Raw genomic sequence first — 57671 nt, 5'->3', positions numbered from 1 at the left:
TGGGCCAGCTCGTGGACCATGATCGACTCGACGTACCACGGGGGGTAGACGGGGTCGGTGAAGAGTTCCCGTTCGAAGAGGGAGAGCGTCTGGGTCTCCAGTTCGAAGCCGGTGGTGGCGTCGGCCATGAGCAGGCCGTACGTCTCGAAGGGGTAGCGGCCGACCTTGCCCTCCATCCAGGCGATCTGGCCGGGGGTCTTCTCCAGCCAGGGTTCGAGCGCCGTCTTGTGCCTGGTGGGGACGACGTCCCGTACGGGCAGTCCGTGCGGGCCGGTGCGGTGCAGCACCGTGGAGCGGCCGATGGAGACCTGGGTGAGTTCGGTGGCCATGGGGTGCTGGCTGCGGTAGGTCCAGGTCGTGGACCCGCCGGACTTCTCCACTCCGGCGGGCAGGCCGTTGGCGACGGCCGTGTGACCGTCGGGCGCGGTGACCCGGATGGTGAACATCGCCTTGTCGGAGGGGTGGTCGTTGCAGGGGAACACCAGGTGCGCGGCGTCTGCCTGGTTGGCCATGGCGAGGCCGTCCGCGGTGCGCACCCAGCCGCCCTCGCGGTTCTCGAGGGGCCGGGGATCACTGGTGTGCCGCACGGTGATGCGCATCCAGTTGCCGTCCGACACGGAGTCCTCGGGTGTGATCACCAGGTCCTCGCCGGCGGTGCGGAACTCGGCGGGGTCGCCGTCGACCTCGACCGACTCGACGGTGCCGTGGGCGAAGTCCAGGTTGACGCGATCCAGGTCGGCGGTGGTCCAGGCGTCGATGGTGGTCACGGCTCGCAGCGGTTCGCTGTTGTCGCCCGGGTAGGTGAACGAGAGGTCGTACGACGCCACGTCGTAGCCCGGGTTGCCGAGGTACGGGAAGAGCCGGTCGCCGACGCCGAGCGGGACGGCGGGGGCGCTCGCGGCGACGAGGCAGACGGAGATCGCCGAAGTGAGCAGGGCGGCGGCGGTGCGGCGCCGCCGGGTGGGGATGGCGGCGGTGCGGCGCCGCCGAGTGGGGGTGGCGGCCTGGCTGTGGGGGGTCAGGAGCATGCCCCACGGCTATCAGCGCGCGGGTGAGCGGCGGGGACGGCGCGCTTTCGTCCCACCCGAACCGGGGACGGGCGCCTGCGCCGGGTGCCGTCCCGGCCGCGAGGTGAGGCCGCCGGGCCCCGGCCGCTCACCCGCCCTGCGGCTGGGGCTGCGGCTGGGCCCTGCTGACGTCGTACACCCCGGCCACATTGCGCATCGCGCGCATCAGCGCGGGCAGGTGGCCGGCGTCGGGGAGCTGCACGGTGTAGGTGTGCCGCACCTGCTGGTGGGTCGGGGGCTCGACGGTCGCCGAGACGATCTCGGCGCCCTCGGAGGCCATGGCCTCGGTGAGGTCGGCCAGCAGATGGGGACGGACGAACGATTCGGCGACCAGGGTGACCCGGCACTCGGCGGTCTCCCCCCAGCGCACGCCGACCTCCGCGCGCCCACCGTCCTTCATGCGCGCCACCGCCGCGCACTCCACGCGGTGCACGGTGACCGCTCCTCCACGTACGGCGAAGCCGGTGATCTCGTCGGGCGGTACGGGCGTGCAGCAGCGGGCCAGCCGGACGCTCGCGCCGGGCAGGTCGGTGAGCACATGGCCGCCGCCGGGGCGGGCGGCGGGCTGCTCCGGGGCCGTGTCCGGGCCGGGTGGGCCGGCGGGCCGCGGAGCCGACCGGTCCCCGGCGATCCGCGCCTCGCCCTGCTGCTGGGACTCCGCCTGCACCGGGTGGGCGGTCAGCCACCGCTGGATGGCGATCCGGGCCGCGGGCGTGTGGGCGTGCTCCAGCCACTCCCGGGACGGCTCCGACGCCGGGTCCTGGCCCATGAGGAGCTGAACGGTGTCGCCGTCCCTCAGCACGGTGCTCAGCGTCGCCAGGCGGCCGTTCACCCGGGCCCCGATACAGGCGTGCGCGTCCTCGCCGTACTGCGCGTAGGCGGCGTCCACACAGGTCGCGCCCTCAGGCAGGCCGATGGTGCCGCCGTCGGGCCGGAAGACGGTGATCTCACGGTCCTGGGCGAGGTCCTCGCGCAGGGTCGACCAGAAATGGTCGGGGTCGGGTGCCGCCTCCTGCCAGTCGAGGAGCCGGGAGAGCCAGCCCGGGCGGGTGGGGTCGACGCGCTCGCCGTCGGCCGGGTCCTCGGGGGCCGGTGCGTACGGGTTGCCGAGGGCGACGACACCGGCCTCGGCGACCTTGTGCATCTGGTGCGTGCGGATCAGGACCTCGACGACCTGGCCGTCCTCGCGCGCCACGGCCGTGTGCAGCGACTGGTACAGGTTGAACTTCGGTACGGCGATGAAGTCCTTGAACTCCGAGACCACCGGCTTCATACAGGTGTGCAGTTCGCCCAGGACGCCGTAACAGTCGGCGTCCTCGTTGACCAGCACCAGCACGCGGCCGAAATCGGAGCCGCGCAGCCGGCCGCGTTTGCGGGAGACGCGGTGCACCGAGACGAAGTGGCGGGGCCGGATGAGGACTTCGGCGGTGATGTCCGCCTCGCGCAGGACACCGCGGACCTCGTCGGCGACCTCGGCGAGCGGGTCGTCCGCGCGGGCGGCGTTGCGGACGATCAACTCCCTGGTGTGCGCGTACTCCTCGGGGTGCAGGATCGCGAAGACCAGATCTTCCAGTTCGGTCTTGAGCGCCTGGACGCCGAGCCGTTCGGCGAGCGGGATGAGCACGTCACGTGTCACCTTGGCGATGCGCTCCTGCTTCTCGGGGCGCATGACGCCGAGGGTGCGCATGTTGTGCAGCCGGTCGGCGAGTTTGATCGACATCACGCGGACGTCGCTGCCGGTGGCGACGAGCATCTTGCGGAAGGTCTCGGGCTCGGCGGCGGCGCCGTAGTCGACCTTCTCCAGTTTGGTGACGCCGTCGACGAGGTAGCGGACCTCCTCGCCGAACTGGTCGCGTACCTGGTCGAGCGTCACGTCCGTGTCCTCGACGGTGTCGTGCAGCAGGGACGCGGTCAACGTGGTGGTCTCGGCGCCGAGTTCGGCCAGGATCAGGGTCACCGCGAGCGGGTGCGTGATGTACGGCTCGCCGCTCTTGCGCATCTGGCCGCGGTGCGAGGACTCGGCCAGAACGTAGGCGTGGCGCAGGGGTTCCAGGTCCGCCTCGGGGTGGTGGGCGCGGTGGGCCTCGACGACATGGCTGATGGCGTCGGGCAGCCGGCCGCGGGAGGCCGGGCCGAGCAGGGCCGCGCGGCCGAGGCGGCGCAGGTCGATCCGGGGGCGAGCCTTTCTGCGGGGCGCTGTCGGCGTCACCTGTCCCGACACCGCGCCCGGCATCGGGCCTGGGGTCACGGAATTCGTGGCCTCCGCACTCATGGGCACCTCCGGCTGCGTCAACCGGCGGACGGGGTGCCCCAGAGCGGACACGGCTCAGGGAGCGGCTTCGGTCCCCCGTCCGGGCCGGTGCTTGATGCTACCGAGCCCACCACGCCCGACTGACCGCCTCTCGCCGAGCGTGAAACTGATCACCCATTCGAGGGATGAATGTGAGGTTTGTACCCCTCGTCGCCGCCACCCCCGCGAGGCGATTCCCGCCAAGTGGCCGGATATCAACGGTGGTTTCGGGTCGCGTGGCCGAGGTCGCGCGGATGTTTCGAGACGACCTTGCTTCCGCTCACGCGGACGTGGCGGCTTCCAGCCAGTCCGCGTCGATCTCACCCTCGGCCACGATCACGGCCGGGCCGGTCATCTCGATCTCGCCGTCGGGCCGCTCGGTGATCACCAGGGTGCCGCCCGGGACGTCCACGGTGTAGGTCGCGGGGGCGCCCGTGGCCGTCGGGTCGGCGCCGTCGCGGCGGGCGGCGGCCACGGCGACCGCGCACGCGCCGGTGCCGCAGGAGCGGGTCTCGCCGGAGCCGCGCTCGTGCACGCGCAGCGCGACGTGTCCGGGCCCGCGGTCGACCACGAACTCCACGTTCACACCGTCCGGGTACGCGGCGGCCGGGCTGAAGGGCGGCGGGGAGAGCAGATCACCGGCGTGCGACAGATCGTCCACGAACGCGACCGCGTGCGGGTTGCCCATGTTGACGTTCCGCGCGGGCCAGCTGCGCTCGCCGACACTCACCGTGACGTCGCCCTCCGGGAGTACCGCCCGGCCCATGCCCACGGTCACGTCACCGTCCTTGGCGATGTGCACGGTCTTCACGCCCCCGCGCGTGGCGACCGCCAGGTCTCCCTCGGTCACATGACCGGCGCGCTGGAGGTAGCGCGCGAACACCCGCACGCCGTTGCCGCACATCTCCGCGACCGAGCCGTCGCCGTTGCGGTAGTCCATGAACCACTCCGCCTCGGCCGCGAGCCCTGCGGCCTCCGGGTGGGCGGCGGACCGCACGACGTGCAGCAGCCCGTCACCGCCGATGCCCGCGCGACGGTCGCACAGGGCGGCGACGGCGGCCGGGGGGAGGTCGATGACGTTCTCGGGGTCCGGGACGATCACGAAGTCGTTCTCGGTGCCGTGCCCCTTGAGGAAGGCGATCCGCGTGCTCATGCCTCGATCGTAACGGGGCACGCGCCCCCTACCGCAGGCGTGCCACCCGCCATACGGCGAGGACCACCACCACGGCCACGACCAGGGCATACGCGAGGGCGACCCGCCAGTCGGGTCTGCGACCGGCGCCGCGGGCCGGCAGGCCCGGCCAGGTGTAGCCGACGCGGCGGGCGGCCATCATGCCCCAGCCGGCCGCGCAGGAGCAGATCAGCAGGCCCAGCATGGCGATGACGGCCCCGCTGTCCCCGAAGTCGAAGGCGAGCGGGAAGGCGAACATCAGGGAGCCGAGCGCCGCGAGGCTCACGATGGGAGCCAGCTGCCAGATGCGGAGCCGGCGCTGCGGGCGCAGCTCGACCTCGACCTCGTCGGCGAACATCTCGCCGGGCTCGGGGCCGTCGTCCGTCACACCCTGGGTGTCGTCGGGACCGTCGGAACTGAGGTGGCCCGTCTCCTGCTCCGGTGCGTCCTCACGCCCCGCCCCGTCCCGCTCGGCGGTGACGTGATCGGTGCTTCGTGCGGTGTCGCGAGGGCCGGCCTCCATCGCCACGCGCCCTCCCAACTAGGACTCAACTCGGTCGATCGAAGCTCGATGATGGCACGCCGCCGAACGACCGGATGACGGCCTGGGCGTCCCGATGCCATGACGTGATCAGGCTGTAACCGGTCGTTCGACCAAGGACAGCGCGAGCTGCGGAAGTTCCGCGCGATCGGCCGCAGCCCCACTCAACCAGTGCACCCGCGGGTCGCGCCTGAACCATGAATCCTGGCGGCGCGCGAAGCGCTTGGTGGCACGCACGGTCTCGGTCCGCGCGTCCTCGAGGGTGCACTCCCCGGCGAGCGCCGCGAGCACCTGCTGGTAGCCGAGCGCGCGCGAGGCCGTACGCCCTTCTCGCAACCCCTGCGCCTGAAGTGCGCTCACCTCGTCGACGAGCCCGGCATCCCACATCCGGTCGACCCGGCGCGCGATGCGCTCGTCCAGTTCGGGTCGGGCCACGTCGACGCCGATCTGGAGGGTGTCGTACACCGAGTCATGGCCGGGGAGGTTGGCGGTGAAGGGCCTGCCGGTGATCTCGATCACCTCCAGGGCGCGGACGACCCGGCGGCCGTTGCTCGGCAGGATCGCACGGGCGGCCTCGGGGTCGGCGGCGGCCAGGCGGGCGTGCAGCGCCCCGGAGCCGCGCAGCGTGAGTTCCTCCTCCAGGCGGGCGCGGACCTCGGGGTCGGTGCCCGGGAACTCCAGGTTGTCGACGGCCCCGCGCACGTACAGTCCCGAGCCGCCGACCAGGATCGGCCAGCGACCCTCGGCGAGCAGCGCCTCGATGCGCTCCCGGGCCAGGCGCTGGTACTCGGCGACGGACGCCGTGACGGTCACGTCCCAGATGTCCAGCAGGTGGTGGGGGACGCCGTCGCGTTCTTCGGGCGTCAGCTTGGCGGTGCCGATGTCCATCCCTCGGTAGAGCTGCATGGAGTCGGCGTTGACGACTTCACCACCGAGACGCTGGGCCAGGAATACGCCCAGATCGGACTTTCCGGCCGCGGTTGGTCCGACGACGGCAATGACGCGGGGGGCGGGGGGTGCACTGCTCACCGACCCAGTCTCGCAAACCTCGACACCCGGTCTCGAACGAGTTACGTGACGCGACGGCCGCGGGGTCGTTGCCCGTTGCGAGGTTCCTGCCGCCGGATCGCAGAGGCGGTGGCCCGGACCGCGCAATGTGCCGCACCGGGCGACGCGGGATTTCGCCCGCACGAGTAACGTATGGAGTGGATATGGGCGTTTTTGCACGACTTCTCCGGCGGTCGAAGGCCACGGCGGAGACGCCTGCGGCCGAGGCTCAGACCGACACGGCGAAGGCCGGAGAGACGGAGGCGGCCGAGGCCGCGGAGACGAAGGGCACCGACGGAGCGGAGGAAACGGCGGAGCCGACCGCCGAGGCCGCGCAGGCCTCGACGTCCTCGACGTCCTCGACGTCCTCCGAGTCCGAGGGTGTGGACATCCCCAAGCAGCAATCCACCGAGAAGGCGGCAGACAACGAGGCCGGCGAGGGCGCCCGTACCTGACCGCCCTGCGCAAGGGAAGGTGAGCCATGGGTCTCATGGACAACGTGAAAGCCAAGCTGGGCCCGGCCAAGGGCAAGGTCTCCGACCTCGCACAGCGGCACGAGGGCAAGATCCACCACGGTCTCGACAAGGCCGCGCAGGCCGTCGACAAGAAGACCAAGGGCAAGTACAGCGACAGGATCCAGTCGGGCACGGGCCGGGCCAAGGGCGCCATGGGCCGACTCACACACCATGGCGACACCGCAACGGACACGGGCGGCACGACGACCCCCGGCGCGGCCGGCACCACGGCCGCCGGTGGGGACGGCACCACGCCGTCGCCCGGCACCGGCCGGACGGCTCCGCCGCGGGACACGGGCGGCACTCCCCCTCCGGAGGCACCACCGCCCACCTCCTGAGCGCACACCGGCACACTGAAGGGCACATCGTCGGACGGCCGCGGAGCACAAAGCTCCCGGCCGTCCGCCGTTTCCCGCCCCGCCGTCGGGTCTACGACCAAGCGGTGACGACGTCCGGCCTACGACCAGGCGACGCCACCCGGTCCTACGACCAGGTGGCGACGACGTACCCCACGCCGTACGGCGCGTCCTCGTACAGCAAGGCGCCGCCCAGACCGGCGCCGTCGGCCGCGCCCGCCAGGACCTGCCAGGGGGCCCGGCCGGACACCTTCAGCTCGTGTGCCAACCCGGTGTCCAGCGTGGTGAGGGCGGCCACGTCCGCAGCGCCGAGCGCGCGGGCGATCTCCGCGTCGAAGGGCGCCGCCCGTTCGTCCAGGTAGCCCGGCGCCTTGAGCGTCCGACAGGCACTGGCGTCACCCATCACCAGCAGGGCGACGCGCTCGTCCCGGGTGGCGATGTCCCGCCCGGTCCGCTCGCACCGCTCGGGCGGGTACGACTCCCCCACGCCGAGACCCTCGACCGGGGCGTTGGACCACCCGGTCCGCTCCAGCAACCAGGCCGCCACCGCCAGCGCGTACGGCAGACGCCGCTTGGTGTCCGGGCCCGTGGCCACTCCCGTCCGTACGGCCGGGCCCGCGGCCGCTCCCAGCCGTACGTCGAGATCGACGCCGAAGCCCCGGAAGGAACCCGTGGCTCCCTCCGGGTACGTCTCGGGCCCGGGGCCGTCCACCGGTCCGACCACCACGAGCCGGCCGGGCCGGGCGGCGGCGAGCACCCCCAGCGCGTCCGCGCAGGCGTCCCGAGCGGCGTCCAGTTCCGCAGCGGCGCCCGCGGCGACCTCGGGGACCAGCAGGGGCGGGCAGGGGCAGACAGCGGCGGCGACAAGCATGATCGGCAGGGTAGCTCTCAGGAACGGGCACGGCCGCCACCGCTCGGGGCGGCGGACCGGGTCAGTCGCAGCCGCACCCGCTCGCCACGGCGGGCAGGGGCTCGGGGGCGCCGATCCTCGGCAGCCCGAGCATCACGCCGGCCGGCTTGGCCTTCTCGGCCGCGTTGCGCTTCTCCCAGGCGTCGCCCGCGCGCGTGCGGCGCACGTCCAGCACGGGGCCCTCCGCGAGGAGGTGGTGCGGGGCGGCGTAGGTGATCTCGACCGTGACCACGTCGCCGGGACGGACCGCCTGGTCCGGCTTGGTGAAGTGGACGAGGCGGCTGTCGGGGGCGCGGCCGGAGAGGCGGTGAGTGGTGTCGTCCTTGCGGCCCTCGCCCTCGGCGACCATCAGCTCCAGTGTGCGGCCGACCTGCTTCTTGTTCTCCTCCCAGGAGATCTCCTCCTGGAGGGCGACGAGGCGCTCGTAGCGCTCCTGGACGACCTTCTTGGGGATCTGGCCGTCCATCTCGGCGGCCGGGGTGCCGGGCCGCTTGGAGTACTGGAACGTGAAGGCCTGGGCGAAGCGGGCCTCGCGCACCACGTGCAGCGTCTGCTCGAAGTCCTCCTCGGTCTCGCCGGGGAAGCCCACGATGATGTCCGTGCTGATCGCGGCGTGCGGGATGGCGGCGCGGACCTTCTCGATGATGCCGAGGAAGCGCTCCTGGCGGTAGGAGCGGCGCATCGCCTTCAGGACGGGGTCCGAGCCGGACTGGAGCGGCATGTGCAGCTGCGGCATCACGTTGGGCGTCTCGGCCATGGCGGCGATGACGTCGTCGGTGAAGTCACGCGGGTGCGGGGAGGTGAAGCGGACGCGCTCCAGGCCGTCGATCTTGCCGCAGGCGCGCAGCAGCTTGCTGAAGGCCTCACGGTCGCCGATGTCGGAGCCGTAGGCGTTGACGTTCTGCCCGAGCAGCGTGATCTCGGAGACGCCCTCGGCGACCAGGGCCTCGATCTCGGCGAGGATGTCGCCGGGACGGCGGTCCTTCTCCTTGCCGCGCAGGGCCGGGACGATGCAGAAGGTGCAGGTGTTGTTGCAGCCGACGGAGATGGAGACCCAGGCCGCGTAGGCGCTCTCGCGGCGGGTGGGCAGCGTCGAGGGGAACGCCTCCAGCGACTCGGCGATCTCGACCTGCGCCTCCTCCTGCACGCGGGCGCGCTCCAGCAGGACGGGCAGCTTGCCGATGTTGTGCGTGCCGAAGACGACGTCCACCCAGGGCGCCCTCTTCACGATGGTGTCGCGGTCCTTCTGCGCGAGGCAGCCGCCGACCGCGATCTGCATGCCGGGGCGGCTCGCCTTCTTCGGGGCGAGGTGGCCGAGGTTTCCGTAGAGCTTGTTGTCGGCGTTCTCCCGCACGGCGCAGGTGTTGAAGACGACTACGTCCGCCCCGTCGGCGCCCTCGGGGGCGCGGACGTAGCCCGCGTCCTCCAGCAGTCCGGACAATCGCTCGGAGTCGTGGACGTTCATCTGGCACCCGTAGGTGCGTACCTCGTATGTGCGCGTGCCGCCCACTGACTGGCTCCGGTCGATGCTGCTCATGGGGACAAGGGTAGGCGGTCGGCGAACGTGGCCCGGCCGCCTGTGGACAACCTCCGCCCCGGGCTCAGGGTTCGATGAGTCCGGCCCTGATCGCGTACCGGGTCAGCTCCAGGCGGTCGCGCATGCCGAGCTTCTGGAGGAGGTTGGCGCGGTGGCGCTCGACCGTCTTGGCGCTGATGAAGAGAAGTTCGCCGATCTCCTTCGAGGTGTGGCCCTCGGCGACGAGCTTGAGGATCTCCTCCTCGCGTTCGGTGATGGCCCGCTCCGGCAGGCCGTCGCCGCGGTGCAGCCGGTCGAGGTAGGAGCGGACCAGGGCGCGTTCGGCGCCCGGGTAGATGAACGGCTCGTCGCGCACGGCCGCCCGGCAGGCCTCGACCAGGTCGCGGTCGGCGACGGACTTGAGGACGTAGCCGCTGGCGCCGGCCCTGAGCGCCTCGAAGAAGTACTCCTCGTTGTCGTACATGGTCAGGATCAGGATGTGCAGGTCGGGCAGTCTGCGCGAGAGCTCCCGGGCGGCCTGGAGGCCGGTCATACGGGGCATGGCCACGTCCAGGACGGCCAGGTCCACCGGGGTCTCCCGGGCCTTGGCGACGGCCTCGGCGCCGTCCCCGGCCTCGGCCACGACGGTGAGGTCGGGCTCCCCGTCCAGGATGAGGCGCACGCCCCGGCGCACGAGGGTGTGATCGTCGGCGAGCAGCACGCGGATCGGTGTGGACATCAGCGGGATCCTTAGGTCACTGGTTCGCGTACGGCCACCGGTACGCGCAGCCGTACGTCGGTGCCCCCGCCCGGCGCTGTGTCCAGCGTCAGGACGGCACCGATGAGCAGCGCGCGTTCACGCATGCCGGTGAGCCCGGCGCCCTCGGGGGCGTCCCCGAGACCCGTGCCGTTGTCGCGTACAAGGAGTTCGACGACGTCAGGGACGCCATCGGGGACACCGCCGGGGACCGGCTGGAGGCGGAGTTCGGCGCGGTCGGCGGCGGCGTGCCGGGCGGTGTTGGTCAGGCTCTCCTGGGCGACCCGGTAGACGACGAGTTCCGCTTCGGGGGTCAGGGCGGGGAGCTCGCCGGTGACCTGGTGGCGCACGGTCAGTCCATGGGTGGTGAACTCGCCGGCGAGTGAGCGCAGCGCGCTGGCCAGCCCGAGTTCCTCCAGCACCCCGGGGCGCAGCCGGCGGGCGATCCGGCGGATCTCGTCCAGGCCGGCCCGGGTCGCCTCCTGTGCCTGGCCCACCTCCTCGCGGAGGTCCTCCGGCACCAGGTCGGCGACGCGCTTGAGCTGGAGGAGGACGGCGGTCAGGGTCTGCCCGACCTCGTCGTGGAGCTCCCGGGCGATCCGGTGCCGTTCGCCCTCCTGCGCGGACAGTGCCCGGGCGGCACCCGCGGCCCGCTCGGCCTCCAGCCGGTCGAGCATCGTGTTGTACGTCGTGATCAGCCCGGCCGTCTCCGCCGGTCCCGCGACGGCCGGCCGGGTGCCCGGACGCAGCAGGTCGACGGTGGCCATGGCCCGGTCCAGCCGTTGCAGGGGCACCAGGCCGAAGCGCAGCACCAGCGCGTTTCCGGCGATCAGCAGTATCAGGCCGCCCAGCAGGACGAAGGCCTCGCCCACGAGGACGGGGGTGGATACGGTGACCGGGCCGAGCAGCAGCGCGGTGGCCACGACCAGGCAGGCGGCGTTGAGCGAGAAGATCCGCCAGAACAACGACACGCTCCCGGATCCACTCCTTCCCGCCTCCGCGCAGTGCACTGCCCCGTCCACCCTCTCCCGCGAGCGGCCCCCGCGTATATCCGTCACGACACCCATGTCGTCACCGTACGGCTGGATGGGACGATGCGGACTTGACAAGTCTGATGATCGGCACCGCTCACCAGGCTGACAAAGCTTGATAAAAACAGCTAACCAGACAAACAGTACGACCAGACGAACAAGGGGAAGCAACGTGTCAGCTCCGCGCCTGAAGGCGACGCCACTACCGGGTATCGGGGTCCAGTACGACCTGGAGACCCGGGAGCACCGCCATCTGTCGGTGGTGGCGCACCGCGACGGCACCCGCACGGTGAACGTGTACCGGTCCGACGATCCCGACTCCTGCGCCCAGTCCCTGAAGCTGACCAGCTCGGAGGCCGGCTCGCTGATCGACGCGCTGAAGCCGTCCCACCACAGCCCGAGCCTGCTCTACACCACGGACCTGGGGCTGGTCGCCGAGCGGATCGAGGTGGCCGCGACCTCGCGCTGGAACGGCCGGGTGCTGGGCGACATGCGGATGCGGACGGAGACGGGCGCGTCGGTGGTGGCCGTGCTGCGCCGCGCCGAGGCCATCCCGTCGCCGACGCCGGACTTCCGGCTGGCGGGCGGAGACACGCTGATCGTCGTCGGCACCCGTGAGGGCGTCGACGCGGCCGCGACCATACTCGGGCGGGAGTGAGCCGTTGCACTCCGCGGTTCTGCTCATCGAGTTCGGTTCCATCATTCTCGGCCTCGGCCTGCTCGGCCGGTTCGCCGCCCGGTTCCGGCTCTCCCCGATCCCCCTGTACCTCCTGGCCGGTCTGGCCTTCGGCGAGGGGGGTCTGCTGCCGCTCGGCGCGAGCGAGGAGTTCGTCGCCACGGGTGCGGAGATCGGCGTCATCCTGCTGCTGTTGATGCTCGGCCTGGAGTACACGGCGAGCGATCTGGTCTCCAATCTCAAGACCCACTATCCGTCCGGTCTGGTCGACTGCGCCCTCAACGCGCTGCCCGGGGCGGCCGTGGCGCTGCTGCTGGGCTGGGGCCCGGTGGCCGCCGTCGTACTGGCCGGTGTCACCTGGATCTCGTCGTCCGGCGTGATCGCGAAGGTGCTGGGCGATCTGGGCCGGGTCGGTAACCGTGAGACACCGGTGATCCTCAGCGTGCTGGTGCTGGAGGACCTGGCGATGGCGGTGTACCTGCCCATCGTCACCGCCCTGGTGGCGGGGGTCGGTCTGATGGCCGGGAGCGTGACCCTGGCGATCGCGCTGGGCGCGGCCGGGCTCGTGCTCTTCCTTGCCGTGCGCTACGGCAGGCTCATCTCGCGGTTCGTCTCCAGCGACGACCCGGAGAAGCTGCTGCTGGTCGTGCTGGGTCTGACGATCCTGGTCGCGGGCGTCGCACAGCAGCTCCAGGTCTCGGCGGCGGTCGGGGCCTTCCTGGTGGGCATCGCCCTGTCCGGGGAGGTCGCGGAGGGTGCGCACACCCTGCTGAGTCCCCTGCGTGACCTGTTCGCGGCGGTCTTCTTCGTCTTCTTCGGGCTGCACACCGACCCGTCGAGCATCCCGCCCGTTCTGCTGCCCGCGCTCGGCCTTGCCGTCGTCACCGCGCTGACGAAGATCGCCTCCGGATACTGGGCGGCCCGGCGTGCCGGGATCTCCGTCAAGGGTCGCTGGCGTACGGGTGGCGCGCTGGTGGCACGCGGCGAGTTCTCGATCGTCATCGCCGGGCTGGCGGTCTCGGCCGGTATCGAACCGTCCCTCGGCCCCCTGGCCACGGCCTACGTGCTGATTCTGGTCGTGCTGGGTCCGCTCACCGCGCGTTACACCGAGCCGGTGGCGACCTGGTGGACCGGACGCCGCGAGCCGCGCCCCGCGGAGCCGGCCCCCAGGGCGGCCGAGGCCGAGGCACCGGTCGCGGACTGAGGCGCCGGGCGCGGGGTGAGGGGGGGGTGAGGCGGGGGCCGGGCCGGGCCGGGGTTTCGGGGGTGGGTCTCCGGACGCGGCTTTAGGGCGCCGGGCTTCCGCGCCCCGGGCTTCCGGTCCCGGCCTTCGGGCGTCAGCCTGCGGGCTTCGGGTTCGGGTTCGGGTTCGGGTGCCAGGCTTCGCGCTTCGCGCCGAGGGAGCGTGAGCCTGGCAACCCGAGTCCCACCCAAGGAGCCCGAGTCCCAGCCGGGGACGGCCCGGCGCATCCCCCCAGGTCAGGCACCCCCGCCCGGTGTCCACCCCTGTCTGCGCAGCACTCCCGGCACGTCCGGGGCCTCGTAGTGCTCCCCCTTGAGGACCTTGCCGTCCTCGCGGCGGGAGACCGAGCCGTCGGGGCCGAGCTTCGTCATGTTGGAGCGGTGGACCTCGGCGAGCACCGCGTCCAGGTCTATGCCGTGCACCAGGGCCGTGCCGTAGGCGACGTAGACCACGTCCGCCAGCTCGTGGGCGAGCCGGTCGAGCGGGCCCCGCACCGACACCTCCGCCACCTCGGCGGCCTCCTCCGCGAGAAGCTCGCCCCGGTGAGCGGCGAGTTCCGGGGAGACCTCCGTCGGCGTACTGCGGGCGTCCAGGCCGAAGGCGCGGTGGAATTCACGGACCAGGTCGGCGGGCGAAGAGCTCATGAGGGCGACTGTAGTGGCGGCCACTGACACTCCCCCCGCCCTCATCCTGTGACCCCTGCCCTGGTCAGAGGGGCACCCCGGCTGGCAGGATCGCCCGCATGTCCAGAACGCTCCCCCGGCTCGGCAGGCGCGGGGCCGTGCAGGGCGGCACCGCCGCCCTCGTGGTCCTCGGCCTGCTGCTGTGGTGGCTGCGCCCCTGGGCCGAGGAACCACCGAGCGGCACCATCACGTTCAGCACGGGCACCCGCGCCGGGGTCTACCACGAGTACGGCGAACTCCTGCGCACCGAGATCGACAAGGACATGCCCGATCTGAAGGTCCGGCTGCTGACCAGCGCCGGCTCGCAGGAGAACGTCACCGACGTGGCGACCGGCAAGGTCGACTTCGCCATCGCCGCGGCCGACGCGATCGCCACCTACAAACTCGACAACGCCCCGGGCGCCGACCGGCTGCGCGGCCTCGCCCGGCTCTACGACGACTACGTCCAGCTCGTCGTGCCGCCGGACTCGGACATCCGCTCCGTCTCCGACCTGCGGGGCAAGCGCGTCGCCATAGGGCTGCCCGACTCCGGCGTACGGCTGATAGCCAACGGTGTGCTCAGGGCGGCCGGCATCGACCCTGAGAAGGACATCCAGCCCTCCTCGGACGGCATCGACACCGGTCCCAAGCGGCTGGGGCACGGCCTCGACGCGTTCTTCTGGTCGGGCGGACTGCCCACGGACGGGCTCAGCCGGCCGGCCAAGAAGTCGCCATCGGCCTTCCGGTTCGTGCCGATCGACGCCCGGCTGGTGGCCAAGCTGCACGACCAGGGCGGCGCCACGCGCTACTACCGAGCCACCAAGATGCCGGAGTCGGCCTACCCCACGATCCAGCGCGGTCACGCCGTGCCGACCCTGGCGGTGTCGAACGTGCTGCTCACCCGCAGCGACATGGATCCCCGGCTCACCGAATGGCTGACCCGCACGGTGCTCGACAGCCGGGACCTCATCGGCGCGACCGTCCACTCCGCCCAGCTGGTCGACGTCCGTACGGCGATCTACACCGACCCGCTGCAACTGCATGCGGGCGCCCAGCGCTACTACCAGTCGGTCAAGCCGTAGCGCGCCGGGCTGTTGCGGTCGCCTTGTTGTCAGGCCGTGGGTTTCGACCTCGGCACCGACACCGTGACCTCCAGTCCGTTCGGCTCATGACGGCCGTAGGCGATCGAACCGCCGCCCGCCGCGAGCAGGGCCCGGGAGATGGACAGCCCGAGGCCTGAGCCCTTGATGTTCTGATGCCGGCCGCTGCGCCAGAACCGGTCGCCGACGCGGGCCAGCTCCTCGTCGGTGAGACCCGGACCCTGGTCGGTGACCACGACGGTGGAGGTGTCGCCGTAGGAGGCGACGGTCACCTCGACGGTCCGGTCCTCGGGCGTGAACTTCACCGCGTTGTCGATGACCGCGTCCAGCGCGCTGGACAGCGCGACCGGGTCCGCCCACGCCGTCGTCGGCGGGCAGTCCCCCACCAGCCGCACGCCCTTGGCCTCGGCGGTCGGGGCCCAGGCCGCGAGGCGCTCGGCCGCGAGCTCGCCGATGTCGGTGATCTTCAGATCCGCCTCGGTGTGCTCGGCCAGCGCCAGGTCGAGCAGGTCGTCCAGGACCTGCGCGAGGCGCTTGCCCTCGGCCTGGACCGAGGCGATCTCCTTGTTGCCCTCGGGCAGCTCGAAGGAGAGCAGCTCGATGCGCAGCAGCAGCGCCGCGAGGGGGTTGCGCAGCTGGTGCGAGGCGTCGGCGACGAAGGCACGCTGCTGCTCCAGCACGTCCTCGACGTTGTCCGCCATCTCGTTGAACGACCGGGCCAGCCGCTGGAGTTCCGGCGGCCCGCCGGCGGCGGCCACCCGCGACTTGAGGCGCCCGGTGGCGATGTCGTGGGTGGTGGCGTCCAGCACCCGTACGGGCTTGAGCACCCAGCCGGTCAGCCGCAGTGCGGCCCCGACGGCCAGCAGCATCGCGGCGAACTCGCCCGCGCCGATGACCAGCCAGCCGTGCAGGGTGCGGGAGCGCAGCTGTCCGGTGGGCGAGTCGGTGACGACGACCGCGACGACGTCCCCGTCCCGGATGACCGGCGACGCCACCACGAGGTTGCGGCGCTGCCAGGGCCACACCTGCTGCGGGTCGTGGCTGCGGCGGCTGAGCAGCGCCTCGTCGAACGCGTCCCGTACCTCGCCCTGCTTCGGCAGCGACCACTTGGGCGGGGCGTGGGCCATGGCACTGCCGTTGCGGTAGAAGACCCCGGACCGGATGCCGTAGACGTCGTAGTAGCTGGTCAGCTCGCTGCTGAGGGTGGCCAGGCGTTCGTTCTCGAACGCGCCCTCGGTCCCCTCGGGCGAGTCGGTGACGAACTGGGCGAGGGCGGCGAAGCGGGCGGTGTCGTCTATCCGGTCGACGACGACCTTCTGCTGCTGCGCCCCGGCCAGGCTCACCGCGAGCGGGACACCGAGCGCGAGCAGCACGGCCGCCATCAGGATGATGAGCAGCGGGAGCAGGCGAGTGCGCACCCGGCCCCGCTACCCGGCAGGCGCGACGAGCCGGTAGCCGACTCCGCGTACGGTCTCGATGAGGGCCGGCATGCGCAGCTTGGCGCGCAGGGACGCCACATGCACCTCAAGGGTGCGCCCGGTCCCCTCCCAGCTCGTCTGCCACACCTCGCTGATGATCTGCTCGCGGCGGAAGACCACCCCGGGCCGTTGTGCGAGCAGGGCCAGCAGGTCGAACTCCTTGCGCGTCAGCTGGATCACCGCCCCGTCCACGCTGACCCGGCGGTTGGGCAGCTCGATGTGCACCGGGCCGAGCCGCAGCTCGGTCTCGATGCCGCTGGAGGTGTCCTCGTGGGAGGTGCGCCGGCTCACGGCGTGGATACGGGCGAGCAGCTCGCCGGTGTCGTAGGGCTTGACCACGTAATCGTCGGCGCCGAGGTTGAGACCGTGGATGCGGGAGCGCACGTCGGAGCGGGCGGTCACCATGATCACCGGGGTGCTGGTGCGCTTGCGGATCTTGCCGCAGACCTCGTATCCGTCCTGGTCGGGCAGGCCCAGGTCGAGGAGGACGACGCCGAAGCAGTCACTCTCGGGGACGAGGGCCTGGAGGGCCTCCTCACCGCTGCGCGCGTGCGTGACGTCGAACCCGTGCCGCGCCAGAATCGCCGACAGGGCGGCGGCGACGTGGTTGTCGTCCTCGACGAGCAGCAGTCTCATCCGGTCCCCCTTCGGTTCATCGGCCGTACGATCTGGGTGTGTACAAAAAGTGTGCACGCGCGCGCGTGCACCCTGTGCAGTCACGCTGATGGATGAGGACGGCGTCAAGAGGGTTCCGGTTGCGGAACGCTTCCGTTACCCGGCCGATATGAGCGCTGCTCATAAGTGCTACGACACGTGTCCGATTGCTATCGGATCGTGATGCTCAGATTCCCCTCAGATGTAATGACGCAGGTCGTAGAGGGTAACTACTGTCCTCCGAAACCGAGGAGGACGGAGCCTAAGAGCGATGACCGAAGTATCGGTGGCCAAGGAAGATGTGGCCGCGACCGGAGAACTGGTCGTCCTGAAGAGCGTCAACAAGCACTTCGGCGCGTTGCACGTACTCCAGGACATCGACCTGACGATCGCCCGCGGTGAAGTCGTCGTGGTCATCGGGCCCTCCGGGTCCGGCAAGTCCACCCTGTGCCGCACCATCAACCGCCTGGAGACGACCGACTCCGGCACGATCACGATCGACGGCAAGCCCCTGCCCGCCGAGGGCAAGGAGCTGGCCAAGCTCCGCGCCGATGTCGGCATGGTCTTCCAGTCCTTCAACCTCTTCGCGCACAAGACCGTGCTCGAGAACGTGATGCTCGGCCAGATCAAGGTCCGCAAGAAGGACAAGAAGACGGCCGAGGAGCGGGCCCGCGCCCTGCTCGACCGGGTCGGTGTGGGCGCGCAGGCCGAGAAGTACCCGGCACAGCTCTCCGGCGGCCAGCAGCAGCGGGTCGCGATCGCCCGGGCGCTGGCCATGGAGCCGAAGGTGATGCTCTTCGACGAGCCGACCTCCGCGCTCGACCCCGAGATGATCAACGAGGTGCTGGAGGTCATGCAGCAGCTCGCCCGCGACGGCATGACCATGATCGTCGTCACGCATGAGATGGGTTTCGCACGATCGGCCGCAAACCGCGTGGTGTTCATGGCGGACGGCCGCATCGTCGAGGAGGCTGCGCCCGACCAGTTCTTCAGCAATCCGCGCAGCGACCGTGCCAAGGACTTCCTGTCGAAGATCCTGCACCACTGACGGCGCGGGTCGCGTCCGACGCGCCTCCTGAGTCGTCGCCCGCCCGTTGAGGGCTCGCATCTCTTCACCAGTCAAAGGATGTTCATCATGAAGCTCCGCAAGGTCACCGCCGCCTCGGCCACCGTCTTCGCTCTCGCCCTCACCGCCACCGCGTGCGGCGGCGACAGTGACAGCGACAGCGGTTCGGACGGCGGTGGCAAGACGATCACCGTCGGCATCAAGTTCGACCAGCCCGGCCTCGGCCAGAAGACGCCGCAGGGTTACGCCGGCTTCGACGTCGACGTCGCCACGTACGTCGCGAAGAAGCTGGGTTACAACGAGGACCAGATCGAGTGGAAGGAAGCGAAGAGCGCCGACCGCGAGACCATGCTCCAGCGCGGTGACGTCGACTTCATCGCGGCGACCTACTCGATCACCCCGGAGCGCCAGGAGAAGGTCGACTTCGCCGGTCCTTACCTGCTGGCTCACCAGGATGTTCTGGTTCGGGCGGATGACAACTCGATCAAGTCGCCGGCGGACCTCAACAACAAGAAGCTCTGCTCGGTGACAGGCTCGACCTCGGCGCAGAACGTCAAGGAGAAGCTGGCTCCCAAGGCCGACCTCCAGCAGTACCCGACGTACTCGGCCTGCCTGAGTGGCCTGCAGAACAAGGCGATCGACGCGCTGACCACCGACGACTCGATCCTCGCCGGTTACGCCGCCCAGTCACAGTTCAAGGGCAAGTTCAAGCTCGGCGGCTTCAAGATGACCAACGAGAACTACGGCATCGGCGTCAAGAAGGGCAGCGACCTGAAGGACGACATCAACAAGGCCCTCGAGGCCATGGTCGCCGACAAGGCCTGGCAGGAGGCCGTGGACAAGAACCTGGGCCCGGCGAACTACCAGAACGAGCCCGCGCCGAAGATCGGCGACATCAAGAGCTGACGCAACGGCTGAGGCCAAGCCTGACGGGTGCGCCGCCCTCCGGGGCGGCGCACCGGGGCATCCCTATACGCGGAAGCGCGGGAGATCGTGTTCGACTTTCTGAGTGACTACGACATCCTGGGAGCCTTCTGGACGACCGTGCAGCTCGCCCTGCTCTCGGCCGTCGGCTCCCTGATCTGGGGCACCCTGCTGGCTGCCATGCGCGTTGGTCCGGTACCGCTGATGCGCGGTTTCGGGACCGCCTACGTGAACATCGTGCGGAACATCCCACTGACCGTGATCATCCTGTTCGCCTCGCTGGGGCTCTACCAGACATTGGGCGTCAACCTCGGCGCCGACAGGACTGAGTCGATCAACTTCCGGCTCGCTGTGCTCGGTCTGATCGTCTACACCTCGGCCTTCGTATGCGAGGCGCTCAGGTCCGGCATCAACACGGTGCCGGTCGGCCAAGCGGAAGCGGCCCGCGCCATCGGTCTGAGCTTCTCGCAGGTGTTGAGGCTGGTCGTGCTCCCCCAGGCGTTTCGCTCGACGGTGGGTCCGCTGACGAACGTCCTGATCGCGTTGACCAAGAACACCACGGTGGCCGCTGCGATCGGTGTGGCGGAAGCAGCGTTGCTGATGAAGGAGATGATCGAGAACGAGGCGCAACTGTTGCTGATCTCGGCGATCTTCGCCTTCGGTTTCGTGTGCCTGACGCTGCCGACCGGTCTGATTCTCGGCTGGGTGGGCAAGAAGGTAGCGGTGAAGCGATGAGTTCCGTTCTCTACGACGCCCAAGGCCCCCGAGCCAAGCGGCGCAATATCCTGTTCACGGTGCTCTTCCTGCTGGCCTTGGCGGGCTTGCTGTGGTGGGTGTACGGCACCCTCAAGGACAAGGGCCAGCTGGAGTGGGTGCTGTGGGAGCCCTTCTTCACCAGCTTCGAGCCTTGGTCGACATACATCTGGCCGGGCCTGCAGAACACACTCAAGGCCGCGGCCCTTGCCATGATCATCGCGCTGCCGCTCGGCGCGGTCTTCGGCATTGCCCGGTTGTCCGAGCACGCCTGGATCCGTGTGCCTGCCGGAATCGTGGTGGAGTTCTTCAGGGCCATTCCTGTGCTGATCCTGATGATCTTCGGGCTCGCACTATTCGCCGAGTACACGAACGTTTCGTCCGACGACCGTCCGCTCTACGCGGTCGTGACGGGTCTTGTGCTGTACAACGCTGCCGTCCTCGCGGAGATCGTTCGGGCGGGCATCCTGTCCCTCCCGAAGGGTCAGTCTGAGGCGGCCATGGCGATCGGTCTGCGCAAGGGCCAAGAGATGCGGCTCATCCTGCTGCCGCAGGCGGTCACCGCGATGCTGCCGGCCATCGTCAGCCAGATGGTCGTGATCGTGAAGGACACTGCCCTCGGTGGCGCGGTCCTCACCTTCCCCGAACTGCTCGCCTCGGCGAACACGATGAGCGGCTACTACGGCGCGAACGTCCTCGCCAGCTTCACCGTGGTGGCCGTCATCTTCATCGCGCTCAACTTCGCCCTCACCTCGTTCGCGAGCTGGCTGGAGCGGCGGCTGCGGCGCGCCAAGAAGTCGACGGGCGCGGTCGTGGGCCCGAACGACGCGGAGGTCGCCGGCACGGCGGGTACCGGTGCCGGAGGCACCCTCTGACACACGATCACCTCACGTGACACACTCAGGGGCAGTGGCATGATCGCCACTGCCCCTGGTCACTTGACGCAAGCACCGGCAATAGGTTGCATACGTTCTGTGATCGTGCACCCTGCTCCACCTTCCTGTTCACCTACGTCTCTCAGGACACCACCGCGGGCAGGGGGCGCCTCGCCGTGGACCCGGTGATCATCGTCGGAGCGGGGCCCGTCGGGCTCACGCTCGCCCTGGCGCTGGCGCGTCAGGAGGTGCCGTGCGTCGTCCTCGACGAGGGCCCGGGCAAAGACGAACCCCGCGCTGCACGCACCGTCGTTCTGCGCGAGGACACCGCCGCCCTGATGGAACGGCTGACCGGCATGTCCCTCGTCCAGGCCGGTGCGCACTGGGCCGGATGGCGGTCGATGCGGCGCAGGCAGGTGATGCGCGAGGTCGTTTTCGACGGCGCCGAGCCGGCTCCCCTGCACATCGCCCAGCACGTACTGACCGGCGCCCTGCGCGCGGCCCTCGCGGACGAACGGCTCGTCAGAATCGCGGTGGACAGCCGCCTCGACGGCCTCGAACAGGAGTCCTCCGGCGTCACGGCCCACACCCGCGGCCCTAAGGGCACCTGGTGGCGCGGCAGTTATCTGGTCGGTTGCGACGGGCCCCGCTCGACCGTGCGCAAGATCCAGGACATCCGCTTCCCGGGCCGTACGGCGGTGGAACGTCACGCCGTCGCCGCGCTCCGTACGGAACTGCCCTGGCACGACGCGGCGTTGCTGCACCGCCAGCCGCCCTGGCGCATGTCCGGGCCCTCGGCCGGTGAGGTCACCGCGCGCCCGCTGCCGGACGGCGTCTGGCGCCTGGACTGGCTGCTGCCCCCCGGCAAGGACCTGGTCACCCCCGAGCTGCTGCTCACCCGCATCCGGGAGACCCTGGCCGGCTGGGCGGGCGGTACGGTCCCGCCGTACGAGCTGCTGGACACCGGTGTCCACACCGTCCATCACCGGCTGGCCCGTCGCTGGCGCGCCGACCGCGTGTTCCTCGCCGGGGACGCGGCCCACCTGCTCGGCACGCTCGGCACGCACGGCCTGGACGAGGGCCTGCGGGACGCCGACAACCTCGCCTGGAAACTGGCCCTGGCCTGGCACCACGGGCCGCACGAGGCTCTCCTCGACAGCTACCAGACGGAACGCCGGGCGGTCGTCGCCGCCCGGCTCCGTGCGGCCGACCAGGCGCTGCCGCTGCTGCGCGGCGGCGGAGGGCTGCGCTCCGTCGTCCCCGGCTCGTCCCGGGGCCACGACGCTCTCCTCACGGAGGGTCACTTGGGGCAGGGGCCGCTCGGCGCGCCGGGGGCGTACGCCGACTCGCCGCTCGCGCCCGCACGCCTCGACGGGGAGGTGCCGGTCGACACGCCCCTCGGCACACCGGTCACCGATGTGCGGGTGACCGCGGAGGACGGCACCTTCGTACGGCTGCGGGACCGGCTCGGCCGCGGTGCGCTGCTCGTGGTGCTGATCGCGCCGGGCACGGGTGTCTGGGAGCGCAAGCACTGGGTCAGCGCGGGCATCATGCCGCAGCTCGCGGCGGCGGTCGCGGCGCTTCCGCACCCGGCCGAGCTGCTCGTCGCCGAGAGGTATCCGGGTGCGGCCGCCCACACGGTGCTGCTGGTGCGCCCCGACGGTCACCTCGTGACCGCACTGAGCGGGGTGCGCCCGGCCGAGCTGTACGCGGCGGCGGAGGCCACGGTCGGCGGCCCGGTGAAAGCGCAGGCGGAGGCCGGTGCTTCGGCCGGTTCGCGCTGACGTACTCCCCCGGTTCGCGATGACATCCTCCCCGCGGTGGTGTCGTGCTCACTGTCACGGTGCGTCCGCATGGTGACAGTGAGTTGACCCGCCCTGGCGGCCATGGTGTACTCCGGTCCGTGACCGACACCTGTGTGCGCCTGTGGCGGAGGGTCCATATGGACCTCCTCCGCTATGCGGGCTGCGTGTGTCGCCCGTCCTGCTGACTTCGTATTCCCCTCCTCGCCGCGCGCGCCGCGCACTGTCCGCCGGCTGCCGCGCCTTGTTCGCGAACCCTCATCAGGACCTTCAGGACGGCACCCGTGTCTGTATCCCCTTCTGCGACGCCCTCCGCGACTCCCTACGCGGCCCCACCTGTGACCCCTTCGGTCCCGGCCGCGGGTCCGGCTCCGACCCAGGCCGACCTCTACGACTTCGTCCGGCGCACCGCCGCCGACACCGAGCTGATCGACTCCCTGCCACTCGACCCGGAGGGCCGCACCTGGGTGCGGCTGGACGGGCCCGGCGGCAGCGAGGCCTGGCTGATCGGTTGGCCGCCCGGCACGGGCACTGGCTGGCACGACCACGCCGACTCGGTCGGCGCCTTCCTGACCGCGTCGGGCGAGCTCAAGGAGAACTCCCTCGCCGCGCGGCTGCCCACCGACGGCTGGAAGACCCTGGAACTCGCCGGAGATGTGGACCGGGAACGCCGGCTGCGGGCCGGCCAGGGCCGCGCCTTCGGTCGGCACCATGTCCACGAGGTGCTCAACGAGTCGCCCGACCGGCACGCCGTTTCCGTGCACGCCTACTACCCGCCCCTGCCGCGGATCCGCCGCTACAGCCGCAGCGGGCCGGTCCTGCGACTCGAGCAGGTCGAACGACCGGAGGACTGGCAGTGAGCACCACACCCGGACCGGCAGGCAGCACCCCTCCGCCCCCCGTCGGCATCGACGCGCTGCTGGAGCGCGTCCGGGCGGGCTATGAGCGGATCGAGGCACGGGAGGCGTACGAGGCCGCCCGGGCGGGCGACGCGCTCCTGGTCGACATCCGCTACGCCGCCCTGCGTGAACGGGACGGCCTCATTCCCGGCGCCCATGTCGTCGAGCGCAACGAACTGGAATGGCGCCTCGACCCCCAGGGCAGCCACCGCCTCCCCGAGGCCACGAGCCACGCCCTGCGCGTCATCGTGATCTGCAACGAGGGCTACGCGTCCAGTCTGGCGGCCCAGTCCCTGCACCAGCTGGGCCTGCACCGGGCCTCGGACCTGGTCGGAGGGTTCCAGGCTTGGCGCGAGGCGGGGTTGCCGGTGGAGTGAGATCACCCGCGGAGTGCCTCTCCGGTTGAGTGAGTTCCCGGTGACGGTGGAGTTGTCTCCCCGGTGGAGTGGGTTCTCCGGTGGCGGTGGAGTTGTCTCCCCGGTGGAGTGGGTTCTCCGGTGAAGTGAGTTCTCCGGTGGCGTTGGCTCTGCGGGGTGCCTCGCTCCCGCTTTAGAATCCCTCGTCCCCGAGGAACTCCGTGTCCTCCCCTTCCTCCTCCAGTGCTTGCCGGACCACCCTGAGAGCCATGCCCTCGGGGTAGCCCTTGCGGGCGAGCATGCCCGCGAGGCGCCGGAGGCGTTTGTCGCGGTCGAGTCCGCGCGTGGAGCGGAGCTTGCGTGCGACGAGCTCACGCGCGGTCTCCTCCTCCTGCTCGGAGTCGAGCTGGGAGACGGCCTCGTCGATCAGCGTGGAGTCGACGCCCTTGGTTCGCAGCTCCCGGGCCAGCGCGCGCCGGGCCAGCCCTCTGCCGTGGTGCCGGGACTCCACCCAGGCGTCGGCGAAAGCACCGTCGTTGATGAGGCCGACCTCTTCGAACCGCGACAGCACCTCCTCGGCGGCGTCATCCGGGATCTGGCGTTTGCGCAGGGCGTCGGCGAGCTGCTTGCGGGTCCGCGGGGTCCCGGTGAGCAGACGCAGGCAGATCGCCCGAGCCCGCTCGACCGGGTCCCCTGGAGGTGCCTCCTGCTCGGCCCTCGACGAGGAGAAGGCGCCTCCGTCCTCGGTGTCAGCCGCCGTCTCGCCGAAGTCACGCCGACGACGACCGCGCCTGCCGCCACGCGGCCCGCCGCCACGCGAGCCGCCGCGGGGCCCTTCGTCACGGGGCGGCCCTCCACCACGGGAGCCGACTCTGGATGAGCCGACCCCGTGCAGCCCTGGATCGTCCCCGTCCCCGTGGTCGTACTCGTATGGCATGCCGCCGGGGACTTCCGCCCCGTCCACGGCGGAGTCCATGTCGCCTCCGGTGCCCCTTCCCCGTGGGACACCGGAGGCGGTGTACTCGTACTCCGCCCAGTCGGTTCGCCTCGTCACGGGTCAGCTCTTGGCTGCGGCGGCCTTGGACTTGGCGGTCTTGGCCGCTGCCGGGGCGGGGACGGCCGGGGCCGCGTCGGTCGGTGCGGAGGCCGCGGCGTCCGTGCCTGGCTCGGCGGCCGGCTCCTCGGGACGCACACCGACGCCCAGCTTCTCCTTGATTTTCTTCTCGATCTCGTTGGCCAGGTCGGGGTTGTCCTTCAGGAAGTTGCGCGCGTTCTCCTTGCCCTGGCCGAGCTGGTCGCCCTCGTACGTGTACCAGGCGCCGGCCTTGCGGACGAAGCCGTGCTCCACGCCCATGTCGATCAGGCCACCCTCGCGGCTGATGCCCTGGCCGTAGAGGATGTCGAACTCGGCCTGCTTGAAGGGCGGCGCGACCTTGTTCTTGACGACCTTGCACCGGGTGCGGTTGCCGACCGCCTCCGTGCCGTCCTTCAGGGTCTCGATGCGGCGGATGTCGATACGCACCGAGGCGTAGAACTTCAGCGCCCGGCCACCGGTCGTGGTCTCCGGGGAGCCGAACATCACGCCGATCTTCTCGCGGAGCTGGTTGATGAAGATCGCGGTGGTCTTGGACTGGTTGAGCGCGCTGGTGATCTTCCGCAGGGCCTGGCTCATCAGACGGGCCTGCAGACCGACGTGGCTGTCGCCCATCTCGCCCTCGATCTCCGCACGCGGGACGAGCGCGGCGACGGAGTCGATGACGATGAGGTCGAGGGCGCCGGAGCGGACCAGCATGTCCACGATCTCCAGGGCCTGCTCGCCGTTGTCCGGCTGGGAGAGGATGAGGTTGTCGATGTCGACGCCGAGCTTCTTCGCGTACTCGGGGTCGAGGGCGTGCTCCGCGTCGACGAAGGCCACCTGGCCTCCGGCCTTCTGCGCGTTCGCCACCGCGTGCAGGGTCAGGGTGGTCTTGCCGGAGGATTCCGGTCCGTAGATCTCGACGACACGGCCGCGCGGCAGACCGCCCACGCCGAGGGCCACGTCCAGGGCGGTGGACCCGGTCGAGATGACCTCGATGGGCTCATTGGTGCGGTCGCCCATGCGCATGACCGCGCCCTTGCCGAATTGCCGTTCAATCTGTGCGAGAGCGGCATCAAGGGCCTTCTCGCGGTCGGTTCCTGCCATGGGTTCCACCCGATTTGCTTGAGTCGATCGCTTCACGTCAAAGACGCTAACGCCTGCCACTGACAACGCGCCCCGACGCACGTCCGGCCTGTGGATAACTCGGGCATTTACCTACCCAAAGTACGTCGAAATGCCCTCCGTTGAGCTTCGCCGGCACCTCCATCAGAATGGATGTTCGATTTTCGTGTCAAGCGCACCACGCGGCACCGCCTACCCTGATCGCGGCGGCGCGCACTCAGGGGGAGAGACGGATGTGTCGGATCACCGCGGCGGGCAAGGAAGCCGCCGTCGCACGGTTCCTCCAAGAGTTCCCCCCGGCCTCGCGCACCGGATCGGATCACCCCGCGCTGCGCGGCTGCGACGACATCGTCTGGGCCGGCTTCCCCGAGTGCCCCGCCGGGGTCCCCGCCCTGCTGCGCGGCCTGCTCGATCCGCTCGCTGCGCGGGAGGCCGAGCGCGTGCTCTGCATCGTCCTGATGGACAGCCCGTTCAGCATGGGCCCGGCCATGCCGGCGGCCCTGCCGTTCCTGCTCCGTCTCGCCGCGGACCCGGCGGTGCCGGTGCGGGCCGAGCTGGTCGAGGTCCTGCTGGTCGTCGCGGAGCTCTCGCATCCCGTCGACGGAGGCAGTGAGCGGGCGGTCCGGTTCCTGGGCAGCGACCGCGACCACCCGGAACGCGCACTGTGCCGGGCCGTCTTCGCCGAGCACGCCGACGTGGTGCTCGGTCTGCTGGACGACCGGACACTGCCGGACGGGCTCATCCCGCCCGAGGAGCGGGCGAGCCTTCTGAAGGCGGCGACACCGTAGGAGCCCGCCGGCGCGAGCCCCCTCAACACGGGCCCCGCGACTCTGCCTCTCAGGAGGAGTTCCCCCCGGGCCCCTCCTCGGACCCGGACCCGGATCCAGACCCCGATCCGGACCCCGACCCCCCGTCTCCCCGTCGCTCCACCCCCGTTCGCCGCGCCCACAAGACCCTCGCACGCGTGAGCAGGCCCGCCTCTCCCTGTCCGCGGTGGCCGTGCACCCGGGGGTCGTCCGTGACGTCGTAGCGCTTCACGTACGCCCCCAGGAACGCCTGGAGCGTGGCGATGGCCGGGATGGCGATCAGCGCGCCGACGGCGCCGAGGAGGGCGGTGCCGGCGATGACCGAGCCGAAGGCGACGGCGGGGTGGATGTCGACGGTCTTGGAGGTCAGCTTGGGCTGCAGCACGTAGTTCTCGAACTGCTGGTAGACCACGACGAAGATCAGGACCCACAGCGCGTACCAGGGATCCACCGTGAACGCGATCAGCATGGGCAGGGCGCCCGCGAGATAGGTGCCGATGGTGGGGATGAACTGCGACACCAGGCCCACCCACACGGCGAGCACGGGCGCGTAGGGCACGTCGAGGGCCTGCAACAGGACGAAGTGCGCCGCACCGGAGATCAGTGCCATCAGGCCGCGGGAGTAGATGTAGCCGCCGGTCTTGTTCACGGCGATCTCCCACGCGCGCAGCACCTCGGCCTGGCGGGCGGGCGGCAGGACCGAGCAGATCGCGCGGCGCAGCCGGGGGCCGTCCGCGGCGAAGTAGAACGAGAACAGGGCGATCGTGAGCAGTTGGAAGAGGCCCCCGATGACCTGGGCGGACACGTCCAGGACGCCGGTGGCGCTGTTCTGGACGTAGTTGCGCAGCCAGTCCGAGCGGAGCAGGCCCTCCTGGATGTCGACGCGCTTCAGGTCGGTCCTGAAGTGCGTGTTGATCCAGTTGATGACGGAGTCGAGGTAGGCAGGGAAGCCCTCGATCAGCTTGATGAGCTGGTCCGCGAGTACGGAACCGAGCAGGGTGACGAAGCCGGCTGACGCGACCATCACGCCGATGAAGACGATGAACGTGGCCAGCCCTCTGCGCATGCCGCGTGAGGCCATCCAGCTCACCGCGGGTTCTATGGCGAGCGCCAGGAAGAACGCGATGAGGATGTTGATCAGCAGGCCGGTGAGCTGGTGGAAGGCCCAGCTGCCCAGCTGGAACGCGGCGACGAGAGCGAGTGCGAGCACCAGGGCGCGCGGCAGCCAGCGCGGCATGCGGCCGTTCGTCCCTGCCCCGTAGGCCGGGGGCCCGGCGGGCGGTGTCGTGCCGGAAGCGGAGGGCTGCGGGGCTGCCTGCCCGGTCTCGTCAGTGGGTGCCACGGTCCAAGTCTCGCCCACGCCACCGACAGCCGTCTGCCCGGCCACGATCTTCGTGACCGGGCGGCGACGTCAGGCGCTGCCGCGCTGGTCAGGCCGGTGGTCGCCGCAGCTCGTCAGCGGGCGCGGGGACGACTGCACGGCACTGTTGCTCCAGCGGACGGCCGGTACCTCTCACGGGGTACGTCAGCGCCGCTCCCGGGGCACGTCCATCACCGAGCAGACCACCTGCCAGACCTCCTTGGCGTCCCAGCCGGCCGCCAGGGCCTCGTGCACCGTGCGCCCGCCGAGCTCGGACATGACGTGGTCGCGCGCGAACATCTCGGCGTAACCAGGACCGAAGTGCTCCGCCATCCGCTGCCAGAAGACCGTCAACCGCATGAACCCAGTATCCCGCCCCTGAGGGTGGGCCTGGGCGGGGACCGCCTGCCGGCACCGGTTCGCGCCCTACGGTCTGACCCATGGCCGATACAGGAGCTACCGAATTCCCCCCGGCGCCCTCGCCGCACAGTCCCGTCACGCGCGCGGAGCGTTTCGTCTGGCTCACCGCGCGCGTGCTCGAGCAGCGCCGCTTCGCCCACCACTTCCGAGGCGCCGCCGCCGACCCGGTGGAAACCGCCCTGGACGCCTACCGCAACGAGGACGGCGGGTACGGCCACGCGCTGGAGCCGGATCTGCGCGGCCCGGTCAGCCAGCCGTTGCACACCGCGCACGCGCTGCGTGTCCTGGACGCCGTCGGGCGCTGTGCCGGCCAGCGCGTGGAACGCGTGTGCCGCTATCTCACGTCGGTCTCCACCGCGGACGGCGCCCTCCCGGCGATCCACCCCAGTCAGCGCGACTACCCCACGGCGCCTTTCGTGCCGGTGGTGGACGATCCGCCCAGCGACCTTCTGGCGACCGGGCCGGTGGTGGGGCTGCTGCACCGCAACGAGGTGTGGCACGCCTGGCTCTTCCGGGCCACGGACTTCTGCTGGCGGGTGGCCGAGTCCCTTGAGACGTCGCATCCGTACGAGATCGAGGCCGCCGTGGCCTTCCTGGACTCGGCTCCTGACCGCCCGCGCGCGCAGGCGGCCGCCGACCGTCTCGGCCGTCTGGTCCGAGAGCATCGCCTCGCGGCCCTGGAGCCCGACGACCTCGACGCGTATCCGGTGTCCCCCGGCTACGCCCCGGGGGAGCACCACTTCCCGTACGACTACGCGCGCACGCCGCGCTCACTCGCGCGCGCGTGGTTCACGGACGACGAGATGGCCCGCTCCCTGGACCACCTCGCGGCCCAGCAGCAGGAGGACGGCGGCTGGCCCGTCCGGTGGCGCCGCTGGGCCCCGGCACCCGCTCTGGAGGCCCGCCCGCTGGTGACGATCGAAGCCCTGCGCGTGCTCCGCGCGTACGGCCGCGCTGTCGACTGATCATCCCGGCCGTCGCCCGCTGCTGACCCCGCCCCGCCGTCGACTGATCACCCCGCCCCGATGGCCCGCACCCCGGCGGTCACCACCACGGCCACAGCCACGACGAGCAGGAACGGGGCGCGCAGCAGCAGCGCCACGGCCGCTGCGGCGAGCCCGGCGGCCCGTGCGTCCAGCACCAGCGTCCGGCCGTCGGCGAAGGTCTGCTGGGCTGTGAGGGCCGCGAGCAGCGCGACGGGCAGCAGCGCGGCGAGACGCTTGACGAGGGGCCGCTCCAGGGCCCCCGCGGGCACCAGGAGCCCGGCCAGCTTGACGGCGTAGCAGCCGAGGGCGGTCGCTCCGATCGCGATCCAGACGTTCATCGCGCGTCTCCCTGTCCCATGCGGCGCCGGCCGTCCGCCCAGAGCACGACCGGCGCCGCCAGCGCGGCCAGCAGCACCGGTACCCCGGCGGGCAGCACGGGCAGCAGCGCGAGTCCCAGCAGCACGGCGAGCGCGGCGACGGCCCGCTCGGTGCCGGTCTTCAGCATCGGCGCGAGCAGCGCCAGGAACACCGCGGGCCCGGCGGCGTCCAGGCCCCACGCGTCCGTGTCCCCGATGGCCTCGGCTCCCAGGGCACCGAGCAGCGTGGTGAGGTTCCACAGGACGTACAGGCACAGGCCGGTCACCACGAACCCGAGCCGTGCGGTGCGGCGCGTGGGCTGGGCGAGCGCGACGGCGGCGGTCTCGTCGATCACCCACTGGGCGGCGAACGGCCGCACCGCGCGCGGGAGGGCGAGCAGCTGCGACAGACGCAAACCGTAGAAGGAGTTCCGTACACCCAGGAAGAAGGCTCCGGCGGCGGCGGTGAACGGGCTGCCTCCGGCGGCGAGAGCCCCCACCAGGGCGAACTGGGACGCGCCGGTGAACACCAGAAGGCTGAGCGCGCACGTCTGCAGCAGCGTCAGTCCGCCGCCTGCCGAGGTCACTCCGAAGGCGAACCCGGACAGCCCGACGGCCACCCCGACCCCCAGGGCGTCGCGTACGACGGCCCGGTCCGTCTTCACACCGATGTCTGCGTCTTCGAGAACTGTCCGATCTGCCACGCCCCGCACGCTACGGGCGCCGGCTACCGCGGGTCTTGTACGTTCTTGCGCTCCCGCTGGTACGCCCCAGGAGGCACACCGACCATTCGGCTGAAGTGCCGGTTCAGGTGGGGCTGGTCGGTGAAGCCGACGGTCACGGCGGCCTCGGAGGGGGTCGACCCGATGTCCAGCAGCTGTCGTGCCCGGCGCACGCGCGCGTCCGTGAGCCAGGCGTGCGGTGGCATGCCGTAGGTGTCCCGGAAGGCCCGCAGCAGGGCGAACGGGCTGGTCCCCAGATCGGCGGCCAGCCGCTCCAGGGTCGGCGGCTGTGCCATGCGGTCCACCAGCACGCCACGCGCGCGTGCCGCGAGCCGGGCTCCCGCGGTGCGCACCTCCCGCCGCGGTATGGGTCCGCCGTTCAGCCGCAGCAGCCTGGTCACCGCCACCCGCAGCAGTGTGTCGGCGGCCAGCGCGTTGCCCTCGTCGGCGGCGCGCAGCACCTGGTGCACGAGCCCCACGGCGTAGGGGTCGTCCATCACCGGGCTGACAAATCCCGGCGTGCCGCGCAGTGTCGTCGTCTCGGCCGCGATCTCCGCCACGACGTCGACCGGCGGGTACACGGCTCCGTACCGCCACCCCTCGGGAACCCCGGCCCGCCCGGTGTGCGGCGTATCGGGATTGACCAGGGCGAGGGCCCCGGCGCCCGCGTACTGGTCGCCCCCTCCGTGGTGGAAGACCTCCACCCCGTCGGCGATGGCGGCGATCACGAAGTTCTCGTGCGTGTGCCGCACGAACGTCTTGCGCACGTACCGGGCCCGCAGCAGATCGACCCCGGGCAGCTCGTCGTACTGCCAGTGGCGTGCGCGCTCGTTCATACGACCATTGTCCGCGGCGGCGAACGCCGGAGCACACCCCCCGAGACCCGGCGGCGCCGCCCCCACCCCAGCCCGGCGCACAGGCCGGGCCACCACCCGCCTCACCCCCGGCGGCACGGGGCTGCGCGGCCCCGTTGTCAGTGGCGAGGTGCACGATGGACGCATGCCCAGCAAAGCGCACCGAGCCCTGGACGGCTTCTCACCCGCGACCCGCGCCTGGTTCACGGGTGCCTTCTCCGCGCCCACCTCGGCCCAGGCCGGTGCGTGGCAGGCCATCCACGAGGGCTCGGACGTGCTGGTCGTCGCCCCCACCGGGTCCGGAAAGACCCTGGCGGCCTTCCTGGCCGCCCTGGATCAGCTGGCCTCGACGCCTCCCCCGGCCGACCCCAAGAAGCGCTGCCGCGTCCTGTACGTCTCCCCGCTGAAGGCGCTGGCGGTGGACGTGGAGCGCAATCTGCGCAGCCCGCTGACCGGCATCCGCCAGGAGTCCGTGCGTCTCGGCCTGCCCGAGCCCGAGGTCAAGGTGGGCATCCGCTCCGGCGACACCCCGGCCGCCGAGCGCCGCGCACTGTCCACCCGCCCGCCGGACATCCTGATCACGACGCCCGAGTCGCTGTTCCTGATGCTGACCTCGGCCACCCGTGACGCCCTGACCGGCATCGACACGGTGATCCTCGACGAGGTGCACGCGGTCGCCGGTACCAAGCGCGGCGCCCATCTCGCGCTCTCCCTGGAGCGGCTGGACGACCTCCTGCCGAAGCCGGCCCGCCGCATCGGCCTCTCCGCGACGGTCCGTCCGGTGGACGAGGTGGCCCGGTTCCTCTCGCCGCGCCGCAAGGTGGAGATCGTCCAGCCGGAGTCGGGCAAGGAGTTCGACCTGTCCGTGGTCGTCCCGGTCGAGGACCTGGGCGAGCTGGGCGGCTCCCCGGTGGCGGACGGCCAGGAGGGCGCCGAGCGGCCGTCCATCTGGCCCCACGTGGAGGAGCGGATCGCCGACCTCGTCCAGTCCCACCGCTCCACGATCGTCTTCGCGAACTCCCGCCGCCTCGCGGAGCGCCTCTGCAACCGCCTGAACGAGATCGCGTACGAGCGGGCCACCGGCGAGCCGCTCGACGAGCACCACTCGCCCGCCGAGCTGATGGGTGGTTCGGGAGCGGCACAAGGCGCCCCCCAGGTCATCGCCCGCGCCCACCACGGGTCGGTGTCCAAGGAGCAGCGGTCCCTGGTGGAGGAGGACCTCAAGGCGGGGCGCCTGCCCGCGGTGGTCGCGACGTCCAGTCTCGAGCTGGGCATCGACATGGGCGCGGTGGACCTGGTGGTACAGGTCGAGTCGCCGCCCTCCGTCGCCTCGGGCCTGCAGCGGGTGGGCCGGGCGGGGCACCAGGTGGGCGCGGTCTCCACCGGTGTGGTCTTCCCGAAGTACCGCGGTGACCTGGTGCAGGCCGCGGTGGTCACCGAGCGCATGCGCACCGGTTCCATCGAGTCCCTCAGGGTCCCCGCCAACCCCCTGGACGTCCTGGCCCAGCAGGTGGTCGCCATGACGGCCCTGGACTCGTGGCAGTTCGACGACCTCCTGGCCGCCGTGCGCCGGGCCGCCCCCTTCGCGTCGCTGCCCGAATCGGCCTTCACGGCGGTCCTCGACATGCTGGCCGGCCGCTATCCGTCGGACGCGTTCGCGGAGCTGCGCCCGCGCGTGGTGTGGGACCGGGTCACCGGGGAGATCACCGGCCGCCCCGGCGCGCAGCGGCTCGCCGTCACCTCCGGGGGCACGATCCCCGACCGCGGTCTCTTCGGCGTCTTCCTCGCGGGCTCCGACCCCAAGAAGGGCGGCGGCCGGGTCGGTGAGCTCGACGAGGAGATGGTCTACGAGTCCCGCGTGGGCGATGTCTTCACGCTCGGCACCAGTTCCTGGCGCATCGAGGACATCACCCGCGACCGTGTCCTGGTCTCCCCGGCTCCGGGCGTGCCGGGGAGGCTGCCCTTCTGGAAGGGCGACCAGCTGGGCCGCCCGCTGGAACTGGGCCGGGCGGTGGGCGCGTTCCTGCGCGAGGTCGGCTCGCTGCCCAAGGACGACGCCCGCCTCCGGCTCCTCGCCGCCGGCCTGGACGCGTGGGCCGCGGACAACGTGCTCTCCTACCTGGACGAGCAGCGTGAGGCCTGCGGCCACATCCCGGACGACCGGACGATCGTCGTGGAGCGCTTCCGTGACGAGCTCGGCGACTGGCGCGTGGTCGTGCACTCCCCCTTCGGCGCCCAGGTGCACGCCCCCTGGGCACTCGCGCTCGGCGCCAAGCTCTCCGAGCGGTACGGCATGGACGCGCAGGTCATGCATGCCGACGACGGCATCGTGCTGCGCCTGCCGGACGCCGACCTCATGGGCCTGGACCTGCTGGACCAGGAGCCGGTGAAGATGGGCCGGGAGTACGACGCGGAGCAGGCGCCGGTCGGCGCGGCGGACGTCGTCTTCGACAAGGGCGAGGTCGATCAGGTCGTCACCGACCAGGTGGGCAGCTCCGCCTTGTTCGCCTCCCGGTTCCGCGAGTGCGCCGCCCGCGCGCTGTTGCTGCCGCGCCGCAATCCCGGCCGTCGCACCCCGCTGTGGCAGCAGCGCCAGCGCGCCTCGCAGCTGCTGCAGGTGGCCAGCGAGTTCGGCTCGTTCCCGATCGTCCTGGAGGCGATCCGCGAGTGCCTCCAGGACGTCTTCGACGTGCCGGGGCTCGTCGAGCTGATGGGCGACCTGGAGTCGCGCAAGGTCCGCCTGGTCGAGGTCACCACACCCGAACCCTCCCCCTTCGCGCGCTCCCTCCTCTTCGGCTACGTCGCCCAGTTCCTGTACGAGGGTGACTCCCCGCTGGCCGAGCGCCGCGCCGCCGCCCTGTCGCTGGACTCGCGACTGCTGGCCGAGCTGCTGGGCCAGGCGGAGCTGCGCGAGCTGCTCGACGCGGAGGTGCTGACCGAGCTGGAGCAGGAGCTCCAGTGGCGCACCGAGGACCGCCGCGTCAAGGACGCCGAGGGTGTCGCGGACCTCCTGCGCATCCTCGGCCCGCTCACCGACGCGGAGCTGGCCGAGCGGGGCGCCGAACCGCGGTGGGCCCAGGACCTGGCGGGCACCCGCAGGGCCATCCGGGTCCGGATCGCGGGCAGGGATCACTGGGCGGCGATCGAGGACGCGGGCCGCCTGCGCGACGCCCTGGGCACCGCATTGCCGGTCGGCGTCCCGGAAGCCTTCACCGAGCCGGTCAAGGACCCGCTCGGCGACCTCCTCGCGCGGTACGCCCGCACCCACGGACCGTTCACCTCGGCCACGGCAGCGGCCCGTTTCGGCCTGGGCGTGGCCGTCACCGAGGGCGCCCTCCAACGGCTCTCGGCAGCGGGACGAGTCGTCCAGGGCGAGTTCCACCCCGCCGGGATCGGCCAGGAGTGGTGCGACGCCGCCGTACTGCGCAGACTGCGCCGCCGCTCCCTGGCCGCCCTGCGCCATGAGCTGGAGCCGGTCCCTCCGCCCGCGCTCGCCCAGTTCCTCCCCCAGTGGCAGCACATCGGAAAGGGCCACTCCCTGCGCGGCATCGACGGCCTGGTCCGCGCCATCGAGCAGGTGCAGGGCGCGTCCGTACCCGCCTCCGCCCTGGAGAAGCTGGTGCTGCCCTCCCGCGTCGCGAACTACACCCCGGCCATGCTGGACGAGCTGACCACGGCCGGAGAGGTGGTCTGGGCCGGGGCGGGCTCGCTCCCCGGCAAGGACGGCTGGATCTCCCTCTACCTGGCGGACGCGGCCCCCCTGCTCCTGCCGCCCCCGCACCCGCTGGAGCTGACCGCCCTGCACCAGTCCGTCCTGGACACCCTCTCCGGCGGCTACGGCCTGTTCTTCCGGCAGATCGCCGACCAGGTCCGCGCCACCACCCACCCCGAGGCAGGCGATCCCCAACTGGCCGACGCCCTCTGGGACCTGGCGTGGTCCGGCCGTCTGACCAACGACACGCTGACACCCTTGCGCTCCCTGCTCGGCTCGGGCCGCACCGCGGGCTCCACGGCCCACCGCGCCAAGCGCTCGATGCCGCGCGGCCGCTACGGCTCCCTGACCGCCGCCGCCCGCAGCGCGTCCCGCTCCGGTCCGCCGACGGTCGCGGGCCGCTGGTCCCTGCTCCCGGCTCACGAACCGGACCCCACCCTGCGGGCCCACGCCCTGGCCCGCACCTTGCTCGACCGACACGGCGTCGTCACCAGAGGCGCGGTCGCGGCGGAGGGCGTCGAGGGCGGCTTCTCGGCGACGTATCGCGTCCTGTCGGTGTTCGAGGAGAGCGGCCAGGCCCGCCGGGGCTATGTGGTGGAGGGCCTCGGCGCCGCGCAGTTCGCGATGGACGGCGCGGTGGACCGGCTGCGCGCGGTGTCCAACGCCCGCGACCGGGGCCAGGACCTGCCCGGCCCGCCTCCCGGCTCCGAACCCGGCCCGTTCCCCGCCCACGACCGCGCCGGCCGGGAGGACTCGGCCCACGAACTCACCGGCCCGGAGGACTCGGCCCACGGCTTCGCAGGCCCGGACGACTCCGCTCCCTCCCATGACCACACCGGCGACCCCGGTTTCGGCCCCGACGGCTCCCCCGACCTGGACGCCTCCTTCGCCACCCCCGGTCCGTCCCGGGACGAGTGGGTCTCGCCCCTCGACCGCCCGCAGGCCGCCCCGCCGTGGCAGAACGGCGGGCGCGCGGCGTACGACCAGGGCTTCGCGGGCCGCCGCATCCGCCCCGACGGCGCGTCCAGGGCCATCGTCCTCGCCGCCGCCGACCCGGCGAACGCCTACGGCGCCGCTTTGGCGTGGCCCGAGCCGCCGACCGGCGCCGGGCACAAGCCGGGCCGTAAAGCGGGCTCCCTGGTGGTGCTCGTCGACGGTGAGCTGACGCTCTACATGGAGCGCGGCGGCAAGACCCTGCTGGCCTGGCCGGCCGACCCGGACGGCGAGGTCAGCACCGACGCCCGTCTGGGCAGTGCTGCCGAAGCCCTCGCAGCGGCCGCCCGTGCGGGTTCGCTCGGCACGGTCACGGTCGAGCGCGTCAACGGCGCACAAGCCCTGACCTCCCCCATCGGCACCCTCCTGGAAGGAGTGGGCTTCATCGCGACCCCCAGAGGGCTCCGCCTACGCGCATGACGACCACCTGCGCACGACCTGCCGGGCCACGACCACCGGCGCACGGCCGCCCCGCCGCGACCACCCCCGCCACGACCCCTCACGCGCGACCATCCAGCCCACAGCCGCCCCCACCCCGGGCACGCCCCACCCGTGCCACCCTTGACCCATGCCCGAAGGTGACACGGTCTGGCAGGCCGCGAGGCGGTTGCACGACGCCCTCGCGGGCAAGGTGCTGACCCGCAGCGACCTCAGGGTGCCCCGCTTCGCCACGGCCGATCTCACGGGACGCACGGTGCTGGACGTCACCCCGCGCGGCAAGCACCTCCTCACCCGTATCGAGGGCGGGCTGACCCTCCACTCCCACCTGCGGATGGACGGCTCCTGGAAGATCTACGGAAACGGCCAGCGCTGGAGCGGCGGCCCGGGCCACCAGATCCGCGCGATCCTCGGCAACCCCGACCGCACAGCCGTCGGCTACCGTCTCCCCGTCCTGGAACTTCTGCGCACGAGCGACGAGCACCGCGCGGTCGGCCACCTCGGTCCCGATCTCCTGGGCCCGGACTGGGACCCCGACCGTGCCCTCGCCAACGTCCTCCAGGACCCCGCCCGCGAGCTCGGCGAGGCCCTGCTCGACCAGCGCAACCTCGCCGGTGTCGGCAATGTCTACAAGAGCGAGATCTGCTTCCTCCTCGGCGTCACCCCCTGGCTCCCGGCCGGCGACCTGCCCCCCGACCGCGCCGCGAAGCTGCCGTGGCTCGCCAAGAAGCTGCTGGAGGCCAACCGCGACCGCCCCATCCGCAGCACCACGGGCCGCCGCGGCCAGGACCTCTTCGTCTACGGCCGCGCCCCGCGCCCCTGTCTGCGCTGCCGCACCTCGATCCGCGTCGCCGACCAGGGCGACGGCTCCCGCGAACGCCCGACCTACTGGTGCCCCACCTGCCAGCCCGGCCCCGCCCCCACCCCGACCCGGCGCCGCCGCACCAGTTAACGCCCCGTGCCGGCACGGCCGCAGGAGTTGACGCCCCCTGCCGGCGCCGCCCCACCGAATGACGCCCCATCCCAGCACCGCCGCACGAGTTGACGCCCCGTGCCGGCACCGCCCCACCAAATGGCGCCCACCCGGCAACGACGCACCAATTGACGCCCCGTCAGAAACGCTCGTACTTTCCTCGTATGCCCCTCACGGCGTACGACCTCAGCGGCCGCACCGCGTTCGTCACCGGCGCAGCCAGCGGCATCGGCCGCGCCTCGGCGCTGCTGCTCGCCGAGGCGGGCGCGACGGTGCACTGCGCGGACCGTGACGCCGAGGGCCTGCACGAGACGGCGACCCTGATCAAGAACGGCGGCGGCACCGCCCGCACCCACACCCTGGACGTCACCGACCGGGCCGGGCTGAGACAGGCCCTCGGCACCTGTGGGCGCCTGGACGCCCTGGCCGCGGTCGCCGGGATCATGCACAGCAGCCCGGTGCTGGAGACCCGGGACGAGGACCTCGACCGGGTGCTGAACATCAACTTCAAGGGGGTCCTGTACGCGTGCCAGGAGGCGGCCCGCCTGATGATCGCCCGCGGCACCCCCGGCAGCATCGTCACCATGGCCTCGGGAGCCGTCGACACGGGCAGCCCCGGACTGCTCTGCTACGGCGCGGCCAAGGCGGCGGTGGTCCAGCTGACGAAGACCCTCGCGACGGAGGTCGGTCGCTACGGCATCCGCGTCAACGCGGTCGCCCCAGGCTGGATCCGCACCCCCATGACCGACCGGCACGACAGCGAGGCCCAGGCGCACACGGAGTCCGCCATGGCCCGCCGGTCACCCCTGGGCCGTGTGGGAGAGCCGGAGGACATCGCGCATGCCGTCCTGCACCTGGCGTCCGACGCCTCGGCCTTCACCACGGGCCAGATCATCCGCCCGAACGGGGGCGTGGCGATGCCGTGGTGACAGCGCCCCCGCGCGCCCCGGCCGTCCGGCCCCCGCGCACCCCGGCCGTCCAGACCCTCCGCCATCGCCCGGCCCCCACGACTCCGCGCGCCTGCCCCTTGGGCACGCAGTGCACGGGCAGCACACTCAGCCCCCAGCCCCCGGCCGCGACCGCGGCCTCCAGCGCCCCGGCCCCGGGTGCGGCCACCATTCGCAGCACGGCCCAGCACCACAGCGCACCCAGCCCGAGCGCGGCCCCACGCACCCCCCAGCGCGCTATCCCCGCCATGACGGCCACCTCCAGCCGACTCCCGCGCAACGCAGCCGTTCGCGCCGAGCGGTGGAGACACCCCCGCCCGGCCCGTGACCCGCTGCGGGGCCCTGGACCGGGACAGGGCCGGCGCCCTTCTCCGTCACCCGTTCTCGGCCTGGAACATCCAGTGGTGCTTCTCCAGGGCCGCGGTGATACCGATGAAGATGTCCTGGCTCACCGGATCCGGCTCCCCGGTCGACTCGACCCGCTCCCGCATCCGTGCGATCACCGCGCCGAGAGCCTCGACGAGTGTGCCCACGGCGGTGGTGTCGTCGACCCATCCTTCGGGGGTCACCCCGATCCCGCTGCCGACGGCCACGGTGGCGGCTCGCCCGTCAGGGGAGATCCCGAGAGCCGCGGCGCGCTCGGCCACGGTGTCGGAGTACGTGCGCGCGGTGTCGACGACCTCGTCGAGCTGGAGGTGCACGGAACGGAAGCGCGGCCCCACCACGTTCCAGTGGATCTGCTTCGCCACCAGGGCGAGATCCACCAGATCGACGAGGGCACCTTGCAGTGCCTCGGACACGGTCTTCAGGTTCGCGTCCGACAACGGGCTCTTCACGACGTACATCCGCACCTCCGAGGACTGCCCCCGCCATCCCCTCAACGATGACCGCCGCACGCCGCACCGGCAAACGGACAGAAATCGGGCACCATGCGAGCGAGCGGAAGGACGGGGCGGCCCTGGTCGGCCCTCAGGGAAGCGAAAACCCCGGGCGGCACCCCTCCGGATCTCCCGGAGAGGCCCGGCCGGGGCCTGGTGTCATGCCGTGCGAGCGCAGAGCCTCACGCGGCGACGACGTCCACCGCTTCGGCGGGCGCCTTGATGGTCACCCGTTCCGGTGGCACACCAGTCACCGAGACGGAGCCCAGCATCGGGCGAACCGCCGCGGGTACAGGCTCGCTGGGGGTGGCCGCAGCAGACTGGGCCAGCTCGGCGAGGGCGAGCTCGTCGCTCACTTCCCGCATGAGCTCGGACATCCGTACGTCCAGCGCGTCGCAGATGGCGGAGAGCAGCTCGGAGGAAGCCTCCTTCTGCCCCCGCTCCACCTCGGAGAGATAGCCGAGTGAGACTCGGGCGGACGAGGAGACTTCGCGCAGAGTACGGCCCTGGCGCTGGCGCTGCCGACGCAGCACGTCACCCAGCAGGCGACGGAGCAGAATCATCGGTGGCTCCCTCCTCGGACCGCGTAGCCGCATCCATTACGCCCCACCGTACCGCCTTGCGCCGCGGCCGTGCGGGGAGCGATGTCGTGTTCACTCAGGGCTGCAAACATCAAAACCCCCCGTTCCGTTCCGTATCCTGTGCCCGCTCATTCCCAGTCTGTTCGCCCGCAAGCTCCTTCAGGAGCAGTGCGAGTACGCTCCGTACACTCTCTCTACGAATTTCCGCGCGGTCGCCGTTCAACCGCAGAGCCTCCACTTTTCCGCCGCCGGCAGAACCGGAATCGGCGCCGACGGGCCCGTCCACGGCGACGAAGACCGTGCCGACGGCCTGCCCGTCCTGTGGGTCGGGGCCGGCGACTCCGGTGGTCGCGATGCCCCAGTCGGTGCCGAGCGCCTTGCGCACACCCACGGCCATCTCGGCCGCGACCTGCGGATCCACCGCTCCACGCGCCGCCAGCAGAGTGGCGTCGACATCGAGCAGGGCGTGCTTCAGGTCGGTGGCGTAGGCGGTCACGGAGCCCCGGAAGACCTTGGACGCCCCGGGGACGGATGTGATCTCCGCCGCAACGAGGCCACCGGTCAGCGACTCCGCGACGGCGAGCGTCTCGCCCTTCACCGTGAGTAGTCGCACCACGTCGGTGGCCGTGGAACTCACGCTTCCTTCTCCTCCAACGCGGCCTTGCGCTCGGCGATTCCCTGCCTGCGCAGCACAATGGCCTGTTTCACATAGTCGAGGCCGGTCGCCACGGTCAGCACGACCGCCGCGGCCATCACCCACCACCTCAGAGTGGCCAGCCACCCCGTCAGCGCCAGCACGTACATGCCCACGGCCACGCCCTGGGTGAGGGTCTTCAGCTTGCCCCCGCGGCTGGCGGGGATGACGCCGTACCGGATGACCCAGAAACGCAGCAGGGTGACGCCGAGTTCCCGGCCGAGGATGACGCCGGTCACCCACCAGGGCAGATCACCGAGCGCGGACAGACAGATCAGCGCCGCCCCCATGATCGCCTTGTCGGCGATGGGGTCGGCGATCTTCCCGAAGTCCGTGACCAGGTTGTAGGTGCGCGCCAGATGCCCGTCGAACAGGTCGGTGATCATGGCGATGGCGAAGGCCGCCCAGGCCAGGGAGCGCCAGGCCGGGTCGTAGCCGCCGTCGGCGAGCATCAGTGCGACGAAGGCCGGTACGAGGACCAGCCGGAGCATGGTCAGGAGGTTGGCGATGTTCCAGACGCTGGCCTGGTTGACGGCCGCGGCGGCGATCTTCGCACCCCGCGGGGTCCGTCCGTCGTCCGGTGCGTCCGGTCCCGCGTGCTCGCCGGGGACGGTCTCATCGGCCACGGCCGACTCGGACTCGCCCGGCCGCGCGCCGGGCCCCGCCCCGCGCGCTCCGCCCTCGGCCGACCGCGCGGCCGCCGTGCCCGCGACCTTACCTGGAGCCGCGGTGGGCGCGGCAGCGGCCGCACCCGCCGCCCTCCGCGCGCCGGAGGCGCCTCCCGCCGCGGATGCCGGGACACCGGTCATCTGCCCGCCTCCTCACTCCACGCAGGCGAAGCGAACGAGCCCTCCAGCGGCTCGGCCACCAGGTCGACACCCTCCGTGCCGACCACCTTCGCCTCGACCATACGGCCGACCCGCAGCCCCGCGCCGCTCGTGAGCAGCACCTGGCCGTCCGTCTCGGGCGCCTGGTGCTCCGCGCGGCCGTAGACGCCCTCCTCGTCGACGGACTCGACGAGGACCCGCACGCTCTGGCCGACGCGCTCCTCGGCCCGCTGCGAGACGAGTTCCTCGGCCAGGCGCGAGATGTGGGCCAGACGCTCGGCGACGACGTCCTCGTCGAGCTTGGCGTCGTAGGTGGCCGCCTCGGTGCCCTCCTCGTCGGAGTAGCCGAAGACGCCGATCGCGTCCAGCCGCGCGCCGTTCAGGAATCGCTCCAGCTCGGCGAGGTCGGCCTCGCTCTCGCCGGGGAAGCCGACGATGAAGTTGGAGCGCACACCGGCCTCGGGCGCCTTGCTGCGGATGGTGTCGAGCAGCTCCAGGAAGCGGTCGGTGTCGCCGAAGCGGCGCATCGCGCGCAGCACGCCGGGAGCGGAGTGCTGGAAGGACAGGTCGAAGTAGGGCGCGATCTTCGGCGTGGAGGTGAGCACGTCGATGAGGCCGGGCCGCATCTCGGCCGGCTGGAGGTAGCTGACCCGCACGCGCTCGAGGCCGTCGACCTCGGCGAGCTCGGGCAGCAGCGACTCCAGCAGGCGGATGTCGCCGAGGTCCTTGCCGTAGGAGGTGTTGTTCTCGGAGACCAGCATGATCTCCTTCACGCCCTGCTCGGCCAGCCAGCGCGTCTCGTTCAGCACGTCGCTCGGGCGGCGGGAGATGAAGGAGCCGCGGAAGGAGGGGATGGCGCAGAAGGAGCAGCGGCGGTCGCAGCCGGAGGCGAGCTTCACGGAAGCGACCGGGGAGCCGTCCAGGCGGCGGCGCAGGGGTGCGCGGGGGCCGGAGGCCGGAGCGAGGCCCTCCGGGAGGTCCGCCGGTGCGACGGCGGGCTCGACCGGGCCGTGCCCGGGCAGCGCGACGTCGGCGGCCGACTCCTGACGCTCCGCCGGGCTGATCGGCAGCAGCTTGCGCCGGTCGCGCGGGGTGTGCGAGGCGTGGATGCCGCCGTTGAGGATGGTCTGGAGGCGGTCCGAGATGTCCGAGTAGTCGTCGAAGCCGAGCACGCCGTCGGCCTCGGGGAGGGCTTCGGCCAGCTCCTTGCCGTACCGCTCGGCCATGCAGCCCACCGCCACGACGGCCTGGGTTCTGCCGTGCCCCTTGAGGTCGTTGGCCTCCAGGAGGGCGTCGACGGAGTCCTTCTTGGCGGCTTCGACGAAGCCGCAGGTGTTCACGACGGCGACGTCCGCTTGCTCGGCGTCCTCCACGAGCTGCCAGCCGTCCGCCTCCAAACGGCCTGCGAGCTCCTCCGAGTCCACCTCGTTACGGGCGCAGCCAAGGGTGACGAGTGCGACGGTACGGCGTTCAGGCATGGGCTCAAGACTACTTCGTCCCGCTGACACCCCACGTCGACGGGGTTGGCCGTTTCCCGGCCAACCCCGTATCAACTGGACTTTTCGGGCTGATCACCCGGCTTCCGGGTCGCCCTTCGTGTACGTCAGGCGTTCGACGGCACCCGGCTGGAAGTTCTCCTCGATCTTCTTGCCGTTGACGAAGAGGTCGATCGCACCGGCGTCGCCGAGGACGAGGTGGACCTTCGAGCTGTCCTGGAAGGTCTTGGTGTCGCCCTGCTTGAGGACGCCGTCGAAGATCATCCGGCCGTTGTGGTCCTTGGCGGCGATCCAGCTCCGGCCGTCGGCGGCGGCCACCCGGACCGTCACCTTGTCCTGCGGGGCGGCCGCGATGGCACTGTCGGACGGCTCGGGCTTGGGGTCGGCCGGCTTCTTGGTCTTGGTGGTCGGGGAGGCGGAGTCGCTGGGCGTGGAGCCGTCGGCCACGTTCGCCTCGCTGCCGCTGTCGTCGCCCTGGAACATCGTGAAGCCGACGAACCCGATCACGGCGACGATGGCGGCGACCATGGCCGCGGTCCAGTTGGGGCCACGCCGCTCGGGACGGATGCGTTCCGCTTCGAAGAGGGGAGCCGCCGGTGTGGGCGCCGGACGGCCGCCGTGCTCGTCGCCGTACTGGGCGAGCAGCGGCTCGGGGTCGAGGTGGACGGCCTTGGCCAGGGTCCGGATGTGCCCTCGGGCGTAGACGTCCCCACCGCAGGGGGAGAAGTCGTCCGCCTCGATGGCGTGCACGATGTTCATGCGGACCCGGGTGGCGCTACTGACGTCGTCGACGGTCAGCCCGGCGGCGATACGAGCCTGCTGCAGGGCACGGCCGATGGAGGGGCGGGCTTCCTCGCGGTCTGCTTCGACGTGCTCGTTTTCGAACGGACGCTCGTCTTCAGGGGAGTTGCCGATGGACACGGGGGCGCCTTTCGAGCGTGTAGCCGCCTGTGCTGGAAGTTCAGTCTAGGGGGGTACCAAAAGGGTGGGGCAACCGGGCGGTGTCACTTTGTACGCCATCGGAATGGCCCGACATTCCGATGGTGGGGTCGCTGGTTGTCGCTTCGCTCAACTTGACGTACGCCGAAGGGAAACGGTTGCTCGACGATCCCTTACGGGTGAGTCACGATCCGGACACTCGTTTGCCGTAACACTCCGCGAGACGATCACCGTGCCCGCTTCCCTACCCTTCAGACTCCCCCCGGATCAGGGCGAGCACGCCATCCAGCTCATCAGGCTTCACAAGAACGTCACGAGCCTTCGAACCCTCGCTCGGCCCGACGATGTTCCGCGACTCCATCAGGTCCATCAGCCGGCCGGCCTTGGCGAAGCCGACGCGCAGCTTGCGCTGGAGCATGGACGTGGACCCGAACTGCGTGGAGACGACCAGTTCCGCCGCCTGGCACAGCAGGTCGAGGTCGTCGCCGATGTCCTCGTCGATCTCCTTCTTCTGCTTGGTGCCCACCACGACGTCGTCCCGGAAGACCGGCGTCATCTGGTCCTTGCAGTGCCGGACGACGCCCGCGATCTCCTCCTCGGTGACGAAGGCGCCCTGCATACGGGTGGGCTTGTTGGCCCCCATGGGCAGGAACAGCCCGTCGCCCTTGCCGATGAGCTTCTCGGCGCCGGGCTGGTCGAGGATGACCCGCGAGTCGGCCAGCGAGGACGTGGCGAAGGCCAGCCGCGACGGGACGTTCGCCTTGATCAGACCGGTGACGACGTCCACCGAAGGCCGCTGCGTGGCGAGCACCAGATGGATGCCGGCCGCGCGCGCGAGCTGTGTGATGCGCACGATCGCGTCCTCGACGTCCCGGGGCGCGACCATCATCAGGTCGGCGAGCTCGTCGACGATGACCAGCAGGTAGGGGTAGGGCTGGAGCTCGCGCTCGCTGCCCTCGGGCGGCTTGACCTTGCCCTCGCGCACGGCCTTGTTGAAGTCGTCGATGTGCCGGTAGCCGTAGGCGGCCAGGTCGTCGTAGCGCAGGTCCATCTCGCGGACGACCCACTGGAGCGCCTCGGCGGCCCGCTTGGGGTTGGTGATGATCGGCGTGATCAGATGCGGGATGCCCTCGTAGGCGGTCAGCTCGACCCGCTTGGGGTCGACCAGGATCATCCGTACGTCCTCGGGGGTCGCCCGCATCATGACCGAGGTGATCAGGCAGTTGATGCAGGACGACTTTCCGGAGCCGGTGGCGCCGGCGACCAGCATGTGCGGCATCTTCGCCAGCGAGTGCATGACGTAGCCGCCCTCGACGTCCTTGCCGAAGGCGACCAGCATCGGGTCGTCGTCCTCGGCGGACTCGGCGAGACGCAGGACGTCGCCGAGGTTGACCATCTCCCGGTCGGTGTTGGGGATCTCGATGCCGACCGCGGACTTGCCGGGGATCGGGCTGATGATCCGCACGTCCGGGCTGGCGACGGCGTAGGCGATGTTCTTGGTCAGCGCGGTGATCCGCTCGACCTTCACGGCGGGGCCGAGCTCGACCTCGTAACGCGTGACCGTCGGCCCGCGGGTGAAGCCGGTGACACCGGCGTCCACCTTGAACTCGGTGAAGACCGTCGTCAGCGACTCGACGATGAGGTCGTTGGCGGCGCTGCGGGCCTTGCCCGGGCCGCCGCGCTCCAGCAGGTCGAGCGAGGGCAGGGAGTACGTGATGTCGCCCGACAGCTGGAGCTGCTCCGCGCGCGGGGGGAGGTCGCGGGGCTCGGCGGGCGGGGACTTGGTGAGGTCGCGGACCCCGGGCTTCGGCTTGGGCGCCTCGGGCACGTCCTGCTCGGGCCGGTCCTGCTTGAGTTTGTCCTGCTGCGGCCGGGCCGACGGGACGGGCGTCGGTGTGGTCACCTCCTGGTCCCCCACCCGTACGCCCTGGGTGAGGTCGGCGACGATCGGGGAGGGCGGCATGCCGTGCAGCACGGCACCGTCGAGGGCGGCGGCCGCCGCCGCGGCGACGTCCACGGCGTCCCTGCGCCGGTCCATGTCGGGCTGCGGCACCGCCGAGCGGCGAGGGCGGCCACGGCGCCGGGTGAGCGCCTCCTCCTCGGCACGGTCCGGGTCGTACGCCTCGGGCGCCGGCGTGCGCCTGCCGCGCGGGCGCGCGGGCAGCGCCTCGCGCCACTGCTCCTCGTAGCGCTCGTCGTCCTCGGCGAAACCGAACTCGTCCTCGGCCGGGTCGCGCAGGATCCCCAGCCGCACCCCGAGCTGCCGCAGCCGCTGCGGGATGGCGTTGACCGGCGTGGCCGTGACGACGAGCAACCCGAAGACCGTCAGCAGCACCAGCAGCGGCACGGCCAGCACGTCGCCCATGGTGTACGACAGCGGCGTGGCCATGGCCCAGCCGATGAGGCCACCGGCGTCCCTTATGGCCTGCATGCCGTCGCCGCGCGCGGGTGAGCCGCACGCGATGTGGACCTGGCCGAGCACGCCGATGACGAGCGCGGACAGGCCGATGACGATGCGTCCGTTGGCCTCGGGCTTCTCCGGGTGGCGGATGAACCGCACGGCGATGACGGCGAGCAGTATCGGCACGAGCAGGTCGAGCCGGCCGAAGGCGCCGGTCACCAGGATCTCGACGAGGTCGCCCACGGGCCCCTTGAGGTCGGCCCAGGTGCCCGCGGCGACGATCAGTGCGATGCCGAGCAGCAGCAGGGCGACACCGTCCTTGCGGTGGGCCGGGTCGAGGTTCTTGGCGCCCTGCCCTATGCCGCGGAACACGGCGCCGACCGCGTGCGCCACGCCGAGCCACACGGCGCGCACCAGCCGGTAGATGCCACCGGTGGGGCTGGGGGCCGGTTTGGGCGCGACCTTTTTGGCCGCGGCCTTCCGGGCGGGCGCCTTCTTCGCGGGAGCCTTCTTGGCGGCGGCCTTCTTCGCCGGAGCCTTCGCGGCCGCCTTCTTGGAGGGCGGTGGCTTCTTGGCTGCGGAGGGACGTGAGGCCATGGGTGTGAGGTTACCGGTGGAGGCGACAGGGGACACGCGTGTGCACGGCTTCACCCGTTCGTGTCGCTTCGGGAGAGGCACGAAACTGACGCGCGCTCATGGACGGGCAACCCCGCCTGTGCGGGGGTCAGTTCTGCGAGGACACCGAGGACGTGCTCCCGGTGCCCGGCTCCAGCGCGTCCAGCGCCCGCCGCAACCCCGTCAGCTTGCGCTCCAGATGAGCCGCCGTGGCCACCGCGGCGGCGTCCGTCGACTCGTCGTTGAGCTGCTTGGTCAGCGCTTCGGCCTGCTCCTCGACGGCCGCGAGCCGCGCGGACAGCTCCGCGAGCAGCCCGGCCGACTCCTTGGCCTCGCCGCCCGCGTCCTTGCCGTTGCCCTCCAACTGGAGCCGCAGCAGCGACGCCTGCTCCCTCAGCTGGCAGTTCTTCATGTACAGCTCGACGAAGACCGAGACCTTCGCGCGCAGCACCCACGGGTCGAACGGCTTGGAGATGTAGTCGACCGCGCCCGCCGCGTATCCCCGGAAGGTGTGGTGCGGGCCGTGGTTGATCGCCGTGAGGAAGATGATCGGGATGTCCCGGGTCCGCTCGCGGCGCTTGATGTGCGCGGCCGTCTCGAAGCCGTCCATGCCCGGCATCTGCACATCCAGCAGGATGACCGCGAAGTCGTCCGTGAGCAGCGCTTTGAGCGCTTCCTCCCCGGACGATGCCCGCACCAGCGTCTGATCGAGCGCGGAGAGGATCGCCTCCAGCGCCAGCAGATTCTCCGGCCGGTCATCGACCAGGAGGATCTTGGCCTTCTGCACCATGGCCCGCCCTCCTCGCCCCGGCGTGGGGCCTCCCCTGTCCGCAGGACCTGTGGAAGCACCGGTGGGTGCCACCCCAGGGGACGACTCCCTTGCGCCGCCCGTCCTTGTGCCGGTCATCGTAGCCGCACCCTGCCCGTCGCCACACCCTGTCACCGCGATGTCACTGTGCACGTAGCAGAAACGCAGCAGGAGACCAGAAGGTTCCCCAGATCTTGTACTTCTACACGACTATGCGCACACCGAGTCGGCAACTGCGCGTGAACACCGAACCTTCCCGTCATGGTCGCGCAACTGGCCAACGTTCCCCTCATTCCCCTCGCATCCACTGATCCATCACCGTCAGCAGGTGATCGGGGTCGACCGGCTTGGTCACATAGTCGGAAGCGCCCGATTCGATCGCCTTCTCGCGGTCGCCCTTCATCGCCTTCGCCGTCAGCGCGATGATCGGCAGCCCGGCGAACTGCGGCATCCTGCGGATCGCCGTGGTCGTCGCGTACCCGTCCATCTCGGGCATCATGATGTCCATCAGCACGACCGCCACGTCGTCGTGCTGCTCCAGGACCTCGATCCCCTCACGGCCGTTCTCGGCGTACAGCACGGACAGGCCGTGCTGCTCCAGGACGCTGGTCAGGGCGAAGACGTTACGGATGTCGTCGTCCACGATCAGGACCTTCTGGCCACCGAACCGGATGCCGCGGGCCGGCCGCGGCGCCGGCTGCTGCTCGGCCGGGGTCCACTGCTCCAGCTGCGCGGGGGGCGGCGGCAGCTCGGGCATCCTGCGGCGCCGCCGGAACAGGGCGGCGGGCCCGTTCTGCGTCTCGCGGTACGAGGTCACCTCGGCCGGCGTCTCGACCTCCGCGTCCGACAGCGCGGACGCCTCGGACGCCGACGCCACCAGGTCCCCCGCCTCCAGGCTCGGCAGCTGCTGCTGGTAGCCCTGCGGCGGCAGTTCACTCGGGTGCAGCGGCAGGTACAGCGTGAACGTCGAGCCACGGCTGGGTTCACTCTGCGCGAAGATCTCACCGCCGAGGAGCTGCGCGATCTCCCGCGAGATGGACAGTCCGAGGCCCGTACCGCCGTACTTGCGGCTGGTGGTGCCGTCGGCCTGCTTGAACGCCTCGAAGATCACCCGCATCTTGCTGGACGCGATGCCGATGCCCGTGTCGGTCACGGAGAACGCGATCAGCTCGGCGTCCGGATCGGTCAGCGACCCGGTCTCCAGCAACTGCTCCCGGATCTTCTGCGGAACATCGTCCCGCGCCGGCCTGATGACCAGCTCCACCGAACCCGAGTCGGTGAACTTCACCGCGTTCGACAGCAGGTTGCGCAGCACCTGCAGCAGCCGCTGCTCGTCGGTGTGCAGCGTCGCGGGCAGCTCCGGCGAGACCCGCACCGACAAGTCCAGGCCCTTCTCCGCGGTCAGCGGCCGGAAGGTGGCCTCCACGTAGTCCACGAGCTGGACCAGCGCGATCCGCGTCGGGGAGACGTCCATCTTGCCCGCCTCGACCTTCGACAGGTCCAGGATGTCGTTGATGAGCTGGAGCAGGTCCGACCCGGCCCCATGGATCGTCTCGGCGAACTCGACCTGCTTCGGGGAGAGGTTCCCCTCGGCGTTGTCGGCGAGCAGCTTGGCCAGGATCAGCAGCGAGTTGAGCGGCGTACGCAACTCGTGCGACATGTTCGCCAGGAACTCGCTCTTGTAGCGCATCGACACCGCGAGCTGCTCGGCGCGCTCCTCCAGGACCTGCCGCGCCTCCTCGATCTCGGTGTTCTTCACCTCGATGTCGCGGTTCTGCTGGGCCAGCAGCTCGGCCTTCTCCTCCAGTTCGGCGTTGGACGCCTGGAGGGCCTTCTGCCGCTGCTCCAACTCCGCCGAGCGCTCCCGAAGCTGCTCGGTCAGCTCCTGCGACTGCGCCAGCAGCAGCTCGGTCTTGGTGTTGACCGAGATGGTGTTGACGCTCGTCGCGATCATCTCGGCGATCTGGTTCAGGAAGTCCTTCTGGATCTGCGTGAACGGCGTGAACGACGCCAGCTCGATGACACCGAGGACACTGCCCTCGAACAGCACCGGCAGCACGATCACCTGCGCGGGCGGCGCCTCGCCCAGCCCCGAGGAGATCTTCAGATAGCCGCTCGGCGCGTTCTCCACCAGGATCGTGCGCTTCTCCTCGGCAGCCGTCCCGACCAGCGCCTCACCCGGCTGGAACGACGTCGGCATGGAGCCCATCGAGTAGCCGTAACTGCCGAGCATCCGCAGCTCGTACTGGTCCTCGTCCGTGGCACTCATGTCCTCGCCGTCGACGAGCGGCATCGCCACGAAGAACGCACCGTGCTGCGCGGAGACGACCGGAGTCAGCTCGCTCATGATCAGCGACGCCACGTCCTCCAGGTCGCGGCGGCCCTGCATCAGCGCCGAGATCCGGGCCAGGTTGCCCTTGAGCCAGTCCTGCTCCTTGTTGGCGATCGTGGTGTCGCGCAGATTGGCGATCATCTTGTTGATGTAGTCCTGGAGTTCCTGGATCTCCCCGGACGCGTCCACGTCGATCTTCAGGTTGAGATCGCCACGCGTCACCGCGGTCGCCACGCGCGCGATGGCCCGCACCTGCCGGGTGAGGTTCCCGGCCATCTCGTTCACCGACTCGGTCAGGTCCCGCCAGGTGCCGTCCACGTCACGCACGCGTGCCTGGCCGCCGAGCTGCCCTTCGGTACCCACCTCGCGGGCGACCCGGGTGACCTCCTCCGCGAAGGACGACAGCTGGTCGACCATCGTGTTGATGGTCGTCTTCAGCTCCAGGATCTCGCCGCGCGCATCGATGTCGATCTTCTTCGTCAGATCACCCTTGGCGATGGCCGTGGTCACCATGGCGATGTTGCGCACCTGGCCGGTCAGGTTGGACGCCATCTGGTTCACGGACTCGGTGAGGTCCTTCCACGTGCCGGCCACACCGGGCACATGCGCCTGACCGCCGAGGATGCCGTCCGTGCCCACCTCACGGGCCACCTTGGTGACCTGCTCGGCGAACGAACTCAGCGTCTTCACCATCGTGTTGATGGTGTCGGCGAGCTGCGCGACCTCACCGCGCGCCTCGATCGTGACCTGGCGCGTCAGATCACCGTTGGCGACCGCCGCCGAGACCTGGGAGATGTTCCGCACCTGGGTGGTGAGGTTCTTCGCCATCAGGTTGACGTTGTCGCTCAGGTCCTTCCAGATGCCCGTGACACCCGGCACGTGCGCCTGGCCGCCCAGGATGCCCTCGGTGCCCACCTCACGGGCCACCCGGGTCACCTGCTCGGCGAAGGACGACAGCTGGTCCACCATCGTGTTGACCGTCGTGACCAGTTCGAGGATCTCGCCCTTGGCGTCGACCGTGATCTTCTTCGACAGATCACCCCGGGCCACCGCCGTCGTGACCTCGGCGATGTTGCGCACCTGGATGGTCAGGTTGTTGGCCATGCCGTTCACGGACTGGGTGAGGTCCTTCCAGGTGCCGGAGACGCCCTGCACCTCGGCCTGGCCGCCCAGGATGCCTTCCGTACCCACCTCGCGGGCCACCCGCGTGACCTCTTCGGCGAACGACGACAGCTGGTCCACCATCGTGTTCAGGGTGTTCTTCAGCTCCAGGATCTCCCCGCGCGCGTCCACGGTGATCTTCTGGGACAGGTCACCCCGGGCCACCGCCGTGGCCACCTGGGCGATGTTGCGCACCTGGCCGGTCAGGTTGGACGCCATGCCGTTCACGGAGTCCGTCAGGTCACGCCACACACCGGCCACACCCGGCACCTGCGCCTGACCGCCCAGCCGGCCGTCCGTGCCCACCTCGCGCGCGACCCGGGTCACCTGGTCGGCGAAGGCCGAGAGCTGGTCGACCATCGTGTTGATGGTGTTCTTCAGCTCCAGGATCTCGCCGCGCGCGTCCACGTCGATCTTCTGCGACAGGTCACCCCGGGCCACCGCCGTCGTCACCTGCGCGATGTTGCGCACCTGGGAAGTGAGGTTCCCGGCCATCGAGTTGACGGAGTCGGTGAGCTCCTTCCAGGTGCCCGAGACACCGTCCACCCGGGCCTGCCCGCCCAGCCGGCCCTCCGTGCCCACGTCCCGGGCCATCCGCGTCACCTGGTCGGCGAAGCTCGACAGCTGGTCCACCATCGTGTTCACGGTGTTCTTCAGCTTGAGCATCTCACCGGAGACGTCGACGGTGACCTTCTGCGAGAGGTCGCCGTTGGCCACCGCCGTCGTCACCTGGGCGATGTTCCTCACCTGTCCGGTGAGGTTCCGGAACGCCGTGTTGACGGAGTCCGTCAGGTCCTTCCACGTGCCCGCCGCGCCCGGCACCTGCGCCTGACCGCCCAGCTCACCCTCGACACCGATCTCCCGCGCCACACGCGTCACTTCGGCACCGAAGGCGGACAGCTGGTCGACCATCGTGTTGACGGTGTTCTTCAGCTCCAGCATCTCGCCGGCCACGTCGACCGTGACCTTCTGCGACAGATCGCCATTGGCCACCGCCGTCGTCACCGCGGCGATGTCCCGCACCTGAGTGGTCAGGTTCCGGAAGACCGTGTTCACCGAATCGGTGAGGTCCTTCCACGTCCCCGCGGCGCCCGGCACGTTCGCCTGACCGCCAAGACGCCCCTCGGCCCCGACCTCGTTGGCCACCCGCGTGACCTCGTCCGCGAAGATCCGCAGCGTCTCGGTCATCTGGTTGATCGTCTCGGCGAGCTGCGCGACCTCGCCACGCGCCGGGACGGTCACCTTCCGTGACAGATCACCGTTGGCGACCGCGGTCGTCACCTCCGCGATCCCGCGCACCTGGGCCGTGAGGTTACCGGCCATGGTGTTCACCGAATCGGTGAGTTCCTTCCACACACCGTCGACCCCGGGAACCTGCGCCTGACCGCCCAGCGCGCCCTCGGTGCCCACCTCACGGGCCACCCGGGTCACCTCCGAGGAGAACGCGGACAGCTGGTCCACCATCGTGTTGACGGTGTTCTTCAGCTCCAGCATCTCGCCGGCCACCTGCACCGTGACCTTGCGCGACAGGTCACCCTTGGCGACCGCCGTCGTCACCAGCGCGATGTCCCTCACCTGGGCGGTCAGCCGGTACGCCATCGTGTTGACGGAGTCCGTCAGATCACGCCACGAACCCGACATGCCCCGCACCCGGGCCTGCCCGCCCAGCTTGCCCTCGGTGCCCACCTCACTGGCCACCCGCGTGACCTCGTCGGTGAACGTCGACAGCTGATCGACCAGGTTGTTGACCGTCCGCCCGACCTTCAGGAACTCACCCCGCAGCGGCTGACTGTTCCCGTCCGCCACCTGCGTCCGCAGCTCCATCCGCGGCGACAGATCACCCTCCGCCACCGCGGACAGCACCCGGCCGACCTCGGAAACCGGCCGCACCAGGTCGTCCACCAGGGCGTTCGAGTTGTCGATCGCCGTCGCCCAGGAGCCTTCACAGGCACCCGTCTCGAGACGCTCGGTGAGCTTGCCCTCACGGCCCACCATCCGCCGCACCCGCGACAGCTCACCCGTCAGATGCAGATTGCGGTCGGCCACCTCGTTGAAGACCGCCGCGATCTCGGCCATCACGCCGTCACCGGACACCGTCAGCCGCTTGCGGAAATTCCCGTCCCGCATCGACACCAGGGCCGCCATCAGCCGGTTCAGGGCCGCCGTGTCCACCTCGGTCGTGCCGCTACGCACCTTGCCCTGGTTGATCGGGGACTGTCCGCCTTTCGCGCGCGCCTTCTTGCCGCGCGTCGCTGCGCCAGACTCCACTGTGTCCCTCCCGCAGGGGTCGACCGTCACTGCTGTGCTCGGGTACCACGCTCGGCGTACCAGTTACTACTGCGTATTCTCTGCCCTGCATACCAGGCCGTCTCCAGGGGGCTGCTGCCCAAGGTCGGCATCGGGCACACAGCCTGCCCGGACCTTCACAGGAAGCTTGCCCAGTGTTTCACCCTGCCCGAACCAGGCCATAACAGTTCGGCAGCTTCGCACATCGTCCGCACACCCTCCGGACGGAAACACTGCAGACCGGCATCCGCTCGGACCGCGAAGGTAAGTAACCTTGCATCCGGCTGTCCAGCCGCGCCGGTCCGTCCGGCCTGGGCGGTGGCACGAAGACGAGCGGGCATCGGAGGGGCGGCCGCACACATGACCACCGGACTGATCCCTGGGGGACAGCCCCCGGACCCCCGGCCGACGGACGCCCTGCCGCAACAGCGGCGCGAGCCGGCCGGCCCCGCAGCCCAGCACGTCGAGAACCGGTCGAGGAGTTCTGTGATCACCGCGCGCGCGGCCGCCAGTTTCGAGCCCGTCGGCCGATCGGTCGCGAGCGCCCGCTCCTTCGTCCGTGACACCCTCCAGGGCTGGGGCTTCGCCGACATCGTCGACGACGCCGTCGTTCTCACCAGCGAACTCGTGACCAACGCCGTCGTCCACGCCGGCACCTCCGCCGACGTACTGTGCCTGCGCAGCGACGAGGGCGCGCGTATCGAGGTGGCCGACCGCTACCCCGAACGCGAGATCCCCCTTCAGGCCACCGCCATCAACATGGGCAGCCCCGACCGCGAGGGCGGTCGCGGCCTCCAGCTGTGCGCGGCCCTCGCCGGCCGCTGGGGCGTCGAGTACACCCCCACCCACAAGACCGTCTGGTTCCAACTGGAGCTGCCCGCACGCGCGGTGGGCACCCGCGCGGCCGGACCGGCCCTGCCCTCCGAGCTCCTCCCCCTCGCCGACGGCCGGGTCCGCGTGGCCGTCGTCCAGATCGACCGCACCGGCCACATCACCGCCTGGAACGAGGACGCCGAGGAACTCTTCGGCTACCCGGCCGAGCAGGTCACCGGCAAGCCCCTCACCGACCTCGCCGCCTGGCCGCACACCCCCGGCACCAGCACCGGCATCGCCGAGGCCCTGCGCCTCTCCCGCTGGGAGGGCAGCTACGGCATCCGCACCTCCACCGGCCGCGTCACCCCCGTCTACGCCTCCCACCTGCGCGTTCGCGACACCGGCGGCGAGCCGTCAACCGTCTGCCTCCTCGTACGGGACCACGAACGGGCAGTTCTGCAGACGCCACTGCGCGGGCCCGCCTCCGACACCTCGACCGGCTCCGAGGGCCAGAGCACCGACCCCTTCGAGGTCTTCATCGGCTCCCCCGCCCCGGACGACCTCGACGGCCTCCTGCAGCGCACGGTCGAACGCGCCCGCGACATGCTCGACGGCGACTCGGCGTTCCTCCTGCTGGCCACCGACGACGAGACGGAACTGGAGGTTCGCGCCTCCACCGGCCTGCCCTCCGCCCGCCAGCGCTTCGCCCGCGTCCCCGTCGAGGCCGGCCCCGGCCGCTACGGCTCGGCCCGCATGCCCGCCGTCCACGACGACCTCACCGCCGTCCCCGGCGCGGTCCCGCTCCTGAACGGCACGGGCATGCGCTCCGTCGTCACGGTCCCCCTCAAGGTGGAAGGCCGCCTCACCGGCTCGCTCGGCGTCGCCGCCGAGTCCCCCGCCAGATACTCCAACGAAGAAGCCCTGCGCCTGCAGTTCGCCGCCGACCGCATCGCCCTCGCCGTCGAATCGGCCCGCCTGGGCGAACTGGAGCGCCTGCGCCGCGGCTCCCTCAGCTTCCTCGTCGAGGCCTCCGACCTTCTGGCCGGCACCCTGGACCGCGATCAGACCCTGGCTCTGATGGCCCAGATGACGGTCCCGACCCTCGCCACCTGGTGCGCCGTCTACACGATCGCCGACCAGGCTTCCGAGCCCTACCTCTCCTACGTCCTGCACGAGGACGAGGAACTCATCGACGGCATCAAGTCCCTGCTGTCGAAGGTTCCCCCGCCGGACCCGGTCCCCACCCCCGGCGCCCGCGTCTGGACGGCCCCCGGCGAGGTGGCCCACCAGGCGGCCCTGCGCAGTTCCATGCGCAGTCTCGGCCTCAGCGGCAGCCCGACCCGCCAGGTCACCCCCGGCATCGGCCCCACTCTCGCCACCGCCTCCGCCGTCGGGGGCGAGACGGTCGTCCTGCCCCTGGTCGCCCGCAACCGCGTCATCGGCATGCTCACCCTCGGCAAGCCCACTGACGAGCACTTCCGCCAGGAGATCCTGGAACTGGCCGAGGACCTCTCCCGCCGAGCGGCCCTGGCCCTGGACAACGCCCGCCTCTACTCGGAGCGCACGGCGATCAGCCAGTCCCTCCAGCGCAGCCTCCTGCCCCCGGGGCTCCCCGAGATCGACGGCGTGGAGGTCGACGTCATCTACCGCGCGGCCGGCGAGGGCAACGAGGTCGGCGGCGACTTCTACGACGTCTTCCCGATCAGCGACGGCGCGTACGGCTTCGCCATCGGCGACGTCTGCGGTACGGGCCCGAACGCCGCCGCCGTCACCGGCCTCGCCCGGCACGCCCTGCGCCTCCTGGCCCGCGAGGGCCTGAGCGGACCGGCCGTCCTGGAGCGCCTGAACTCCGCGATCCTCGACGAGGGAGCCCGCAGCCGCTTCCTCACGCTCCTCTACGGCGAACTGCGCCCCCAGGAGGACGGCAGCGCCGAGCTGAAGGTGGTCTGCGCCGGCCATCCGCTCCCGCTTCGGCTGCGTCAGGACGGCTCGGTCGAACCGGCCGCGGAGCCCCAGCCGCTCCTCGGCGTCATCGAGGACCTGGAGCTGTACGAGCAGACCGTCACCCTTGACCCGGGCGATGTCCTGCTGTGCGTCACGGATGGTGTGACCGAACGCCGGGAGGGCGCCCGCATGCTGGGCGACGACGGCCTCGCCGATGTCCTGACGACCTGCACGGGTCTGACGGCCGGGGCGGTCGCGGCCCGCATCATGCGCGCGGTGGAACGCTTCGCGTCGGACGCCCCGTCGGACGACATGGCGATCCTGGCGATGCGTGTCCCGGGTCTCCACAAGGACTAGGCGAAAAGGGCAGGGAAACGCGAAAGGCCCCACCCGTGAGGGTGGGGCCTTTTCGGTCTGAGCCCCCAAGCGGAATCGAACCGCTGACCTTCTCCTTACCATGGAGACGCTCTACCGACTGAGCTATAGGGGCCTGTTGCTTTTGCGAGGTCTCCCCTCGCGGCAACGGAATAGATCATACCCCGAACAGACCCGTGCTCCCAACCGCGTCAGAAGGCGGGCTGGAGAAGCCCTCCGAGGGCGTTGCAGGCGGACACGATCCGCTGCATGTCCCGCCTCGTCAACGACGCGTCCACGGGCAGCGCGAGCGTCTCGTCGGAAGCGCGCTCGGTCTCCGGAAGCGAAACACACCGCCGGAATTCGGGCAGCCGGTGCACGGGAGTCTTCACCGGCACCCGGCACCCAACTCCCTTGGCACGCACGGCCCGCGCGAAGGCATCCCGATCGGGTCGCCCATTGCCCGGCACCCGCACGACGTACTGCTGATAGCTGTGCCCGTCACCGTCGTCCGGCGTCCGCACACCCCGCAGCTTCATATCGAGATAGACCGCGCGTTCCCGCCGCTGGGCCACCTCGTCGTACGGCGCCTCGGACTCCCCCTGCTCCAGCACCAGCAGTCCGTGCCGCTGCCCCACGGCATGCAGCCGCCCGAGATCGGCGAGCCGACCGAAGCGGTGCACGACGACGACGGCCGCCGTCCGCGAGGTGACCGCAGCTTCCACGGCAGCGGGATCGAGGCAGTAGGTGGCGGGGTCGATGTCGGCGAACACCGGCAGCGCCCCGGCCATGGCCACGGCCTCGGCGACCTCGACGTTCCCGAAGGCCGGCACGACGACCTCGTCACCGAGTCCCACACCGGCGGCCCTGAGCATTGCAGCAGTACTCATACCGTGGATGCTCGGTGCGCAACGTTAACGTCAAGTGACGCACAACAAAAAAGGGTTGGACCCGAAACCGAAGTTTCGGGTCCAACCCTTTCAATGATTGCTCGGCGGCGTCCTACTCTCCCACAGGGTCCCCCCTGCAGTACCATCGGCGCTGTAAGGCTTAGCTTCCGGGTTCGGAATGTAACCGGGCGTTTCC

49 protein-coding genes, 1 tRNA gene and 1 rRNA gene (1 of these 51 running past the window's edge) are annotated in these 57671 nt (G+C 71.0%); 19 read left to right on the top strand and 32 right to left on the bottom strand.

All coding sequences use genetic code 11. The features are described 5' to 3' along the window. The 5 genes from ACFZDE_RS33110 to miaA form a co-directional block, all read right to left on the bottom strand. On the bottom strand, positions 1–1028 hold the 5' portion of the coding sequence (locus ACFZDE_RS33110) for a M1 family aminopeptidase (protein WP_391206308.1). It extends 601 nt beyond the left edge of the window; 1028 of the gene's 1629 nt are visible here — the first part of the coding sequence; its start codon is at positions 1026–1028; its stop codon lies beyond the left edge, outside the window. A 127-nt stretch (positions 1029–1155) separates the two neighbouring features. Continuing rightward, positions 1156–3339 (bottom strand): HD domain-containing protein, encoded by a 2184-nt coding sequence (locus ACFZDE_RS33105; RefSeq protein WP_391206305.1) that lies wholly within the window; start codon positions 3337–3339, stop codon positions 1156–1158. Between the two features lie 298 nt (positions 3340–3637). Next, on the bottom strand, positions 3638–4510 hold the full coding sequence (gene dapF, locus ACFZDE_RS33100; RefSeq protein ID WP_391206303.1) for a diaminopimelate epimerase: 873 nt from the start codon (positions 4508–4510) through the stop codon (positions 3638–3640). Between the two features lie 28 nt (positions 4511–4538). Continuing rightward, complete coding sequence (locus tag ACFZDE_RS33095; RefSeq protein WP_390994991.1) at positions 4539–5051, bottom strand: hypothetical protein; 513 nt, start codon at positions 5049–5051, stop codon at positions 4539–4541. A gap of 108 nt (positions 5052–5159) precedes the next feature. Further along, complete coding sequence (gene miaA, locus ACFZDE_RS33090; protein WP_390994829.1) at positions 5160–6098, bottom strand: tRNA (adenosine(37)-N6)-dimethylallyltransferase MiaA; 939 nt, start codon at positions 6096–6098, stop codon at positions 5160–5162. A 182-nt stretch (positions 6099–6280) separates the two neighbouring features. On the opposite strand from miaA, the gene ACFZDE_RS33085 reads away from it, so the two are divergent. Further along, positions 6281–6571, top strand: coding sequence for a hypothetical protein (locus tag ACFZDE_RS33085; protein ID WP_391206301.1), 291 nt, complete (start codon positions 6281–6283; stop codon positions 6569–6571). A gap of 26 nt (positions 6572–6597) precedes the next feature. Beyond that, positions 6598–6969: an Rv0909 family putative TA system antitoxin gene (locus ACFZDE_RS33080; protein WP_391206298.1), complete on the top strand. Its 372-nt coding sequence runs from the start codon at positions 6598–6600 to the stop codon at positions 6967–6969. 145 nt (positions 6970–7114) lie between these two features. On the opposite strand, the gene ACFZDE_RS33075 is transcribed toward ACFZDE_RS33080, so the two are convergent. The 4 genes from ACFZDE_RS33075 to ACFZDE_RS33060 form a co-directional block, all read right to left on the bottom strand. Continuing rightward, positions 7115–7858 (bottom strand): class III extradiol dioxygenase subunit B-like domain-containing protein, encoded by a 744-nt coding sequence (locus tag ACFZDE_RS33075; protein WP_391206295.1) that lies wholly within the window; start codon positions 7856–7858, stop codon positions 7115–7117. Positions 7859–7919: 61 nt separating this feature from the next. Beyond that, positions 7920–9434 carry a tRNA (N6-isopentenyl adenosine(37)-C2)-methylthiotransferase MiaB gene (miaB, locus tag ACFZDE_RS33070; RefSeq protein WP_391206292.1) on the bottom strand — a complete coding sequence of 505 codons (1515 nt, stop codon included), beginning with the start codon at positions 9432–9434 and terminating at the stop codon, positions 7920–7922. A gap of 64 nt (positions 9435–9498) precedes the next feature. Further along, positions 9499–10152: a response regulator gene (locus ACFZDE_RS33065; RefSeq protein WP_390994840.1), complete on the bottom strand. Its 654-nt coding sequence runs from the start codon at positions 10150–10152 to the stop codon at positions 9499–9501. Positions 10153–10163: 11 nt separating this feature from the next. Continuing rightward, positions 10164–11141: a histidine kinase gene (locus tag ACFZDE_RS33060; protein ID WP_391206289.1), complete on the bottom strand. Its 978-nt coding sequence runs from the start codon at positions 11139–11141 to the stop codon at positions 10164–10166. A gap of 232 nt (positions 11142–11373) precedes the next feature. On the opposite strand from ACFZDE_RS33060, the gene ACFZDE_RS33055 reads away from it, so the two are divergent. Together ACFZDE_RS33055 and ACFZDE_RS33050 are read left to right on the top strand one after the other, a co-directional pair. Next, positions 11374–11859, top strand: coding sequence for a TrkA C-terminal domain-containing protein (locus tag ACFZDE_RS33055; RefSeq protein WP_391206286.1), 486 nt, complete (start codon positions 11374–11376; stop codon positions 11857–11859). A 4-nt stretch (positions 11860–11863) separates the two neighbouring features. Beyond that, complete coding sequence (locus ACFZDE_RS33050; protein ID WP_391206283.1) at positions 11864–13081, top strand: cation:proton antiporter; 1218 nt, start codon at positions 11864–11866, stop codon at positions 13079–13081. Positions 13082–13356: 275 nt separating this feature from the next. Here ACFZDE_RS33050 and ACFZDE_RS33045 read toward each other — a convergent pair whose 3' ends face one another. Further along, positions 13357–13764 carry a MazG nucleotide pyrophosphohydrolase domain-containing protein gene (locus ACFZDE_RS33045; protein ID WP_390994851.1) on the bottom strand — a complete coding sequence of 136 codons (408 nt, stop codon included), beginning with the start codon at positions 13762–13764 and terminating at the stop codon, positions 13357–13359. 98 nt (positions 13765–13862) lie between these two features. On the opposite strand from ACFZDE_RS33045, the gene ACFZDE_RS33040 reads away from it, so the two are divergent. Continuing rightward, a complete protein-coding gene (locus ACFZDE_RS33040) occupies positions 13863–14864 on the top strand; it encodes a TAXI family TRAP transporter solute-binding subunit (RefSeq protein WP_390994853.1) in 1002 nt (333 codons plus the stop codon). Between the two features lie 29 nt (positions 14865–14893). Here ACFZDE_RS33040 and ACFZDE_RS33035 read toward each other — a convergent pair whose 3' ends face one another. Both ACFZDE_RS33035 and ACFZDE_RS33030 read right to left on the bottom strand, forming a co-directional pair. Next, positions 14894–16300: an ATP-binding protein gene (locus ACFZDE_RS33035; RefSeq protein WP_391206279.1), complete on the bottom strand. Its 1407-nt coding sequence runs from the start codon at positions 16298–16300 to the stop codon at positions 14894–14896. A 9-nt stretch (positions 16301–16309) separates the two neighbouring features. Continuing rightward, positions 16310–16996, bottom strand: a complete 687-nt coding sequence (locus ACFZDE_RS33030) for a response regulator (protein WP_391206276.1) — start codon at positions 16994–16996, stop codon at positions 16310–16312. A gap of 289 nt (positions 16997–17285) precedes the next feature. On the opposite strand from ACFZDE_RS33030, the gene ACFZDE_RS33025 reads away from it, so the two are divergent. From ACFZDE_RS33025 to ACFZDE_RS32990, 8 genes are all read left to right on the top strand, one after another. Beyond that, on the top strand, positions 17286–18062 hold the full coding sequence (locus ACFZDE_RS33025; RefSeq protein WP_033308289.1) for an amino acid ABC transporter ATP-binding protein: 777 nt from the start codon (positions 17286–17288) through the stop codon (positions 18060–18062). 87 nt (positions 18063–18149) lie between these two features. Further along, complete coding sequence (locus tag ACFZDE_RS33020; protein WP_390994861.1) at positions 18150–18986, top strand: transporter substrate-binding domain-containing protein; 837 nt, start codon at positions 18150–18152, stop codon at positions 18984–18986. An 87-nt stretch (positions 18987–19073) separates the two neighbouring features. Next, entirely contained in the window at positions 19074–19739 is a 666-nt protein-coding gene (locus ACFZDE_RS33015) for an ABC transporter permease subunit (protein ID WP_391206273.1), read from the top strand. Beyond that, positions 19736–20632 (top strand): ABC transporter permease subunit, encoded by an 897-nt coding sequence (locus tag ACFZDE_RS33010; RefSeq protein ID WP_391206645.1) that lies wholly within the window; start codon positions 19736–19738, stop codon positions 20630–20632. The genes ACFZDE_RS33015 and ACFZDE_RS33010 overlap by 4 nt, the downstream gene beginning before the upstream one ends. A 176-nt stretch (positions 20633–20808) precedes the next feature. Next, a complete protein-coding gene (locus tag ACFZDE_RS33005; RefSeq protein WP_391206270.1) occupies positions 20809–22416 on the top strand; it encodes an FAD-dependent monooxygenase in 1608 nt (535 codons plus the stop codon). Between the two features lie 44 nt (positions 22417–22460). Beyond that, entirely contained in the window at positions 22461–22622 is a 162-nt protein-coding gene (locus ACFZDE_RS33000; RefSeq protein WP_391206267.1) for a putative leader peptide, read from the top strand. 150 nt (positions 22623–22772) lie between these two features. Continuing rightward, positions 22773–23294 (top strand): cysteine dioxygenase, encoded by a 522-nt coding sequence (locus tag ACFZDE_RS32995; protein WP_391206263.1) that lies wholly within the window; start codon positions 22773–22775, stop codon positions 23292–23294. Further along, a complete protein-coding gene (locus tag ACFZDE_RS32990; protein WP_391206260.1) occupies positions 23291–23710 on the top strand; it encodes a rhodanese-like domain-containing protein in 420 nt (139 codons plus the stop codon). Before ACFZDE_RS32995 ends, ACFZDE_RS32990 begins: the two co-directional genes overlap by 4 nt. A gap of 172 nt (positions 23711–23882) precedes the next feature. Here the strand turns inward: ACFZDE_RS32990 and recX are convergent, their stop codons facing one another. Both recX and recA read right to left on the bottom strand, forming a co-directional pair. Continuing rightward, positions 23883–24743, bottom strand: coding sequence for a recombination regulator RecX (gene recX, locus ACFZDE_RS32985; RefSeq protein WP_391206256.1), 861 nt, complete (start codon positions 24741–24743; stop codon positions 23883–23885). 3 nt (positions 24744–24746) lie between these two features. After that, positions 24747–25871 (bottom strand): recombinase RecA, encoded by a 1125-nt coding sequence (recA, locus tag ACFZDE_RS32980; protein WP_391206253.1) that lies wholly within the window; start codon positions 25869–25871, stop codon positions 24747–24749. A 251-nt stretch (positions 25872–26122) separates the two neighbouring features. Here recA and ACFZDE_RS32975 point away from each other — a divergent pair, with 251 nt between their 5' ends. Then, positions 26123–26677, top strand: a complete 555-nt coding sequence (locus ACFZDE_RS32975) for a hypothetical protein (RefSeq protein ID WP_391206248.1) — start codon at positions 26123–26125, stop codon at positions 26675–26677. A 49-nt stretch (positions 26678–26726) separates the two neighbouring features. On the opposite strand, the gene ACFZDE_RS32970 is transcribed toward ACFZDE_RS32975, so the two are convergent. Both ACFZDE_RS32970 and ACFZDE_RS32965 read right to left on the bottom strand, forming a co-directional pair. Continuing rightward, entirely contained in the window at positions 26727–28037 is a 1311-nt protein-coding gene (locus tag ACFZDE_RS32970; protein WP_391206245.1) for an AI-2E family transporter, read from the bottom strand. A 183-nt stretch (positions 28038–28220) separates the two neighbouring features. Further along, on the bottom strand, positions 28221–28415 hold the full coding sequence (locus ACFZDE_RS32965; RefSeq protein ID WP_030853368.1) for a DUF3046 domain-containing protein: 195 nt from the start codon (positions 28413–28415) through the stop codon (positions 28221–28223). A gap of 80 nt (positions 28416–28495) precedes the next feature. On the opposite strand from ACFZDE_RS32965, the gene ACFZDE_RS32960 reads away from it, so the two are divergent. Continuing rightward, on the top strand, positions 28496–29440 hold the full coding sequence (locus ACFZDE_RS32960) for a hypothetical protein (protein ID WP_391206242.1): 945 nt from the start codon (positions 28496–28498) through the stop codon (positions 29438–29440). Positions 29441–29487: 47 nt separating this feature from the next. On the opposite strand, the gene ACFZDE_RS32955 is transcribed toward ACFZDE_RS32960, so the two are convergent. The 3 genes from ACFZDE_RS32955 to ACFZDE_RS32945 are packed head-to-tail and all read right to left on the bottom strand — an operon-like array spanning position 29488 to position 31375. After that, positions 29488–29799, bottom strand: coding sequence for an AzlD domain-containing protein (locus tag ACFZDE_RS32955; RefSeq protein WP_390994887.1), 312 nt, complete (start codon positions 29797–29799; stop codon positions 29488–29490). Then, complete coding sequence (locus ACFZDE_RS32950) at positions 29796–30521, bottom strand: AzlC family ABC transporter permease (RefSeq protein WP_391206239.1); 726 nt, start codon at positions 30519–30521, stop codon at positions 29796–29798. The genes ACFZDE_RS32955 and ACFZDE_RS32950 overlap by 4 nt, the downstream gene beginning before the upstream one ends. A gap of 23 nt (positions 30522–30544) precedes the next feature. Then, positions 30545–31375 carry an AraC family ligand binding domain-containing protein gene (locus ACFZDE_RS32945; RefSeq protein ID WP_391206234.1) on the bottom strand — a complete coding sequence of 277 codons (831 nt, stop codon included), beginning with the start codon at positions 31373–31375 and terminating at the stop codon, positions 30545–30547. 163 nt (positions 31376–31538) lie between these two features. Between ACFZDE_RS32945 and ACFZDE_RS32940 the strand changes: the two genes are divergently transcribed. From ACFZDE_RS32940 to ACFZDE_RS32930, 3 genes are all read left to right on the top strand, one after another. Next, the gene (locus tag ACFZDE_RS32940; RefSeq protein ID WP_391206231.1) at positions 31539–36518 is read left to right on the top strand and encodes an ATP-dependent helicase; all 4980 of its coding nucleotides are present in this window, start codon (positions 31539–31541) and stop codon (positions 36516–36518) included. A gap of 148 nt (positions 36519–36666) precedes the next feature. Then, positions 36667–37488, top strand: a complete 822-nt coding sequence (locus ACFZDE_RS32935) for a DNA-formamidopyrimidine glycosylase family protein (protein ID WP_391206227.1) — start codon at positions 36667–36669, stop codon at positions 37486–37488. Between the two features lie 185 nt (positions 37489–37673). After that, entirely contained in the window at positions 37674–38438 is a 765-nt protein-coding gene (locus ACFZDE_RS32930; RefSeq protein WP_391206223.1) for an SDR family oxidoreductase, read from the top strand. Here ACFZDE_RS32930 and ACFZDE_RS32925 read toward each other — a convergent pair. The 10 genes from ACFZDE_RS32925 to ACFZDE_RS32880 form a co-directional block, all read right to left on the bottom strand. Then, the gene (locus ACFZDE_RS32925) at positions 38401–38706 is read right to left on the bottom strand and encodes a hypothetical protein (RefSeq protein ID WP_391206220.1); all 306 of its coding nucleotides are present in this window, start codon (positions 38704–38706) and stop codon (positions 38401–38403) included. The genes ACFZDE_RS32930 and ACFZDE_RS32925 overlap by 38 nt on opposite strands. A 124-nt stretch (positions 38707–38830) precedes the next feature. Beyond that, the gene (locus tag ACFZDE_RS32920) at positions 38831–39301 is read right to left on the bottom strand and encodes a ferritin-like domain-containing protein (RefSeq protein WP_390994903.1); all 471 of its coding nucleotides are present in this window, start codon (positions 39299–39301) and stop codon (positions 38831–38833) included. A 215-nt stretch (positions 39302–39516) separates the two neighbouring features. Continuing rightward, on the bottom strand, positions 39517–39897 hold the full coding sequence (locus ACFZDE_RS32915) for a helix-turn-helix domain-containing protein (RefSeq protein WP_185013744.1): 381 nt from the start codon (positions 39895–39897) through the stop codon (positions 39517–39519). A gap of 109 nt (positions 39898–40006) precedes the next feature. Continuing rightward, the gene (locus ACFZDE_RS32910; RefSeq protein ID WP_390994906.1) at positions 40007–40552 is read right to left on the bottom strand and encodes a nicotinamide-nucleotide amidohydrolase family protein; all 546 of its coding nucleotides are present in this window, start codon (positions 40550–40552) and stop codon (positions 40007–40009) included. After that, entirely contained in the window at positions 40549–41418 is an 870-nt protein-coding gene (gene pgsA / locus ACFZDE_RS32905; RefSeq protein ID WP_390994909.1) for a CDP-diacylglycerol--glycerol-3-phosphate 3-phosphatidyltransferase, read from the bottom strand. Before pgsA ends, ACFZDE_RS32910 begins: the two co-directional genes overlap by 4 nt. Continuing rightward, complete coding sequence (rimO, locus tag ACFZDE_RS32900; protein ID WP_391206217.1) at positions 41415–42914, bottom strand: 30S ribosomal protein S12 methylthiotransferase RimO; 1500 nt, start codon at positions 42912–42914, stop codon at positions 41415–41417. Before rimO ends, pgsA begins: the two co-directional genes overlap by 4 nt. Positions 42915–43007: 93 nt before the next feature. Next, positions 43008–43853, bottom strand: coding sequence for a RodZ domain-containing protein (locus ACFZDE_RS32895; RefSeq protein WP_390994913.1), 846 nt, complete (start codon positions 43851–43853; stop codon positions 43008–43010). Between the two features lie 262 nt (positions 43854–44115). Beyond that, positions 44116–46869 carry a DNA translocase FtsK gene (locus ACFZDE_RS32890; protein ID WP_391206214.1) on the bottom strand — a complete coding sequence of 918 codons (2754 nt, stop codon included), beginning with the start codon at positions 46867–46869 and terminating at the stop codon, positions 44116–44118. Between the two features lie 127 nt (positions 46870–46996). Next, positions 46997–47677, bottom strand: coding sequence for a two-component system response regulator (locus tag ACFZDE_RS32885; RefSeq protein WP_030853408.1), 681 nt, complete (start codon positions 47675–47677; stop codon positions 46997–46999). A 307-nt stretch (positions 47678–47984) separates the two neighbouring features. Beyond that, positions 47985–53456 (bottom strand): HAMP domain-containing protein, encoded by a 5472-nt coding sequence (locus ACFZDE_RS32880; protein WP_391206211.1) that lies wholly within the window; start codon positions 53454–53456, stop codon positions 47985–47987. Positions 53457–53834: 378 nt separating this feature from the next. On the opposite strand from ACFZDE_RS32880, the gene ACFZDE_RS32875 reads away from it, so the two are divergent. Next, entirely contained in the window at positions 53835–56588 is a 2754-nt protein-coding gene (locus ACFZDE_RS32875) for a SpoIIE family protein phosphatase (protein ID WP_391206207.1), read from the top strand. A 60-nt stretch (positions 56589–56648) separates the two neighbouring features. On the opposite strand, the gene ACFZDE_RS32870 is transcribed toward ACFZDE_RS32875, so the two are convergent. From ACFZDE_RS32870 to rrf, 3 genes are all read right to left on the bottom strand, one after another. Further along, positions 56649–56721: transfer RNA gene (locus ACFZDE_RS32870), tRNA-Thr, on the bottom strand. Between the two features lie 76 nt (positions 56722–56797). Further along, positions 56798–57460: a DegT/DnrJ/EryC1/StrS family aminotransferase gene (locus tag ACFZDE_RS32865; RefSeq protein WP_391206642.1), complete on the bottom strand. Its 663-nt coding sequence runs from the start codon at positions 57458–57460 to the stop codon at positions 56798–56800. 114 nt (positions 57461–57574) lie between these two features. Then, positions 57575–57671 (bottom strand): 5S ribosomal RNA (rrf, locus tag ACFZDE_RS32860); the annotation flags it as partial.

Source organism: Streptomyces sp. NPDC007929 (assembly GCF_042959065.1).
GTDB lineage: Bacteria > Actinomycetota > Actinomycetes > Streptomycetales > Streptomycetaceae > Streptomyces.
The sequence above is the reverse complement of the archived record's forward strand: the minus strand, read 5'-3'. Positions and strand labels throughout refer to the sequence as shown.

Bases quoted from the DNA above. Each gene is read 5' to 3' on its own strand.
- ACFZDE_RS33105 (WP_391206305.1), bottom strand. From the start codon at position 3,339: ATGAGTGCGGAGGCCACGAATTCCGTGACCCCAGGCCCGATGCCGGGC.
- dapF (WP_391206303.1), bottom strand. From the start codon at position 4,510: ATGAGCACGCGGATCGCCTTCCTCAAGGGGCACGGCACCGAGAACGAC.
- ACFZDE_RS33095 (WP_390994991.1), bottom strand. From the start codon at position 5,051: ATGGAGGCCGGCCCTCGCGACACCGCACGAAGCACCGATCACGTCACC.
- ACFZDE_RS33085 (WP_391206301.1), top strand. From the start codon at position 6,281: ATGGGCGTTTTTGCACGACTTCTCCGGCGGTCGAAGGCCACGGCGGAG.
- ACFZDE_RS33080 (WP_391206298.1), top strand. From the start codon at position 6,598: ATGGGTCTCATGGACAACGTGAAAGCCAAGCTGGGCCCGGCCAAGGGC.
- ACFZDE_RS33075 (WP_391206295.1), bottom strand. From the start codon at position 7,858: ATGCTTGTCGCCGCCGCTGTCTGCCCCTGCCCGCCCCTGCTGGTCCCC.
- miaB (WP_391206292.1), bottom strand. From the start codon at position 9,434: ATGAGCAGCATCGACCGGAGCCAGTCAGTGGGCGGCACGCGCACATAC.
- ACFZDE_RS33065 (WP_390994840.1), bottom strand. From the start codon at position 10,152: ATGTCCACACCGATCCGCGTGCTGCTCGCCGACGATCACACCCTCGTG.
- ACFZDE_RS33045 (WP_390994851.1), bottom strand. From the start codon at position 13,764: ATGAGCTCTTCGCCCGCCGACCTGGTCCGTGAATTCCACCGCGCCTTC.
- ACFZDE_RS33040 (WP_390994853.1), top strand. From the start codon at position 13,863: ATGTCCAGAACGCTCCCCCGGCTCGGCAGGCGCGGGGCCGTGCAGGGC.
- ACFZDE_RS33030 (WP_391206276.1), bottom strand. From the start codon at position 16,996: ATGAGACTGCTGCTCGTCGAGGACGACAACCACGTCGCCGCCGCCCTG.
- ACFZDE_RS33025 (WP_033308289.1), top strand. From the start codon at position 17,286: ATGACCGAAGTATCGGTGGCCAAGGAAGATGTGGCCGCGACCGGAGAA.
- ACFZDE_RS33020 (WP_390994861.1), top strand. From the start codon at position 18,150: ATGAAGCTCCGCAAGGTCACCGCCGCCTCGGCCACCGTCTTCGCTCTC.
- ACFZDE_RS33010 (WP_391206645.1), top strand. From the start codon at position 19,736: ATGAGTTCCGTTCTCTACGACGCCCAAGGCCCCCGAGCCAAGCGGCGC.
- recA (WP_391206253.1), bottom strand. From the start codon at position 25,871: ATGGCAGGAACCGACCGCGAGAAGGCCCTTGATGCCGCTCTCGCACAG.
- ACFZDE_RS32975 (WP_391206248.1), top strand. From the start codon at position 26,123: ATGTGTCGGATCACCGCGGCGGGCAAGGAAGCCGCCGTCGCACGGTTC.
- ACFZDE_RS32965 (WP_030853368.1), bottom strand. From the start codon at position 28,415: ATGCGGTTGACGGTCTTCTGGCAGCGGATGGCGGAGCACTTCGGTCCT.
- ACFZDE_RS32960 (WP_391206242.1), top strand. From the start codon at position 28,496: ATGGCCGATACAGGAGCTACCGAATTCCCCCCGGCGCCCTCGCCGCAC.
- ACFZDE_RS32955 (WP_390994887.1), bottom strand. From the start codon at position 29,799: ATGAACGTCTGGATCGCGATCGGAGCGACCGCCCTCGGCTGCTACGCC.
- ACFZDE_RS32945 (WP_391206234.1), bottom strand. From the start codon at position 31,375: ATGAACGAGCGCGCACGCCACTGGCAGTACGACGAGCTGCCCGGGGTC.
- ACFZDE_RS32940 (WP_391206231.1), top strand. From the start codon at position 31,539: ATGCCCAGCAAAGCGCACCGAGCCCTGGACGGCTTCTCACCCGCGACC.
- ACFZDE_RS32935 (WP_391206227.1), top strand. From the start codon at position 36,667: ATGCCCGAAGGTGACACGGTCTGGCAGGCCGCGAGGCGGTTGCACGAC.
- ACFZDE_RS32930 (WP_391206223.1), top strand. From the start codon at position 37,674: ATGCCCCTCACGGCGTACGACCTCAGCGGCCGCACCGCGTTCGTCACC.
- ACFZDE_RS32925 (WP_391206220.1), bottom strand. From the start codon at position 38,706: ATGGCGGGGATAGCGCGCTGGGGGGTGCGTGGGGCCGCGCTCGGGCTG.
- ACFZDE_RS32920 (WP_390994903.1), bottom strand. From the start codon at position 39,301: ATGTACGTCGTGAAGAGCCCGTTGTCGGACGCGAACCTGAAGACCGTG.
- ACFZDE_RS32915 (WP_185013744.1), bottom strand. From the start codon at position 39,897: ATGATTCTGCTCCGTCGCCTGCTGGGTGACGTGCTGCGTCGGCAGCGC.
- pgsA (WP_390994909.1), bottom strand. From the start codon at position 41,418: ATGACCGGTGTCCCGGCATCCGCGGCGGGAGGCGCCTCCGGCGCGCGG.
- rimO (WP_391206217.1), bottom strand. From the start codon at position 42,914: ATGCCTGAACGCCGTACCGTCGCACTCGTCACCCTTGGCTGCGCCCGT.
- ACFZDE_RS32890 (WP_391206214.1), bottom strand. From the start codon at position 46,869: ATGGCCTCACGTCCCTCCGCAGCCAAGAAGCCACCGCCCTCCAAGAAG.
- ACFZDE_RS32885 (WP_030853408.1), bottom strand. From the start codon at position 47,677: ATGGTGCAGAAGGCCAAGATCCTCCTGGTCGATGACCGGCCGGAGAAT.
- ACFZDE_RS32875 (WP_391206207.1), top strand. From the start codon at position 53,835: ATGACCACCGGACTGATCCCTGGGGGACAGCCCCCGGACCCCCGGCCG.
- ACFZDE_RS32865 (WP_391206642.1), bottom strand. From the start codon at position 57,460: ATGCTCAGGGCCGCCGGTGTGGGACTCGGTGACGAGGTCGTCGTGCCG.